Raw genomic sequence first — 57,671 nt, 5'->3', positions numbered from 1 at the left:
TCTATCAATTACTAATTTATGTCAAACTTGTTCTATTATAATGTATTTCAGAATCCTGGTCAATACAGTTGCAATATATAATTTAAAATAGAATACACATGAAGCCAGTTCATGCGGGTAGTGAAATAGACATGTGAAAGAAACATGGATAGTATTGCATATTGCGAACTATTGTGATATACTATTTTCAATAAGGTACTTTGGTACCTTATTGGAGCGATGGTGAGCGAATAAAATGCGACAATATCGTATTGCAAGATTAATGGCTGTACTGTTCCTGTATATCTTCTTTTAAGGGAAGCTTTATTTTTGCCTTGTAAAATTTACCTGAGCTCGAAAAATACAACAATGAGTAATCACTAGAACTGGAAAAGGAGGATATTGCAATGTCAATTGAATTCAGCCGTTGGCCAAATAACTACATGATGTCATACCAAGTCACCAAAGCCCTGGGTATGGCAAGTCTCGGTGCTACGGATGTCACCGAGATCTACGAAGCCTGCAAAAAAATCGACCCAAATGATAAGGATACATGGCATCGGGAATGGCTTATAACGGCTCAGGCCCTGGAAAAGCACGGAAAGGAGTCCGAAGCCATTGGAAACTGGTATACAGCACGAAACTGCTATATTCGCGCTTGCAATTACTACCGAATTGCGGAATATGCTGTGATGAGTGATGACACTGAGAAAATCCGTCTATTTAAGAAGGTAAATGAACTTTTCGAAGCTGCCGGAAAATACTTTGATATTCACCCGGAGAAGGTCCAAGTCGATTACGAGGATGTCAAGCTGGATGGGTACTTCTTCTCCCCCACCTGGATAAAAGGTCCGAAGCCGACTGTTTTCGCTCTCAACGGTGGTGATGAGTGGTCAATTGAGAACTATTTCTGGCTGGGCCCGGCTTTTATTTCGTGTGGATACAACTTTCTGGTCTATGACCAGCCTGGCACCGGTCTATCTATGTATGAAAAGGGAAAAGGGAGGCGAGCTGACAGCGAAGCTTTCCATTCAAGAGCAATCGACTTCCTTTTAACACGGCCGGAAGTCGATCCCGATAAGATCATTGTGCATGGTGAGAGCTTTGCGGCATACGACTCTCTGAGATTTGCTTCGTTCGACCACAGGATTGCCGCTGTCATCTCTGACGGGGGCACCCACGCATTCGACTGGGATGCAATGCTTAAATGGATGCCACCGAGTCTGGCCGCACATGGCATGAGAATTCTTGGGGCAGAAAGCTTGGATGACTTTGCGGGAAATCCGCGTTTTGCTTACAATCTCGAAGGTGTGCTCCACCAGATAGAATGCCCGCTTCTTGTGATCCACGGCGCGGAAGAGATATTGGTCCAGCCGAATCCGCTGACACAAGCCTTGAAGAATTACGAGCAGTCAGGTTCAAAAAACAAGACGTTCTTTCCAATAGAGGATAGGCGACTTGGCGGATTAGAACACTGTCAGGTTGACAACATCAATGTGCTGCACGAGGTGGCGCTGAACTGGCTCTGCTCGATCGGGCTTGGCCCGGCCGCACCTCGCCCAAGTGATCGCTAGGACACTGCTTAGTGAATTGCAAAAATCAATGTATTCATAGCAAACAATGTGCAGAAGAAGCATGACCGTCTGTTGGGGCGGTTATGCTTCTTCCTGGATGGGTTTGTTAGCGTGACCTCCGGCTTTGCTTTGGGGAGAGCCCAGAGTACATTGCCAAGGCCCAATCGCGCCTGCCAAGACTAGAAATCTTTGCTGGCTCTAAGGATGTGATTTGTATAAGTATTTACAAAATTGATTTCCGTGAAATCATATCCTTAAAAGTTGACAAAAAATTGCTATAATGATAGTATGTTTAGGAATTGAATACTATATAAAGTGAAACACCAAAGAAATAAAAATTTTGTGTTTTTAAAAGGGAATCAGGTGAGAAACCTGAACGATCCGGTCACTGTAAGATAGGAGTCCTTCTTTATTAATCCATTGTAGCAAAGCTATGAGAAGGAAAAGAGGATGTTGAAAATCAAGTCAGGAAACCTGCTTTATGTAGAAGAACGATGACGCTTCCGAGCAAAGCAACCATCTAGAAGACTAAAGGTAAAGAAAATTACTGAATAGTCTTTTTTGTGGTGCCTGTGTATACAGACACTTTTTTCTTTGTTTTAGGAAACGGTGTTGTTCATTCAATAATAAAACTAGGAGAAAAGATTTATCATGAAAAACAAGAGAAGAATTGCCACTTTATTATTGGCTGTCGTGCTTTTATTCACGCTGACAGGCTGTGGCTCAAAGGGAACGAATGAAGATACTGGCAGAAAAGATGCAGAAAAAATTATCGAAGATAATGTGGATAATACTGTAAAAGACCAAGCGGATTCAAGCAGTGAAGAAGGTGCAGCAAAGGAAAAAAGAACAGAGTATCCTGTGACGATAACTACATATGGAAGTGATGGAAAAGAATTAGTAACTACATATAAGAAGGCACCTGAAAAAGTACTGGCCGTGTATCAGGGAAGTATTGAGACCCTATTGGCATTAGGTCTTGAAAAACGCATAGTTGCAACGGCTGGATTAGATAATGAAGTACCGGATTCCTTAAAAGCCGCATTTTCAAAAACAAACTATTTGGATGAATTTACTCCTTCATTAGAAACAGTAACAATGCTGGAACCGGATATGATTTTATCATGGGGTTCCCTTTTCAAAGAAAAGACCTTGGGAGAGGCATCGACTTGGATTGAAAAAGGCACGAATACTTATATTAACAGTAATACAAGACCAGCTACCGGAGAGGTTTCTTATGACAGAACACTGGAAAATGAGTATAAGGATATTTTAAATCTGGGTGTGATTTTTGATGTACAGGATAAAGCGGAGTCCATTGTAAAGGATATGAAGGATACCGTTGAAGCGGTAAAAGAAGCAGCATCAAAACAGGAGAAAAAACCATCCGTGCTAATATTAGAGTCCTATGACTCTACTTTTACAAATTATGGGTCAAGCAGTTTAGGCGGTGATATGGTTACTGCTTTGGGTGGTAAATTAGCCAAAGAAGACGGCAGTGATTTAGGGAAAGAAGATATTATAGCTTTAAATCCGGATGTAATTTTTGTTGTATATATGCCTTATGAAGGAGACGATGCAGAAAAATTAAAACAGGAAAAATTAGATGTATTTCTTAAGGATGAGTCCCTGGCAAGTTTAAGTGCCGTACAAAATGGCAGATTGGTGCCAATTATGTTAAGTGAAATGTATGCAAGTACGACTCGAACGAAAGATGGTATTGTGACTTTGGCTCAGGGATTATATCCCAATATTGAAATAAAATAAGTATGAAAACAGGAAAAAAGACAGGAAACTTATTTTGGGGCCTATGTTATCTGGGATTGCTCATAGTGCTCATACTTTCGGTGCTAGCTGCAATTACCTTTGGAAATGCAGAAATTACAGTTAGTCAGGTCTATGGGGTTTTATTTTACAAATTATTTCATTTAGAGCAATACAAGGCATTCTCGTCAGGTGCAATTCATGATGTTGTATGGTTGATCCGTTTTCCCAGGGTACTACTTGCAATCGCCATTGGAATTGGACTATCTGTCTGTGGAGACGTTATGCAGGCAGTTGTAAAAAATCCTTTGGCTGATCCCTATGTATTAGGCATTTCCTCGGGAGCTTCTTTTGGAGCAACACTGGCGATTATGCTGGGAATAGGAAGTCTTTTTGGTAATGATTTTACAGGAGTTATGGCTTTTTTGGGCGCTCTTGGTTCTTCCTTCCTGGTTATAAGCTTATCTAACATCGGAGGAAAAGCAAAGACAGGAAAACTGATATTAGCGGGAATGGCAGTTGGCTCCATTTGTTCTGCCTTTTCCAATTTTGTGCTATATATTGCAAATGATCGAAATGCTACGGCAGAAGTTACCTTCTGGACCATGGGCAGTTTAGCAGGTGCCAAGTGGGGCATTGTCAAGGTGGTATTGCCAATTATGATTTTAGGAGCCTTATTTTTCTGGACACAATCCAGGAATCTCAATTTAATGCTATTAGGGGAAGATACGGCAATTACTTTGGGAACAGATCTAAGAACTGCAAGAATACTTTACCTTATATTGGTATCTGTTATGGTGGGTTTTGCCGTTTTTTCTTCTGGTATAATTGGATTTGTGGGATTAATTATCCCTCATGCAGTTCGTATGGTCACTGGAACTGATCATAAGAAATTAATACCAACCAGTGCACTGGTTGGGAGTATATTTCTGGTATGGGCAGATGTAGCAAGCCGGGTCATACTAAAACATTCCGAATTACCAATCGGTATACTGATTTCTTTAATAGGTGCGCCTTGCTTTGTAATACTTATGTTACGTAAGTCATATGGGTTTGGAGGGAAGAAAACATGAGTATAAAGGTAGAAGGCTTAACCTATTCCTATGGACATCAAAATGTATTGGATAGTGTGGAAATTCAGTTACAAAGGAAAAGCTTTACCGGAATAATCGGTCCAAATGGATGTGGGAAATCAACTTTACTAAAATGCATTTACCGTGTACTTAAACCTCAGATAGGGACCATATGGCTGGAAGATAAGCTTCTAAATAGTTATAGCGTAAAAGAATCATCAAAGTATATCTCAGTTATGGCACAGCACAATTCTTACCAGTTTGATTTTAAAGTAAAAGATATTGTAATGATGGGAAGAGCCCCTCACAAAAGATTGCTGGAAAGAGATACTTTAAAAGATTATCAAATTGTTGAAAAAGCGTTGGAGAGTGTAAATATGCTGGAATTTTCGGAAAGAGAATTTGCAACATTATCCGGCGGGGAACAACAAAGGGTACTCTTGGCAAGGGCATTAGCTCAAGACGCGAGGACACTCATACTTGATGAGCCAACCAATCATTTGGATATTACATATCAGCTGCAATTAATGAGAATCTTAAAAAAACAGGATATCACCATATTTGCAGCGATGCATGATTTAAATATTGCCGCCATGTACTGTGATTACCTATATATAATGAAAGCAGGAAGAGTAATCGCACAGGGTGAAACACAAAAGATATTAACCCCAGAGAGAATTTTTGAAGTCTATCAGGTTGAATCCCAAATAGTACAGGATAGGAATGGGAAACTTCATATATTATTTACAGGAGACCAGCTAAAATAAGTCAGGCTAAAAGGAGACGTAGGATTAATCGTTCTGAATTAATCACACAAGAAAAAATGGGAATGAAAATAGGTATATTACATTGCTTAGAGGCTACTAAAGTATGTGCCGGATGTGGATGTCTAGATGCTTTTAATCTAAAGAAAGGAAGTTTTACAGAATATGCAAAGGACGATGTACTTGCAGCATATTTTACCTGTAATGGATGTAAAAAGCAAAATTGTGCTTCTCCGAAAGAAGATAAGGGCATGATCGAAAAAGTAAAAAGGTTGCAATCAGAAGGGATAGATGTGGTTCATGTTGGTGTCTGCTGTGAAAATGCAGATGGAGGCTTTTGTGAAAGAATAGAAGAAATTGTTGAAATGATAGAGCTAAAAGGGATTCAGATAAAAAACAGGACTCACGTGTAAAAAATAATTCTATGTTTATTAATTAAGTTAAGAAATACAAAATCAATATTATGTGATAAATCATATTAAAATATAAACTAAATTTAAATTATCATAACGGTTTGAATGCAACCTATACTTTCAGGGACACTCGTAATGAAACAATTAAATATGCGGTAGTAGTAATATCCACAGCCCCCATCCTATGTATATATCTTTTAGCAAAAGTACTTTGTAAAAGGTGTTATGAATATGCCGTAAAGTGGTAAATGAATGCGGAAAGTGTCAGAATGGGTCATATACTTCAAAGAAGTATATGACCCATTGCCGCTGAGTTTACATAGGGTTCTCCATTATGCCCATAATCTCCATAGTGCCATTATGAGAAGCAGAGCAACTAAAAAGGTATCAGTCACTATGCCTTGCCCCTTTAAGAGCCTATCTTCCATACTTTGGGCATCATAGTAAAATTGCTATATCTCAAAAAGAATAAGGTGAATTCTCGTTTATCAAACTCTCCGTTCTTTAGTATGATTTCTTGTTTCTGTTTTCCAAGTTTTACTATGTATCCTGTTGGAATATATCCGTTATTTGTATAGAATTTTTTACGTTTTAATCTTTCTTCCATGTTTTCTGTATCTTCATCGCATCTTTCAATGGTGATAATAATTTTATTATCTGGATATAACGATTGGATTTTATCTAAAATATGACTGCCGTATCCCTTTGACCTTAAGTTTTCATCAACTGCTAAGAACATTACAAAGGTTATTTTTTTAATTGTAGCCATGTAAACAAAGCCACATACCGTATCTTCATCCTGGAACGAAATAAAACGGGTACTTTTCAAGTACGCCATTATAAGCATCAATATAAAGGGCATTCGATCTTCCTTGTGAAAAGAAGAATTATAGATTTCTTTTACTATTTGTTTGTTTTTATTTGCTAACGTAACATTTTCCATCCTTAATTTCATTTTCCCACTCCTTTCTATATGAATAATACGCACTTAATCTATAATTGCTATTATACAGTATTTTCCACAACTTCACAATTTTCGTTTGCACTTCGGGCCAACTTCGATGTGTTGACAAAGCCTATTATTGAGCCCCATGATGTGATAAAATAAGGGGCCTGGTGATTCTGAAAAAAACACATTTCTTTCTTTTCACGATGCTATCCAAATGAGTGGTTTGTTGCTCTTTTTATACTATATCAAAACTCGTTCCTTATATTTCAATTATCAAACTTCATCAGTTCATGATGCAGTAATTCGGATATGGATTTGTGCGACGTTTTTATGTCATCTCTCAACCATGTCTCCAAAACACCAAGGACACCCGAAACAATAAAGACAGCTTCCACCGTATCTGTTTCCGTTACGGCATCTCCATTATCTGAAAGCAATTTTCTAATAAAAAACTGCCTTAGCTTTTCCAGTATCCTGCTTCCGTTCTCTGTACGGGAAAGCAAAAGAAAAGTCTCTCGATTAGATTCCAGATATTCAGTTATCGTATCCGTGAGTTTTAACATATTCATGGAATTATCAAAGGGAAAAGAAGCATCATATAATTTTTCAAGATTACTTATTAATTCATTTTCAAGATGCTCCATTAAGTCGTAAACATCTTTATAATGCAAATAAAATGTACCGCGTCCTAAATCAGCACGATTTGATATTTCGACGATACTAATCCGGTTAATACTTTTGTGCTTTAATAGTTCTAAAAATGCTTCGCGAATAGCTCGTTTTGTTTTTACAGATCGTCTGTCATCCATAATATCATCCTTTCCGTGTACACTTTAATAATAAGTGTTCATATATGAACACTATCACTGTGATTGCCGATTGAAGCCAAGGTTATCAGTAAGTATAATTTACATGTGTTCAATAGTCAATAAGTGTATAGGGAGGTTTTTAAATGGTTATTTATAGAGAAGCAGAAAAAGAAGATCTTGCAGAGGTTGCAGTATTACTGGCTGAGTCCTTTCACGATTATGCTTTTTTTGAAATGTACAGTCCCAGCAGAAAAGAGAGACAAAATCAGTTTATGTACGCAATTCAAGAGGTAAGTACCAAAGCATTTTTTAAAAAACATATTACGCTGATAGGTATTCAGGATAATAAAATTGTATCTGTAGCACAATTGAAAACTCCGGATATACCGGATATTAGCTTGATTGATTATGTTTTATCAGGCGGTATAAAATTATTGTTTGCCGGTGGTCTTTTCAATACCTTTGGATTACTAGAAATGTTAGATAAGGCAAGTTCCATATGTCATAATCTACCCGGACGCATATGGTATTTGAATTCACTTGCGGTGTCAAAATCCTGTCAGGGACAGGGTTTGGGGAGCAAAATAATTACAGATTGTATTATACCCTATATACAAAAAAGAGACGGTGGGCTGCTTACACTTATTACCAATTCAGAACAGAACCGGTTATTCTACAAAAAGAATGGCTTTGAAGAATTTCATGAAATGATACTTCGCAGAAAGGGAAAAGAGCTTGGCAATTGGAGTTATCGTATGGAAATTGGTTATCATATGTAAAATATTCTAAATTTATAAAATAATTTTACTTGATGCACTGTTATTTATATAAACCAATTGCATCAAGTAAATTTAGTCTGCTGTCTGGTTAATAAATTAAAATCTGCTGTCCGGTTAACTTATTCACCGTAGTTAATAAATAATGTGACCTGCGCGGTTCAATGTCTCATTTTGTACGGGAATTCTTTTGAATCGCAATTCTTTGGATACCTTTGTATAACCAAAACACTGCAACAATTGCGATAATATAACTGATATTAATGGATACAAGAATTTCATCGTTGAATATTCTTGTAATAAATACTGAGATAACTATAAAACCTGCTGCACCGCAACCAATTAAAAAACGGGCAGGTTTGGAAATGTATGACAGGGAAAAACTGTTTTTCCCGATGTATGTTACTATACAAGTCGCTGCAACGAAAAGCAGAATACCTCGTACAGCCATACTCAGGCTATAATTGTAAACGAAAGATAAATCCCCCTTCACTATTTTGGGCAAATATAAAAAAGCAAAGTCTATTGTTAACAAATAACATAATGCATTAAAAATAATTATAAAATATTCTTTACTCTTTTTCAGTATGGATTTTTGGGGATTGACAGCGGCAATGATATCATCAGCAAATTGCTTATAATCTTCTCCAATCATTTCATTTACTGCTTTGCCTTGCTTTTCCCAGTCAAAGAACATTCTCAATAGATCACTAATAATTTCTTCCTGCTCCATATCGCTCAAATTGCTTACTCTCAGATAGCATACAAGATCAGTATAAATTTCCTGATTTTCTTTGTTTAAATTTTGGCTAAGCTGGCTATTTTCATCTCTTATTGACTTTATGTTTGTCATTTTTCTTCCCCTCCATCTTTAAAAATTTGATTGATACCATTTTGGATTTCACACCATATGGTATAAAATTCCTGAAGCTCTTTTTTCCCTGTTTCTGTCATATAATAATATTTTCTCTTTGGTCCGTATGCCGATTCTTTTTTTACCGAATCAATCATTCCGTTTTTTTCAAGCCTTAAAAGTAACGGATAAATAGTGCCTTCACTAATTTCAGAAAAACCATACTTTTGAAGCTGCTCTGCAATCTCATAGCCATAGGTTTCATTTTGTTCTATTATCTTTAGGATGCAGCCTTCTAATGTCCCGCGAAGAAACTGTGACCTGTCAGCCAAACACTTCACCTCCTTGGTATCTTGCACAACAAGCTACTGTAGCTATATTGTACTGCAAGGTACATTGTATGTCAATAAATTGTTGATCCAATTCCAATACGCTTGGGTCCCTGCGTCAAAGAGAACGTGAAATTGCCCAATATATGTCCGTGGGTCTGGCACCAGCGGGTAGGCAGAAAATTTGAAGGCATCAAAACATCAATTTTACATCAAAGATTTTTCCTTTTAAGCAACATAATAATGACATAATGGTGTTCACATTGTGGTAGTATAATCAAATAGGAAGCAAACAAATAAAAGTAAAAAAAGGAGATTATAAAAATGACACAGATCTATCCTAATCTTTATCAGTTTACTGATGTTCTGGAGCCGATTAAACTTTCTATGCACCAATACCTGCTTTTGGCGGACGAGCCCATCCTTATTCAGACTGGTGCTGTACCACAGGCACAGGCTACCTTGCCTAAGCTCAAGGAGCTGCTGGGTGACCGTCCGCTCAAATACATTCTCATTTCACACTTTGAGTCGGACGAGTGTGGCGGCCTGTCACTGGTCTTGAAGGAGTATCCAAACGCCATCGCTGTTTGTTCGGAAGTCACGGCACGGCAACTTTGGGGCTTTGGAATTGCACGTAATGTTGAAATTAAAAAACCAGGCGACTCCTTCACCGGTAATGAGTTTGATTTTGAAATCATTAGCTACCCCTCAGAGATGCATATGTGGGAAGGGCTTCTATTCATGGAAAAGAAGAGAGGAATTTTCTTTAGCAGTGATTTGATGTTTGGTATGGGAGAAAACCATGGACAGGTTGTAGAAAATAGTTGGGAGAGTACGGTAGGTACCAGTGGTGCAGAGTCTCTTCCCTCCCCGGATATGCAGAAGAAGCTGATAGCTGATTTGAAAACGCTTAGTCCTGTATTCGTCGCTTCCGGACATGGGCCATGCATCAAAATAGTGTAAGCAGATGGAACAGTAACAAAAACGGCAGATTTTTTCTGCCGCTTTTGTTAGGAGGAAAGAAGTCTATGAATAACGATTTTGTATTTGAAGAACCCTTGTTGGAGGGAGTGATTCTGAAAAGAAGAAACCGCTTTATCATGGAGGTTGAGCATGACGGAACTATTCATGACTGCCATTGCCCGACCACCGGCCGTATTGGGAATATTGTATTTGAGGATATACCTTGTTTGCTGTCAAGAAGTAAAGATCCGGCAAGGAAAACAGCCTATACGGTGGAAGCGATTTCTCTTGATCTGCGGTCCCAGCCGGAGAAAAATTGGATAGGTATTAACCAAAATGCTGCAAACCGATATGTAGAACATTTTCTAAAGAACGGTGGATTTTCTAAAATGGTTGGAGAGGGAGAACAAGAAGTAATGCGGGAGCAAAAACTTGGCATCTCTAAATTGGACTTTCGGATTGGTGATACTTATCTTGAAGTGAAGACGCCTCTTGTCAGTCTGCAAGTGGAATGCGGTTCTCACATAAAGACTACAAAGGCAGCACCTTTCAGCTCCACAGACCGCTTTGTTAAACATATCAACGAGCTGGCAAACAGTCTTAATGATAACAAACGTGCTATCATGCTTCTCTGTTTTATCTATGACAACCCTGGATTTGCAGTAGGTGTAAGAAGCACAAATAGTAATTATGTTGGAGAGCAAGTCCAAAAAAGCACAAGCAAAGGGGTCGAAATATGGCAGGTAAACTTTAGGATTACACCCCAAAAGGTTGAAATGATGAGATATTTTCCCTCAATACACTAAATAGGTAATTATATATTCTAAGCCTGCAAAGAGCAGCTATCTGATATGTAGATAGCTGCTCTTTGCAGGTTCAGAACAGGGACGTTGATTAAGACTCAGAGTATTGATATCCTCCCTGATTTAAAAGCTATATTTTGTTCGGCAAATCCTTAATGGCTTCCTCCATAATTGCTTCTACTTCATTTGGCCTGGCGTCAAGACCTTCTGCTGCGATACACTGACTGCTTTTAATGCCAAACAGTGCAGCTAATGCCTTCACTGTATCATAACCGAGGTTCAGGTCTCGGATGTATCCACCGCAGGTTGTCACGTAGTATACTTTATCCGCCTTGCACATTCCTACAGGTCTTCCATTCTCGCTATAACGATAGGTAATGCCGACCACACTGGTTGCTTCAATGTAATTCTTTAGCATTGCCGGAAAAGCTAAATCCCAATATGGAGCAGCGATAACAATACAATCTGATTTTGTATTATGTCAAGATTATAAAATCTTTTATGTGAAAACAACTTTTAGCGAGGGGGTTAATCCTATACACATTGATCGGCTATATTATTTTCATAGAGATTGAGCGCCTTTTTTATTCTGCTAATAAGTTCTAAACGAACATTTTCAGGCTCCAGACATTCACATTTGTCGCCAAATTGAAGAAGCATTTTGTACATATAATCATCTTCTACAAATGGATAATAGGCAATGAACTTATTATTTTCACTGGCAGTAACGTTTTTTTCACCGCAGTATCCTACCATATAATCATGCAGTGATTCGTCCACAAGCAGCTTAACTGTGATGTTTTTCCTGTTTGTCCTGAAGTAGATATCCAACGACTCAAAATCAATATCCCTTGGATGAAATTTCTCGTTGAGCAACTTAAGGGATGAAATATTAAGTAATGAAAAAATACGAAAATCATTTCTGGTAGTACAATAGCCCTGTATATACCAGTATGAATTTTTCATCACCAACCGATAAGGCTCTATTTTTCTTTGAGTCTTGTTTCCCAGTCTGTCAAAGTAATTGAAAGAAATGAATCTATTTTCATTTATTGCGGTTTTGATTGCATCAACACGCAATCTAAGAACTTCATTTCCAAGCCAGGGAGTATTGTCAATGATAATTTGATTCGATTTTAATTCGATATCCTTCATTTGTTCAGCTGGAATCAATCCTTTTACTTTTGCCAGGGTATTCAGGAGTTCTTCACTGGACATGGTGGAATGGATACTTCCAAGTCCTATTAATAAGGCTGTAATATCAGAAATAGTAAATAGTTTCTTTTCAATCTTGTAGGTATCCGGTATGCCAAAGCCACCATTTGCTCCACGATAAGTTATAATTGGAATCCCTGCTTGATTTATGGTATCGATATCTCTATAAATTGTTCGAAGCTTTACCTCAAACATTTCCGCAAGCTCGGGAGCATTTATTTTTCTTCGTTCAAGCAATAACATAACAATAGATAGTAATCTATCAATTTTCAAAATGTTCACCTCAAACTTTTTATTAAATTATAGAATGATGACAGGAGGATGTCAACATTGATGTCATGTTTTATCAGTGAGGGGACTTCTCAACACGCCACAGGATTTGGCCGAGGATTTCGCAGGCACATTCTTAGTGTGAAAATTTGTATATTAATTTCCATACTAAGCCACTAAAAAATAATTGTCCTTTTCTTAACACAGTGATAAACTTATGAAGTGAGAACACGAAGCATGAAAATTACAGAAACTAACCATAACTTATGGAGTTTATAAAGAAATAAAAGTATAGGAGCTATCATGGAATTAAAAAGAATTCGGTGTTTTATAGAGGTAGCCAGACTTAAAAGCTTTTCGAAAGCAGCGAAAGTATTGTATCTATCCCAGACTGCTGTTAGTCAGCAGATAGCTACTTTAGAAGAAATGATGAGTGTCAGATTATTTGACCGGGATAGAAAAGAAGTAAAACTGACAATCGCTGGTGAAACATTTCTTTTAGAAGCGAAACGATTGGTAAGATTATATGATAATGCAATTCTGAAAACACAGGCGTACGCGCAAGGTGTTGACGGTGTAATCAAACTTGGCTTTTTTAGTATGTTAGACCGGGACGTTATGAGTAATGTAATTGCTCATTTTCATAGTAAATACCCAAGGACACAGATTAGTATTGTTCAATGCAGTTATGAAGATATGAAAAATAATATCCTGAATAATACCATTGATTTAGGCTTTTGCTTTTATTTGGATTCTATTGAATTGAACCAATTAAAAATTTATGAGCAATTACCCAAATTGTGTGTGAATACAAAGCATCCCCTTGCTTCAAAGTCATTGATAACGCCAGAAGACATTATAGGCGAAACGATTATTTCTTATTATAAAAATGTGGAACAGCAAGAGGTATATGAAAGTCATCATGATGAAGGAAATCCGGGGTTGGAATTTAACCGCTCTTTTCTGTTAGAGAATATGGATGATGCTGTAATGCTGGTAAGCACTAACGTAGGGATTACGTTTTTACCAGAAATCGAAAATTTTGTTAATCCAAATAAAATAGTTTTCATAGATCAGAATGTAGAAGAAGTTCCATTTGAAGTAAAGGCGTATTGGAAAAAGAATACGAACAATCCATCCTTATCAAAGCTAATTGATACAATAAAAGAGGAACTAATAAATTGATTATAAGTTTTATAACGGGGCTGTTCTAAAATGAAGTTATACTCCGCAGAGCTTCATTTTGCAACAGCCCCGTTATTGCATTTTGTTGTTACTTAATTGGTTTTAATTGTTGGACAGCAAATCAATCTTTTGATATTGTTAAAATATAAACGAAGTTCGAACTCGGATATACAAATATTTAAAATGAGTGTGTGCAATTGATCGGTGTACACTATATTCCCCTTGAAGAAGATGCAGGGCATGGAAAGGTATGGACGATACGATGGAACAAAAACAAAAGATTAATTATGGGTGGATTATTCTTGCCATCTTTGCTTTAGGTGCGTTTACTTATCAAATGACACAATATCAATTAACTATGGTGGCTGGAGAATTAATTCCAAAGCTTGGTTTAACAGAGGTGCAGTTCTCCTCTCTTGTAACCGCACCATTGGTACCAGCAATTGCTTTAAGCATCCTTGTTGGAATTTTGGCTGATAAAATTAGTATTAAGCTCATTGTAGCAATCGGAATGATTATTTCATGCATTGGCGGTCTTGGCCATATTTTTGCAGGAACAAATAGTACCTTTTATGCGACCATGTTTTTAACCGGCTTTGGTGCGGTAGCAATCAACGTTACCTGCGGTAAGATTTTTAGTCAGTGGATGAAACCAACGATGATTTCCATCGCAATGGGAATCTTTTTAGCGGCATCCACTGTTGGGCAGTTTTTTGCACAATCTACAACTGCATTAATTGGATCGATGAACAACGCTTTCTGGCTATCGGGGATTTCGTGTGCCATTGTCTTACTGCTTTGGATTATTCTTGGCCGTGAAAATAAAGAAAACGGACAGGCTGCTTTTATGGAGTCCCCAAGCTTTGCAGAGACTATAAAAGCAGTTTTTGCAAGTAAAAATATGTGGCTATGTGCAATTGGTCTATTTTTTATTCTGGGATGCCAGGTTGCCTTTAATATCTGGATTCCTTCAGCACTTATAGCAAAAGGAATGGATGCAGCAGGTGCAGGTGTTTTAGCCTCTATCGTTAGTCTTGGAAACTTGACCGGAGCCATCGTAATGCCTATGATTGCAGCAAGAGTTGGAAAAGTAAAGCCATTTATAATTGCATTCACAATAATTTGCGCAATAGGATATGCATTTGGCTGGCATTTGACCGGAGTAATCGCGTATCTCTGCTTTTTTGTATTTGGTTTCTGTGCTGCATCATTAATGCCATTTTTCTTATCAATGCCAATAAAATTTAAAGAAGTCGGTCCTAGGTTTGTAGGAACAGGAATGGGATTTGCATCAACAATTGAGCTGTTAGGCAGTGTTTTGTTACCAACCTATATTATTTTACCTTTAGCGACCGTAGGCAAGACGGTAGACTTCACCCGGTATTTTTATTTAGTGGGAGCGGGTTGGATAATTGCCTTAGTTATTGGGATTTTGATTCCAGAAACCGGAAACAAGGAATAAAAGAAGCGTAATCAACGAATTAATGAATAATTCAAGTGTCATAAGTTAATGCCATGTTCATGTTCATTGACTGTATACTTGTGGTTAAAAATACACGCAGCTCCAGGAAAGTGACTTCGTTGCATTTTTATACCCCCAATATACATAAGTGAAAGCTGAGATTAACTTATGACACCAAACAAAAAGGAGATAGTATGAAAACTGATTATAAACATGTGTTGGCGCCCATTCAGATAGGACCAATGAAATTAAAGAACAGAGTTTCATTTACGCCTGTATGGCCAAGCTTTGCAACAGCGGATGGCCAGGTAAATCAAGCGCTCATCGAATGGGTCAGGGAAATCGTTTCAGGTGGATGTGCCTGTATTAATATTGGATGTGGTACGGTAAACAGAGATTTACCGGCATTTATTACACATTTGCTGAGGATGGGCGAAGAATCTGTCGTGAATGAGTTATCTATGTTATGTGATATGACTCATATGTATAACTGTAAAATAGGAATGGAATTATTTGCGATAAACTTAGAAGCAGGCGGCTTTGAAAATCGTGACAAAAATGCAGCAAAACCTGTTGTTGAAATCGACCCAACGTATCTTACAAAGCAACAAATAAAGGATTATATCGAAGATTTTGCCAATGCGGCTGAAAGAGCAATGCGCTGTGGATTTGACAGCTTAGTGATCCATGGTGCACATGGACAGTTACCAGGATGTTTTTTATCAAAGCTAATCAATGAAAGAACAGATGAGTATGGCACACAGTCTATGGAAAACAGAGCTCGTTTTACAAATGAATTACTGGAGGCTATTCGTGCAAAAATTGGAAATAAGATGGCAATCGAGTATCGAATCAATGCAAATGATATGATTGAAGGCTCACCAACTTTAGAGGAAGTCATTGAATTTGCACAGTCTATTTCAGACAAAATTGATTTACTTCATGTTTCAAGAGGGATGCACTCGATTCAAAAGTTAGCACCCTATATTAATCAGCCGATTTATTTTGATCATGGTATTAATCTTGAAGATGCGGCAAAAATCAAGGCAGCAGTAAATATCCCGGTAACTGTAGTTGGCTCTGTCACTTTAGAACAAGCAGATGAAGCGATTAAGGCCGGGAAAATTGATATGGTTTCTATGGCAAGAGGGCTAATGGCAGATCCCTATATGGTGAAAAATGCAAAATATGGAGAGCCTGAGAAGACACGCCCATGTATTCGATGTAATAACTGCATTCATAAAACACATTACCAGCTTGCACCAGTACGATGTACTGTAAATGCTGAAATGGGTATGGAAACCTTGTATCAGCCCATTAAAGAACCCAAAAAACAAAAAAGAGTAGCCATTATCGGCGGCGGTGCAGCAGGGTTAGAAGCTGCAAGAGTTGCAGCCTCACGAGGACATCAAGTAGTCATTTACGAAAAAAGTGATTGCCTGGGAGGCGTCCTGAATATGGCAGGTGCAGCTGAATTCAAAAAAGATATTAAAAGCTACTGTGAATGGTCAATCCGTGCAGTACAGTCGATGGATGGAATTGAAATCAAATTGGGAGTCGAAGCTGCACCTGAAATGATAAAAGCAGAAGGCTACGACACAGTTCTGGTATCAATAGGAGCAGCGCCAATTATACCGGCCTTTGTTCATGAGGATGAACGTAGTTTTTGGGTGGGTGATGTAGAAAATGGCATAGCACAGACCGGTCATGAAGTATTAATTATTGGTGCAGGGCTAACCGGCTGTGAAGCAGCTCTTGCGCAAAGCAGACAGGGTAAATCTGTTACTCTAGTTGACATGATTTCAACAGATCGGTTCGGATCGGGAGGAGCAACATTTAATCAGATTGCCATTATTAATATGTTAAAAGACGCCGGTGTAAAAATGCTTGGCGGTCTGAAAATGTTAAAGACGGATGAGAATGGTGCCGTATTTGAAAATGAAGCAGGTGAAAAAGTAAACATAGCTTGTGACAGTATGGTAGTTTCCTTTGGCGTTCGGGCAAATGACGAATTGGTTGGTGCGTATCAGGATGCCGCAGTAGATGTGGCCGCTATCGGCGATTGCAATACAAGACAGGGCACATTATATAATGCAGTTCATACAGGGCATGAAGCAGGATATATGATATAGTGCATGAAATAAAAATTAATTTAACATAATAATAGTAAGAAAAGGAAAGGTGCAAAGAATATGGGAAAATTATTATTAACAGGTGTTGATGGTAACTTAGGAGGTCAGGCAGCTAAATATTTGCTGGAGATAGCAGGCAAGGATCAATTGATTTTCTGTGGTTATAACCAGGATGCGTTAAAAGAGTATGAAAATCTGGGAGTAGAAACAAGAGTTACTAATTTTAATGTTACAGAAGGTCTTGTAAAGGCATTTGAAGGTGCCGATAAGTTAGCATTGATTTCAATGCCATTTGTAGGTAAAAAAAGACAGGCTGCTCACAAAAATGTAATAGATGCTGCAAAAAAAGCAGGGGTAAAACAGATTATATATACTTCTCTTGTCAATGCAGCGGACGAGATGAACCCAAGCATCGAAAAAATTGACCACGCTTATACTGAAAAATATGTTGAAGAACAGGGACTTGATTACATTTTCCTTCGTAATTCACAATATGCGGAAGCGATGGTGACAAATTATTTTACTTTCGTAAAAATTGATGGCGTTATGAAGAACAGCCAGGGAGACGGAAAGATGGCCTATATTTCCCGTAAGGACTGTGCAATGGCAGTTGCATATGCTCTGGCATCAAAGAATTACCATGAGGCTGTTCTGAATATCAATGGACCGGAACTTATGACCATATCGGAATTTGTTTCCATCGGTAATGAAGTAACAGGAAATAATGTCCGTTATGAAGAAGTAACGGATGAAGAAAATTATGCGATCTTTGATGCAATGGGAGTTCCAAGAACAACGGAGGGTGAGTTTCTGAAAGGTTCCGAAGCTCCATTCTCATCAGAAGGTATGGTTACTTTTGCACAGGCAATCAGACTTAATAAAATGGCCGAATTTACGGATGACTTCAATAAGCTAACCGGAAAGAAGCCAAAGACTGTAAAATATATGTTTGAACATTTCGATGATTTCCAAATTGGAGAACGTCATTCACTGGATGTTTAATTTACAAACCCGCTAATCTGAATGGTTAGTGGGTTTTGTTATTTCTGCATATTGGTATATATTGTTGTTAAAGAAAGCCTAAATACAGGTACTGGAAACGGAAGTTAGTCTACTTATTGATAACGGGTAGCGATTCCAAAATATTGTATATCAAGTGTTAAGTAGCAGGGACCGGGTACCTGATGACCAGGCTCAGAGTTCGTAGTCCAATTATAGCTATTTATTTTTAGTGTTCCCTTATACTGGCCGTCATCGTAAGAGTAAGTTGGACGAGAGCTTATTATAAGATTAACTACCATAGTTTCTTGTCCAGCGTAACAACTAAATGGTACTTTAACGTCAACAGTTACTGCTTTGTAAGCATCAGGGGTATCTTGTGCCGATGCGAAAGCGCTTACACCAGGGCATGAAAGCATAAGTATAAGAATTAAAGAGAAGCTTAAGATTTTCAAATAGTTGTTTTTTAACATTTTTTAGTCTCCTTTCATATTTTAAAGATTTTAGATTCCGTACCTGTATTTATGGTTTACAAAATTTGGCAGATTGATTATATAATAAAAAAAGTGGAGAAGTCAATATTATTTTTTTGAGACAGCCTTTTAAGGAAATCTTAGTGTACCATTGCTCTGCGGGGCGGATTAAGGCAGCATTAAGCAATAAATTTCAGAATGCTGCCATAAGACTAATGAAATACATATATTTTCAGGCAAAATACATAATTATCCGTTTCTTGACAGCTAACTATAGTGTATAATTAATGTCAAGAATAGCTGGCTTGATTAAGTAATAACCATCTTTAAACGAAAGAGATAGATTTGTAACAGTAAATATCAAAATCGTTACATATGAATTTGTTGGAGTTTGCAGTAAAATAGCATTATAATGGGGGATAGGAAAATGTACAAGTTAGTCATAGCAGATGACGAGAAAATCATACGCGATGGGTTATCAAAGATAATCAATTGGAGTGAATTAGGCTTTGAAATTGCAGGAGTGCTTTCAGACGGTCAGGAGATTGTTGAGTACCTTGAATACATGACTGCTGATGTGATTCTAACGGACATTAAAATGCTCCATCTCTCCGGCATCGATGTTGCAAAGTATGTATATGATAATTCTATTTATACAAAAGTCGTGTTTATTAGCGGGCATAAAGAATTTGAATTAGCCCTGCAAGGGATGAAATACGGAGTAGAGGACTATTTATTAAAGCCTACTAATGTAAAAAATCTGAAAGAAGCTTTTGAGAAAATCAAGAAAAACCTTGATGAAAAGTCAAAACAAAATGAAACAGAACAAGCGGAAAAAGCCCGTTTAGAGGAAGCACTGCCTATACTAAAAGAGCGCTTTTTCAGTGATCTTATTTTAGGCGTTGTTGACAATAAAGAATTAATTACAAACCGTATGTCTATTTTATATCCGCAGATAAACTTGGAGTGCAGCTGTTGTATTCTGGCAGATATAATTATAACAGATTATGCGAATTTTATGGACTCTACCTGGAAATATAATTTTGATCAATTTGAAATCAATGTAACCAATTTTATGAATATCTACAATAGCAAAATATTTTTTCATATAGTATATAAATCAGAAGAGTTATTTGAAATATTCGGTATATTATCGGATGTCTCCTATTCAAATGACAACGCCGGGAAGATTTGCGGGGAGGAATTCGAGCAGTTTGTATATGAATTAACAACAACCTTTAATTTTCAGGCAAAATTTGAGATAAAGAAGATATTTGGCAGTATTTTTGAAGTTATAGAGTATCGTGAAACGATACTGAGCAGTCATTTACGTGTTAAATCAGGAATTCTCCATCTCCAGGAACAAAAGAAGCTCATTATATCCAATATCAGCATTGGAAATATTTCCACTGCCCAAAAAATTTTCCATAACATTTTAGATGAATTGAAAAACTCCGATATAATTTATCGGAATAATTTTATTGTGGATATATTTTCTACCATTAATGAAGTGATAAAAAGTGTAAACATAGAACTATGGAACGCAATCCAGCCCTATCTGAATTACAGCGGTATCATTGCACTGAATAATGGTGATGAGACAAGAATGTATTGTGACAGGATTTTCGATAAAATCAAGCTCGCTGGCTCCAAAACCAATGAATTTGACACAGGCAGCCTGATTAATAAGGCGAGGCAGTATATACAAGACAATATCACACAAGATATTTCCCAGGAAGAAACAGCCAACCAGCTTTACATCAGTACGGCACATCTGAGCAGGCTTTTTAAAAAACAAACAGGCGAAAACTTTTCACAATATGTTACCAGAATGAAAATTGATAAGGCGATAGAGCTTCTTCGTGATCCTAAGTACAAGACCTATCAGGTAAGTGAGTATTTAAGCTACAAAACATCTCGTTATTTTTCAAAGTTGTTTCGCAATCAAACAGGAATGAACCCAAGCGAATACCGCAGCAAGGTTTTGAATATTGGGGGTGAAGCAGATGATGAAGTATAAGCAGTTATTTCATAAATATATTAAAAACTATAGGTTCAATAGTATTTTTTTTAAAAACCTGGTTTCACTTATACCGTTGATTATAATACCGATAATCGGCATTATAACCATTTTATTTTATGCCTATGGGAATATCCAAAAAAATGAAATTAAAGCCTATAATGAAGAGTATATTACTAAGCTTTCAGGTGATGTGGACAGAATCATAAAGGAAGCCGGTTCTCAGCTTGCCATTATAGGCTTTAATTCTACAACTCAGCTGTTTATGTATACATCAGGGAATGATTCTGTTATTTGGTCAAATAGCAGTTTCCTTACGGACTTAATTAAGTTTCCCGTCATTGGCAAGGATTATGTCAACAGTGTTTATCTCTATTCGCCAAGAAGCGGCAAGGTCGTTACCATGTCAGGAATAGTGAACTATGATAACTTTACAGATAAGGCCTGTATTGAAGAATACATTAACCATGATAATATAAAAGCAAGTCAATGGTTCGCATTAACGGATATGGTGAAAAAGGGTGTTAAAGTGAAACAGCTTTCTGTTTATAATAACATATACTTAGGCTCCCTCAATAGTGGTGTTGCAGTTATGAATCTGAACCTTACCGAATTGGGGAAAATGTTAGCAGGTGGAAATGACCACTTTTATATAATAGATAATGAGCAAATATTATATTCAAGAAATCAGGATGAGATAGGAAAATCAGTAGAAATCATACCGAATTATAAAAGGCTGCTTAAAAACGAAGGATATTTTGATAAAGAAACAAGTATATCACTTAAAACGTCAAAAGATACAGGTATAAAAGTTATTACCTATTTTGATTTTGAGGTTTACCGCAGCAAGCTTATAGGTATTAGGAACTTTATGTTTCTATTTGTTTTAGTAATGACAATAATTATAGTTATATTGTGCTTCGTCATATCTGTAAGAATATTTAATCCGATTAAAACAATTATGTCAACAATCGAGGAAAATAAGGCAGCACTGTTTGGTGACGATGATATTTTAAACGAGCAGAATGAATTAAAGTATATTGTGAACTCAATTAAAAAAACGATTAACAAGAATAGAAATATTGAGGAAGAACTTACCGAAAGAGTTCGGCTTTTAAAGAAAGCCCAGTCTGTTGCACTTCAATCACAGATAAATCCCCACTTCTTTAATAACACGTTAGAAACGATTAATTGGATGGCAATTGGATTATTTGGCGGAGAAAATGATATTTCCAATATGGCAGGTGCGCTGTCTAGTATGTTAAGAATGGCATTAGAAAATACCGACACAATTATTCCGCTGCGAGATGAACTTGAACACTCAAAGCTGTACATTGAAATCCAAAAGAAACGCTATGAGGACAAGTTTAACATTGTATGGGATATGCCGGAGGAATTACTTGATTGCAAGACCATTAAAATTGTCTTACAGCCGATTATTGAAAATGCCATCTACCACGGAATTAAACCCCTTACGAATAAAGGGATGATTACTGTCAGCGGAAGGATCATTGCAGGGGATGTGGAAATTACCGTTAAAGATAATGGTCTTGGTATCTCCCCAAGTGAAGTCTATGGCTTGAATCAGTCTATGAAAAGTGAGGTAATTAAGGAAAGCCGCCATATAGGGCTTATTAATGTTAATCAGAGGTTGAAGCTTTATTTCGGTGAAGAATATGGATTGAAAATTGAAAGTATTCAAAATATAAAAACAGAAGTTATAATGAAATTTCCTGTAATAAAGTAAAAATCAAATATGACCAGTTATAACATTTCAGCGGTTTCTTCGGAAACCGCTTTATTTATCCCAAGAATTTATAATTATTGAGTAACTGGTCAAAACTGTTTCATTAAATATCAAAATTGTTACATTATAATTTATGAAATTTCCATGTAGAATATAAACAACAGATATGATATTTGCATAAGAGGAGGTAGTGTTTTGGAGAAGCAGGTGAATGCAAAGCCAGGTACAAAGCAAAAGAAAAGAATTAAAATGAATATGTTGATAGACAATTTTCAACTGGCTACGTTGACGTTGCCTACAATTATTTTGCTGGGTATTTTCGCATATTGGCCAATGTTTGGTATTATTTTGGCTTTTAAGGATTTTAAGGTGCCGAAAGGAATTATCGGCAGTCCCTGGGTTGATCCCATATATAAGAATTTTCAGTTCTTCTTTGAATCCCAGGACGCATGGAGGGTTACAAGAAACACCTTAGGGCTTAACCTGCTGTTTATTGTAATCAGTACTGTTGCCGGAGTGATTTTTGCACTTATTATGTTTGAAGTAAAGAAAGCAAAATATGTTAAGATTTACCAGACGGCATCCATTATACCCAGCTTCCTCTCCTGGGTAGTTGTAGGATATATGGTATATTCCTTACTTGCTCCCCAAGGCGGTCTGTTAAACAAAATTATTATAGGTTTGGGTGGTGAAGGCATTCAATGGTATACACAACCGCAGTATTGGCCTTTGATATTACTAATATCTAATGTATGGCATGGAGTAGGAATCGGAAGTATCATTTATTACGCAGCACTGATGGGTGTTGACACCGAACTTTTTGAAGCGGCACAGATGGATGGTGCCAATAAACTCCGGAGAGTTTTTCATGTATCCCTACCGCAGTTAGTACCAATAATAACAATTATGACACTTTTAGCAATCGGTGGAATTTTCAGAGCGGATTTTGGTTTATTCTACAATGTAACACGTAACCAAGGGGCGTTATACTCAACCACTGATGTGATAGACACCTATGTCTACAGAGCCTTGATGAACCAGGGCAACATAGGTATGTCAAGTGCAGTGGGGCTTTTCCAATCTTTGGTTTGCTTTGTGGTGCTGTTAACATCAAATTTCATTGTAACAAAAGTTGAACCTGAAAATGCTTTATTCTAGGAGGTGAATAATTTGAGCAAACATATGGAAGTAAAAAAAGAAAAAACCAGCCTGTGGATACATGCATTCTTTATCCTCTTTGCGGCTATATGTATTATCCCGTTTATTATTGTCATATCTGCCTCCCTGTCCAATGAGAAAGATTTGATTATTAATGGCTATTCAGTCTTACCGAGAACGATTGACTGGACAGCATATATGTACATATTTAAAAATCCGTCCGTTATTGGAAATGCGTATTTAGTAACTCTATTCATTACCGTTGCAGGTACTTTCTTAACGGTGTTGTTTACGGCTATGATGGCCTATGCGCTTTCCAGACCGCAATTTAAGTTAAAGAAAGCAATGACCTTTATAATCTTTTTTCCAACATTATTTAGCGGAGGCTTAGTACCAAGCTACATTATCAACTCCCAGTATCTGCATCTGACCGATAGCCTTTGGGCGTTAATTCTTCCTGGAATTACGAATGTTTTCTATATCATTATGGTAAGAACTTTCTTTAAGCAGTTACCTGACGGTTTATTTGAGGCAGCTAAGATTGATGGTGCAAATGAATACCGCATTTTCTTCCGGATTGCGCTAAGCCTGTCAAAACCCGTGCTCGCTACAGTGGCGTTTTTAACAGCACTCGGAAAATGGAATGAATGGTATAGTGCAATGCTTTATATAAGAAATCCGGATTTATATCCGCTACAATATCTGCTTCAAAGCATGATGCTGAAAATTCAATCTGTCTTAAAGATGATGACCACTGCTCCGTCAATGACTGGTTCAATGACCAGTATGCCCAGTGAGACACTAAGAATGGCGATGGTGGTGGTTGCAACAGGACCAATGCTCATATTCTTCCCATTTTTCCAAAAGTATTTTACAAAAGGAATGACAATGGGATCAATAAAAGGCTGATAATCAACTGATAATAAAGGAGAACCTTTGTTATATAAAAAACAAGGAGGATAAAAAATGAAAAAAGTAATAAGTCTTATTCTAGCAGTACTAATGCTGGCCAGTGTCTTGGGGGGCTGTGGCAAAAATGTAAAAGACAGTAAGGTAACTGATACGAAAGGGGCAGCCGAAACGGGAGAAAAAGCAAAAGATGACTCGACTGTACCAACGGTAATATGGTACTTTCCAAGTGACCAGCAAGCTGACCAGGATCAGGTATGGGAGGATATGAATAAGAAACTTGCAGCGAAAGCTAACGTTAAGATTGACTTCCGCCCAATTCCGATGGGTGAGTTTGATGACAAGATGAAGCTTATCAGTTCATCCGGCGAGGACTATGACTTGGCCTTTACTGCAAACTGGTTAAACAACTTTTATGATAATGTAGGAAGGGAAGCTTTCCTGCCACTTGATGACTTATATGAAAAACATCCGGAGCTGAAAGAACAATGCCCTGAATGGTTATCTAATGTCGCAAAGTCTAACGGAAAACTTTATGCAATCCCCAATATGCAGATTGTTGCTACACAATTAGGACTTGTAATCAGAAAAGATCTTGTAGAAAAATATAACTTTGATCCAAGTACCATAAAGACCACAGATGATCTTATCAATAAACTGCCTGCATTCCTTGATAAAATTGTTGCAAATGAGCCGGAAATCCGAGTTCCGTTTTTACCGCAGCAGCTTTGGGGCATATGGGATTATGAGGGGATTTCTACCGGAACTGCTTCCGGCTCCGCATACGGATATGCTTATATTAAAAAAGGTGATACAAACATGAAAGTAATAAGCTCAGACGATTTTGCTGCATTTCCTGAGAATAAAGCTTATAGTCAGCTCCAGTTTGATTGGGCTCAGAAAGGTTATTTCGGTAATGATATTACTTTGTTAACCGACGTAGATAAACTACAGACTGCAGGTCAGGTTGCCGCCGTGCTTAACATATATAAACCCGGTAATGATGCCAGCCTTGCTGTAAAATATCCAGGCTATGAATTTGTAACAGTTCCGGTAGGTACAGCATACACCTCTTCTTCCTCCGGCGGTGCTTGTATGACAGCTATAAATGTAAATTCGAAAAATCCTGAAGCTGCCATGAATGCACTGGCTGCTGTCTATACCGACAAAGAAATCTTTAATGAGTTGTTATTTGGTCTGCCCGGTACTCACTATAATATGGCAGATGAAACTCATGCGGAACCCGTAGCGAATACCAAGTATAATCTGTCAGCTTATGCCTGGGTACTTGGAAACCAATTCAACTCATATTTATTACCTGGCCAGGACGATAACACCTGGACCGAAACAGAAAAAATGAATAATGACGCTGAAATTTCCGTTCTTAGGGGTTTTACTGTGGACCCGACTCCTATTCAGTCCCAGCTTGCACAGCTGAATGCAGTTGCTAAAGAATATGACAAGTTCGAGCTTTTAGCAAAAGATCAGGCAAGCTATGAAAAGGTATTGGCTGAAAAGGTTGAAAAAGATAAAAAGGCAGGAATTGATGATGTTGTAGCAGAAGTGCAAAGACAGATAGATGCCTGGAAATCTACTTTAAATAAATAAAAATTATTAATATGACCTATAAAGGGGCTGTTGTAGAATAGCATTAAAATCCATGGGTATAGGATTATATACCAGTCCGTCTGACATGGTAAATAAGCTGTTCTGCAGCAGTCCCTTATCAGTGTGTAAAGATCCAGGTACTGACAGAGGTAATACTTTTGGATTATTGGAAAGATGAGGTAAATATGAACCTGCAAGACAGAAACAATATGGAATCTTATTTTTATTTTAAGGATGAGGAAAGGGAAGTCTGTTTTAAAAGACATGATACACCAACACCGTGGATTAACTATCTGACTAACGGAACCTTTCACACGATCCTGTCCCAGGCAGGCGGTGGCTTGGCTTTTTACCGCTCGCCCCAAATATGGCGGATTTCACGCTACAGATTTTTTCATCTGCCCACGGACCGTCCTGGACCATATATCTACATAAGGGATGGAGCTTTAGGGGAATACTGGAGTCCTGCATATGAACCTGTGGAGAAAAAGCTTGATAGCTGGAGTTCCGCTCATGGAATGGGCTATACAAGATTTCAGGCGGCTAAGGACGGTGTGAACTCTGAATTGACCTATTTTGTAGGTGAACTGGAAAACTCTTTGATTTGGAATTTAAAAATTAAGAATAATAGTTCAAAAACAAAACAACTCAGCATATTTGCATATGTGGAATTCGGAATGATGGAATTCATGAGGGAGCTGCAGTGGCAGTGCTATAACAAACATCAGGTCTCGGTGGAATATCTGGAGGAATGGGGAAGCCTTGTCTACAAATATGGGGTTGAAATGCAGCCTAAGCCCGATGAAACACCACTTGTTTATTTTACTGCCGACAGGATTCCCGATGGGTTTGATGGGGATAGAGAGGAATTTGTGGGAAGTTACAGGTCAGAAGCAAATCCCAATGCCATAGAACAGGGAAGCTGTTCCAATTCTACCCTTGCAGGAGGAGATCCCTGTGGTGCATTGCAGTTTAATATAAGCCTTGACCCCGGGGAAGAACAGACACTGAATATTTTTCTTGGTACAGGAATGACAGAAGAGGATATCAGAAAGTCTATAGAAAATTCCAGAAGGGATACCTTTGTGGAAGAATCCTTTATCAAATTGAAAGAAAACTGGGAAAGCTATCTTGGCAAACTTCAGTGTACCTTACCTGACAAGGAAACGGAAAGAATGGTTAACACCTGGAATCCTTATCAGGCTCAGAGAAATTTTCTGTTTTCAAGAAATATATCCTTTTATGCCACAGGAACCTTTAGAGGGGTAGGCTTCCGGGATACTTCACAGGACATACTGTCCCAGATACCTTTTGATATAAATGCTTCAAAGGATAAAATAAAGCTGCTACTGGGACAACAATACAAAGATGGTCACGTAAATCACTATTTTTTCCCTACGGAAGGCTGGGAGCCAGTTACAACAATACATTCAGATGATCATTTATGGCCGGTATGGTCAGTGTGGAGTGTAGTTATGGAGTCGGGAGACCTGTCTTTCCTGGATGAAAAAGTAACTTATTATGACGGTGGGGAAGCTGCCATTTATGAACATTTACAGAAAGCCCTTGAATATACAAAAAGCCATCTTGGACCGAATGGTTTTCCTTTGATGCTGCGTTCAGACTGGAACGATCAATTGTTCCGTGTTTGCAGAAAAGGGAAAGGAGAAAGCATATGGACCTCAATGCAATATGGAGTAATGCTTACTAAGATGGCTGAACTTGCGCGGCTTATGGGTAAAATAGAGGATGCGGCTGCATTTATGAGTACTTTTCAACAACAGAAGGAGCTGGTCAATTCCATTGCCTGGGATGGTAAATGGTTTAGAAGAGCGGTGATGGATGACGGAAGGTTTTTAGGAACAGATGAACATGATCAGGCAAAAATATGGCTGAACGCGCAGACCTGGGCGGTAATGTCACAGATGGCAGATAAAGATAAGTCCTTTGCTGCTATGAATTCAGTCAAAGAGATGCTTGATACCGAGCTTGGTATTAAGAAGATTCATCCATCAATTACAGATTTCCCTGATCCCAAGGATCCTCTTACAAATTACAATCCCGGAACCGGAGAGAACGGTGCGGTGTTCTGTCATGCCAATACCTGGGCTATCATCGCCGAATGCCTCCTTGGAAGAGGGGACATAGCATATAAGTACTACAGGCAACTGATTCCGGAGATTGCAATGAAAAAAGCTGGTGTTTGGCGATACAAGGCAGAACCCTACGTGTATGCTTCCAACCTGTTCGGGCCGGAATCCGATCGTTTTGGTCTTGCTAACGTTTCCTGGCTTTCTGGTACCGCTGCTTGGATGTATATTGCAGTAACACAGTACATGCTTGGAATTCGGTCACAGTGGGAAGGGCTGCTTATCGACCCTTGCCTGCCTGTGCAGTGGAAGCAGGCGAAGATTGACAGGAAGTTCAGAGAATGTAATTATGAAATAGAAATTATTAATGAATCAGGAGTAAAGAAAGGTATAATGAGCATAGAAGTGGATGGAGAGATTCAGACGAGCAATATCATCAAGCATAAAAACGGAAGAGAAAGAGCAGTTGTTAAGGTAATAATGGGCTAGGATATTACTTGCCGGAGGCTGGCTTGAGGTTTTTCTGAGACTGGGAGATGTATGTAAAAAGGTTCAGATACTATAATTATAATTTATATAGAACAGAAAGGGTGATATTGTTGCAGATGGAGATTAAATGGGAGGACTGCGCAAATGGTATATGGAAAACTATAATAGGTTGCGAAGATAAGTTCAATCCTGTACTGGTTATGGATGCGGCTCCTGTATATGAAAAGTTGAGAAAACTGACGGAAACTAATTTTCCGCAGTCGGTCACATTGATGGAATATGAAATAACAAATGGTAAAACCATAATTAGAATTCCCCTTCAGCCAGAGGAAAGAATTTACGGTTTGGGTTTGCAATTCATGAAAATAAATCACAGAGGAAAGACACGCTATTTGCACGTTAATAGCAATCCCAAACAGGATACAGGAGAAAGTCATGCTCCCGTTCCATTTTATTTGTCAACGGGGGGTTATGGCCTGTTTATAAATACCTCGAGAGCTATTACAATTTACTGCGGTTCCTGTGTTAGGAAGGACAGTAAAAATCCACCCAAGGCCAAAGATAATGTGAGTGATCCGGATTTTGACTATACCCCCTTATCAGATCTGATAGAGGTTGTAATACCAGGTAACGGAACTGAAATCTTTGCATTTTCGGGAAGTTCTTTATTGGAGATAGTACAACGCTATAACCTTTATTTCGGAGGCGGAGTACTTCCGCCAAAATGGGGTCTTGGTTTTTGGCACAGGGCACCTTCTGCATACACCGGTGATCAGGTAGTCAAAGAAGCGCTGGAATACAGAAAAAGAGGTTTTCCCTGTGATGTAATTGGACTTGAGCCTGGCTGGCATTCAAAAAGCTATCCGGTTACCTATGAATGGTCACAGGAGAGATTCCCAGACCCTTCTGCTTTTGTATCCAAAATGGCTGAAAATGGCTTTAAAATCAATCTTTGGGAACATGCATATGTATCCCCTGAGGCAAAGATTTTTACTGAACTTGAACCCTATGCAGGTTCACATACCGTGTGGGCAGGGATAATTCCGGATTACTCTGTACCGGAGGTCAGAAAAATAATTAAGGCTCAGCACAGGCAAGAGCATATTGATATAGGAATTTCGGGTTACAAGCTGGATGAATGTGATGGAAGTGAGCTCACAGATTTCTCATGGATGTTTCCGACCCATGCAACTTTTCCGTCTGGAAATGATGGGGAACAGATGAGGCAGCTCCTTGGACTATTGTTTCAAAAGACTACGGCAGAACTGTTTTATGAAGTAAACAAACGCACATATGGGATGGTAAGAGCTTCTAATGCAGCTGCCTCCACCCTTCCCTATGTACTATATTCCGATTTGTATGATCATGAACAATTTATCAGAGCATTGTGCAATTCCAGCTTTAGCGGGCTTTTGTGGACTCCGGAAGTCAGAACGGCCCAAAGCAGTGAAGACTGGGTCAGGCGTTTTCAGACAGTCTGCTTTTCACCAATCGCCATTTTAAATGCATGGGCAGATGGGACAAAACCATGGTCCTACCCAGAAGTTTATGATATTATTTTACATTATGTTAACCTCAGAATGAGATTAATACCATACTTTTATTCAGCTTTTGCAAAATACAATTTTGAAGGCATCCCACCTTTTAGAGCGATGCATTTAGAGGAAGGTTATAATCCTGCAAAGGTTGGTGAATTATATAAAGAAGCCAGTGGCTTTGAAAAGACCAAGTCATGGGATATATTCCAAGATGAAGTGGATAATCAATATATGGCAGGAGATTTCATTCTGGTCGCACCACTATTGGCCGGTCAGAAAGAACGTTTCGTTTATCTGCCTGAAGGAAAATGGTATTATTTTGATACGGGTAAAGAATTTACAGGAGGAAACTTTATAAAAATCGAAGCTACCATAGATAAGCTTCCGCTTTTTGTGAAAGATGGGGGGATTATTCCTATGATACCTGCATACAATCATGTTCCGGCAAAAGGTGTACCGGTACCATTAGAGATAAGACATTATGGTATGAAAAGCGGTAAATTCCTGTTGTATGAAGATGACGGAGAGAGTCTGGATTATAAAAAAGGAAATTATCAATGGTTCAGTTTGGAAGTTAATATAGAGGATAATGGTAAGAAGACAGGAAAAGTATCCGGCAATATGGATAAATTCTATGGAAGCTACAGCGAAATCAAATGGAACTTTATTGATACATTATGATAAATGCATTAATCAGTGTTTTTTTGCGATGGTTAGTGAGGCAGAGGAGCATAATCATATGTATTCTTCTTGGCAGGATGAGCTGGAAGATGTGTGTTCATATCGGCAAGACGACAAAACTGGACTGGTTAGAAATAGAATTGGATTCTAAGACGGGAAGCAAAAAAAGATACATCAAGATCACTGGACCAAACAAAGAAGTAAGCTATCAGAAATTTGAAGGTCTTCCTGAAGTTACATTTACAGAGAAGGATATTGGCAGTAATGTAAAAGTTGTCCGTTGTATTTTGATTCCGGCAGCCCATGGCAGCTAATACGGACATTCTTGATATGGTGTCTCGGAACACATGAAGCTACAATACTTAATTTCAATAGAAAGACAAAATTCTTTATCATTTAAATAAATAATTAGAATTCGTTTAGACCGCTTATTTTTAAGCTTTTTAAAAATGAGCGGTCTTTGACTTTGTTTTATACCTAATCTTGTATATTTCCGTCAAAAGAAATACAATAGAGCTATTAGGAGCAGTAAAGTAAAGGAGGGTGAAAATAAATGAAACGGATATTTTTGGTTGAGGATGATAAGGCAATCGCTAAGAACCTTATACTTTTGCTCCGCTCGGAGGGATTTACAGTCACCCATGCCCCTACGCGGAGTGAAGCTCTTGCTGCGCTTGCCGGGAATAAATTTGACCTGGCGTTGATTGATATTTCTCTGCCTGACGGAAATGGCTTTACGGTTTGCACGGAAATCAAAGAAACAGGGGATATCCCCGTTATCTTTCTGACGGCTTCCGGTGATGAGGCGAGTGTTGTTACCGGACTGAATATGGGGGCGGACGATTATATCACCAAGCCTTTTCGTCCGCGTGAATTGATTGCGCGAATTGGAACCGCCCTGCGAAAAAGCGGAGGTTCTCCATCGGCTTTTGAAACCTGCGGGCTTCATGTCGACATGGCAAGCGGCGTCGTGAAAAAGGACGGCAGCGAGGTTTTTCTTTCAGCCTTGGAATACCGCTTGCTGTTGGTGTTTATTAACAACCCAAAAAGTATTATCACAAGGAGCAGGCTGCTTGACGAATTGTGGGACGCTGCAGGTGAGTTTGTCAATGACAATACATTGACCGTGTACATTAAACGCCTGCGGGAGAAGATAGAGAACAACCCCGCAGCCCCGCAGATCATTCTGACTGTTCGCGGGACAGGATATAGATTGGGGGGCGGGTATGCTTCGGAATAGAGAGTTTCGGCAGTTTGCCATTTTGTTCTCCTTAATAGCCGCCGCTGCTGTGCTGCTGGGATTTGCAATCAATACCGCGGCTGGAATCCTTGCCATCTCTTCTGCCGCCGCCTTTGGCGCAGCGTTTTTTGCGTTTACCAAAGCACGATATGATAGTATTTCGCAGATTTCAAATCAAATCGATCTTGTACTTCATAACGCTGACCATCTGTATATTGGTGAATCGGACGAGGGCGAACTTTCCATTCTGCAGAGCGAGATAACAAAAATGACCCTGCGTATTCGGGAGCAAAACGACGCACTGAAAAAAGAAAAAGAACATCTTGCAGATTCACTGGCTGACATAGCCCATCAGCTCCGTACCCCTCTCACATCCGTGAACCTTATTCTGTCACTGCTGAAGAATAACCCTGACGAAAATGACCGGAAAGCATTGATGCGGGAAACAGAGGAATTGTTTGTACAGATGGATTGGCTGCTGACTTCCCTTTTGAAATTATCCCGCCTGGACGCGGGCATTGTGGTGTTCCAAAGCGGGCAGATAGATGTAAGCAGCTTGATAGGAGCAGCGCTTCGTCCGTTTCTGATTTCGATGGAACTGCACAATATTGATTTGCAAATAGACGCACCGGAAGGGTTGCTTATTCAAGGCGATTCAGGCTGGCTTTCGGAAGCAATTCAAAACATCCTCAAAAATTGCATGGAAAGTGCAGGTGAGAACGGGAGGATTGAGATTGTCTGCGGGGACAACCCATTGTTTACTGAAATTTCCATCCACGACAGCGGCGCGGGCTTTGAAAAAGAAGATTTACCCAGCCTGTTCGACCGGTTTTATCGCGGGAAAAACTCAAAAGCTACAGGCTACGGAATTGGCTTGGCTCTCTGCAAGATGATTATAACACGGCAGGGAGGGACGATTACCGCAAAAAATCACCCCCAGGGCGGTGCGATATTTTCCATTCGTTTCCCAAAGTGACGAATCTCTCACTTAAAAGTCACAGAAATGTAATTTGAAGGTTCTATTATATGGGTAAAGGTTGATAGAAATACACTTTCAATTTCCAGGTTTTGTGCCGGCTTAATCCTAAGCGCAAAACTTGGATGCGCAGAAGGCATACGCAGGAAAGGAGACTCACATAATGGAGTTTTTAAAAATTGAAAATTTATGCAAAACCTATGGCAAGAGCGAAAACCAAGTTACTGCACTTGACCATGTTTCGCTCACAATCGAAAAGGGAGAGTTTACCGCAATCATCGGCTCCTCCGGCTCGGGTAAATCCACATTGCTTCACAGCATTGGGGGCGTGGACGTGCCGACAAGCGGAAAAGTGTATTTGAACGGGCAGGATGTATATGCGGGGAGCAATGAAAAACTTGCCATTTTCCGCAGGCGGCAGGTCGGACTGATCTACCAGTTTCACAACCTGATTCCCACCTTGAATGTGGTGGAAAACATCACCTTGCCTATCCTGATGGACAAGCGCAAGGTCAACGAGGAGCGGCTGAATGACCTGCTTGAACTGCTTGGGCTGCAGGAACGAAAAACGCATTTACCCAATCAGCTTTCGGGTGGTCAGCAGCAGCGCGTTTCCATAGGACGTGCTTTGATGAACGCCCCGGCGGTCATGCTTGCCGACGAACCCACGGGCAGTTTGGACAGCCGGAATGGGCATGAAATCGTTAAACTGCTGAAAGAAAGCAATAAAAAATATGGGCAGACCCTGCTCCTCGTCACCCATGACGAAAATATCGCCCTGCAAGCAGACCGCATTATCGGCATATCAGACGGCAAAGTAGTGAGAGATGAGAGGGTGCGGCCATGAACATTTTCAACAAAGTTACCCTGCAAAGCATGAAAAAAAGCCGTACCCGAACGTTTGTCACAATTATCGGAGTTGTTCTGTCCGCCGCCATGATTACGGCAGTCGCTACCTTTGGTACTTCCCTGTTAAATTTTCTGATAAATGGTTCTATTGTAAAATACGGCGGTTGGCACGTAGAGTTTTTGGAGGTTAATTCCTCCTTCGTGCAGGAGCGAACCCATGACAAGGGAGTTGCAAACACCGTAGCGTATCAAAATATCGGCTACGCAACACTTAAGGACGGGAAAAGCCCCGAAAAGCCTTATCTTTTTATCGCCGGATTTAACGAGAAAGCCTTTGATACCCTGCCCATAAGTCTGATTTCTGGCAGGCTGCCTAAAAACAGCAGTGAGATTCTTGTTCCGGTCCACGTCCAGATAAAGGGCGGCGTTACCTTTAAGGTGGGCGATACGATTTCCCTTTCTGTTGGAAGCCGCATGAATGGAAAAAAGAATCTCGGTCAACACGACCCTTACGTTTCCGGGAAAGAAGCTCTTGTACCCAAAGACGAGAAAACCTACACGGTTGTGGGTATCTGTGAAAGACCCGGTTTTGAGGAACATTCTGCACCGGGATATACCTTGATAACGAAAGCAGATACCAGTGAGAAAACGGATAGCTTCAGCCTATTTGTCACGCTTAAAAACCCCCGCCAGGTAAAGGCTTACGCAAGCAAAACAGCCGGAGCAGGGGTTTATGTCTTTAATGATTCTGTGCTGCGCTTCATGGGGATTTCGGATGATAAAATAATTAACACACTTTTGTACACGGTTGGCGGCATTTTGGTTGCCATAATAATGCTGGGCTCGATTTTTCTGATTTATAACTCCTTCAACATCTCGCTGAACGAACGTACACGCCAGTTCGGTATTCTCTCTTCGGTTGGCGCCACGCCAAAGCAATTGCGAAATTCGGTGCTGTTCGAGGGACTTTGTATTGGCGCGGTCGGGATACCGATTGGCATTATGGCCGGCATAGGTAGTATCGGACTTGTCATTCCTATTGTTGCCGGGAATTTCGGGAACATTGCATACAGCACCGTGCCTTTAACCTTGTCGGTGTCTGTCTCAGCGATTGTCGTGGCGGCGGTGGTCAGTTTGGTTACCATTTTGATTTCAGCCTATATCCCGGCCAGGAAAGCCGCAAACACTCCCGTGATGGAGAGCATTCACCAGACCAACGAGGTCAAAACCGAATCGAAAGCCGTAAAAACGTCAAAATTCATTGAGCGTATTTACGGTTTGGAGGGAACTCTTGCGCTAAAGAACTTTAAGAGAAACAAGAGACGCTATCGCAGCATTGTGTTATCGCTTACTTTAAGCGTGGTGCTGTTTGTATCTGGAAGTGCTTTTGGAACAACTCTGAAACGACTTTCGGAACGTTCAATAATGGACTTTGACTATGACATTCTTTTTACCAATCAGGACATGGACGACAGTGAAATGTTCCTGCTTTACGACAAACTAAAAACCGCAGACGGGGTTTACGAAAGCTCATACCAAGCGATTTTAGCATATTCGTGTGCAGTTAAGGCCAGCGATTTTTCAGACCGTTACCGGAAAGATGCGGATTATACTGCGCCGGACCAAACGGTTCATCTGCCAATGGACATCCAGTTTATCCCGGACAGCGAATATCTAAATTTTATTAAAAAAATAGGCTTGTCCGCAAAAGAATATACCGGGGAGGACGCGAAAATGATTGCCGTTGCCAAAGAGCGGGTTGAAAAGAAAGGCGGGCCGGACGAAGTGTTTGATATGTTTGCGAGCCGTTCTATGACTTTCAGTGCCGCTCCTCAAATAAATGACAAGCCGAAGCTGGAACAGGGGCAAAGCATAAACATTACCTTTGTCGATACATATCCGGTGGATGTGATCTCAAAGCAGTCTTCCAAGAAGAATTCATACGTTTTTATGGTGGTGGCACCTTATTCGCTCAAAGAGAAGTTTGAAACCCCTGATACTCATGCTGATATAGGCCTGAGCTTTCTGTCAAAGAATCCTTCACAATCGGTGGCTAATATGGAAGCGATGATACACGACGCAGGAATTACGTCTGCCTATACCCTATTTAATGTATACACAACAGTTGAACAATACCGCAGTCTGACCTTTGTTATTGATGTTTTCACCTATGTGTTTGTCATTATGATTTCGCTGATTGCCGTTGCCAATGTGTTCAACACGATTTCCACGAATATCAGGCTGCGCAGGCGGGAGCTTGCCATGCTCCGCTCAATAGGAATGTCGGACCGTGATTTCAATAAAATGATGAATTTTGAGTGTATCTTTTATGGCATGAGGACGTTGCTATTTGGGATTCCGATAGCGACAATCTCTTCGTGGCTGATCTACGAAGGGTTGGCGGGCGCAGAAAGGATAGACAACTTCAATTATGTATTCCCGTGGGGCAGTATGGCAATCAGCGTAATCAGCGTGCTCTTTATCGTGTTCATAACAATGCTGTATGCCATTAGTAAGATAAAAAAAGAAGATATCATTGATGCGCTTCGAGATGACATGACTTGATTCAAAGCTGCTGTTTTCCTTTTTCAAGATTGTAAATTTGGTTAATCTTGGTAAGCTATAGTTTTTTGTGTAAACGCATATTCAACACAATTAAAGAAACCACAACACAGACTATACGCCCGTGTTGTGGTTTCTTTACGCTGCCGCTATCAGCTGAACAATACAAACATATCACATTTAAAGCGTGACAAAACAATAGATTAAGTTTATTATAGCTTAGAGAATATTACGTGTTTTATATGTGAGGTAAACAAATGCAGAAAATATTAATTGTAGAAGATGATGAACCTATTAATAATATGATATCAGAGGCACTAAGCAAGAATGGTCTTTCCTGTAAGCAGGCATTTTCAGGTACGGAGGCAAGCCTTTGCGTTAAAAACAGCCAATATGATTTAATCCTTTTGGATTTGATGCTGCCGGGTCTTAAGGGTGATATTTTCCTAAAAGAGTTCAGAACCAGTTCGAAGGTTCCTGTAATAGTAATATCTGCAAAGGATGAGCTTGACTGTAAGGTCGATTTGCTGACCCTGGGCGCAGATGATTATATCACAAAGCCTTTTGAGCTGAGGGAATTGGCAGCGCGGGTAATGGTTCAGCTAAGGAGAAGAGATGGGAATGAAACCTTTGAAGTACTTAAGTGCAAGGATTTAAAGCTGAATAGAAATACCTTTGAGGTCAGTATTCATGATAATATCATAAATATCACAAAGCAGGAATTCTTGATACTTGAGCTGTTACTTACCTACCCGAACCGGGTATTCAGTAAGCAGGACATCTATGATTATGCCTGGAAGGAATATTTTATCGGAGAGGACAAGACGGTTAATGTACATATCAGTAATATAAGAAATAAGTTTAAAAGGTTTTCCGAGGAAGAATATATCGAAACAGTATGGGGAATTGGCTTTAAGCTTAAGCTGTAATGAATGAAACAGGAAAAGGGTATTCCAAACACCTTGATTAATTAATCAAAGTTACGCTTTCGAATGATTAATTGGAGGTTTTGAGATACCCTTTTCGTTATTTATCTCAGCGATGCGCAATTTTTATAATTCATCTTTAACAAATCTTAAACAATTTTTAGCGATTTATTTTAGAGTTGCTGCTAAACTTTACTCAAAGTAATCAATAGAAGGAGGTTAGCTTGAAATACAATGAAAAAAATTAAAAAGATATTTCATAGCCAGGAGGTGAGAAAATGCTTAATATTATTAGAATGGATCTGCACCGGCTTTTTAAAAATAAAAGCTTCTATGTCATTTTATTTATAATAGCTTTTATAGCCTGGAGTAATGTTTACTATATAAGTAAAGGTCTGAATTCTGAGAATGGGCCAGGTTGGTTATCGGATGAACCAAGGCATACCTGGGATTTGCTTGATTTACCCAACTTCCCCTTAGGATTTAATTATGACATCAGTTTATTGGTAAATGGAACTGGAACGGTTACTGCTTTTGATGAAGCATCTGTTTTATTATCCAGTTCACTTGTCCTTTTATGCACAGGAGTATTTACTATTTTATTTGTATTAAGTGAGAGAAGCTCCGGATATATGAAAAATATAGTGAGCTGTGTTAAGAGAAGGCGATTTATCATTCTATCAAAAATGGCTGCCATGGCGGTACTTATATTAATGGAATTTGCCGCTTTGCTGCTTGTAACAGAGCTTGCTTCCCTTATATATGTGAAGAATTTATCTCATGCGGTATCCTTCGGGCAGCTAAGATATATCGGATTGCAGTTTCTATTATATATCGCGTATACAGAACTTATTCTGCTTGTGATGAATGCTTTGAAAAATGCACCTGTCAGTATTATCCTTCATATATTTTTCTGTTGGAATTTTGGTACTTTGTTATATTATTACTTCTTAAACTATTGTGCGTTGTTATTAAAAAGCAGCCTCCCGCTGAATTTACTGAATTATGATATTATACCTAACATCATACTGCTGTCCGGTAATGCGCCTTCCGGAATCTGTATCAGGGCATTCCTGGTATCAATTGCAGCAATTCTTTTTTACAGCATGCTCAACATTGTGGTGATAGAGAAAAGAGATATATAAAATGGCTAAAAATGATAAACATTTGGAGGTTAATTATGAGTGATTATTTACTTAGGACAATAAATCTGACAAAGCAATATAAAAAGCAAAAAGCAGTTGATAATATTAGTGTTCATATTGAGCGGGGAGCCATTTATGGATTAATCGGAAGAAATGGAGCAGGCAAGACGACCTTTCTGAAAATGATCTCCAGATTGGCTGCACCAACCAGCGGTGAGATAGAGCTATTTGGTTATCAGAAAAAGGCAATTGATAATGTTTATGACAGGATTGGAATGCTGATAGAGGAACCGGGGCTGTATCCGAATTTGAACGCCTTTGATAATTTAAAGCTGAAAGCAATTTGCATGGGTGTATATAAGAAGGAAAATGTCAATGATATTTTAGAGATAGTGGGGCTTAATAATACGGGAAATAAAAAAATTAAAAACTTTTCGCTGGGTATGAAGCAAAGATTGGGTATCGGTATGGCATTAGTCGGAGAGCCGGATCTGCTGGTACTGGATGAGCCAATTAACGGACTTGATCCGCAGGGCATAGTCGAGGTAAGAGATATCATACTGAAGCTGAATCAGGAAAGAAATATAACCGTAATTATATCGAGCCATATACTGGAGGAGCTTTCAAAACTCGCCACTCATTATGGAATCATTCATCAGGGAAGGCTGATTGAGGAATTTTCAAAAGAGGAAATCCTGCAAAAATGCAGTGAAAGGATAGAGATTATTCTGGAGGAACCGGACAGGGCATGTACCATTCTTGATGGATTAAAAATACATAATTATAAAGTTGTAGATGAAAAAACCATTTATGTTTATGAAAAGCTGGAGGAAATGGGCGATATTAATATGGAGCTTTCAGTGAATAGAATTAAGGTCAATTCCATTAATGTGATAAAGGAAAGTCTTGAAAAATATTTTATGGAGCTTACTGGAGGGAACGATAATGCTTAATATCATCAGAATGGAGCTGTTCCGCTTATTGAAAAGTAAGAGCTTTTACATTATTATGATTGCTTTGGTTATTATGGGATTTGCCAGCGCTTATCTCCTGAATGTGAGAATCCATGAGGTGATGGAAAAGGGAGGTAAAATACAGTTAAACAGAACGGTCGTTTCCGTGCCCGAAGGTGGAAGATACTTTATCGGAATCAATTATAATGCAAATTCGTTGATAAAGGAGAAGATAACGGTATTGGAGGAAGTATCCGTCATACTATCCAGTGCAGCTGTGATGCTTTTTACAGGAGTTTTTACCGTTTTATATATTTCCGGAGAGAAAAGCTGCGGATTTACAAAAAATATAGTGAGTTGTGTAAAGAAAAGGCGGTTCATCCTTTATTCCCAAATAATAACCATGTCAGTATTTGTACTGCTGGAATTCCTGGTATTATTACTTGCTGCAGAGCTTGGTTCTCTCCTGTTTCTCGATAATTTTTCCTATGAGCTGCCCTTGGAACAATTACAGTGTTTCGGACTGAAATTTTTACTATATATTGCTTTTACTATCTTCCTTATATTGGTATCGGCTGCCTTTAAAAATAATGTACTTCCGGTGATTATCAGTATCTTTCTAAGCTTAGGCATTATTACGGCGGTCATCGGCTGTGCAGGTGATATCATTGCCAAAAAATCCGGCTATGATGCCTTTAACTATTTGGAAAAATACCTGGTGGTACGAAATATACAGGTATTATCCATCAGTTCTTTCGCTGAAATCCATCTGACGGTACTGTTGGCTGCTCTTGCAGCAATTCTGGTCTATAGCAGCATTGCCGCTGCAGTGATAGAAAAAAGGGATATAAAATAGCATGAAAATCTGTGAATGTTCTATTGACGGGTCTGTGATGGAATAAAATAAACAGTTTTGTTTTACAGGTAAGTTAATGTAATATAGGAAGAAATAAATTACCGTAAACAGGCGAAGAGAAAAACTCAGATATTTAAAGTTTGTTTATGGAAATAACGATGAGACAATGAGGAACTTTATAATGAGAAAAATAAGAAAATTAGTATTTGTATTATCAGTCTTATTATGTTTAATAGCTGCGAATGCCTGTTCCGGGGAAGGAAGGGAGAAGGACAAGCAGACAGTAAGCAGTCAGACAGAGGGGACGAAGCAGCTGACAATTGAACGGCACCCTGCCGCTGCCGATTTATCGGCACAGTATGGATATGGCAAACGCGACAGTCTGCCTGGCTTATTTCATGATGCTTATGATATCCGAAGTACTGACCTGACAGCCTGTGATCTGACGGAGGATTACGGCAAGCTGCTTAAGGCAACCTTTGACAGTAAAACGGTATGGCCTGATAAGTTACCGGGAAGCTTTGACCCGGATAAAATAATGGAATTATATAAGAACCCGGGCTTAACTATACGAAGCCTCCATGAACAGGGCATCACCGGTAAGGGGGTTGGAATTGCAATCATTGACCAGCCGCTACTTGTGGATCATATAGAGTATAAAGACCGGTTGAAATATTATTCCGAACGCATTACGGTGAAGGACCAGGATGCCTCCATGCATGGACCGTCTGTAGCCTCCATAGCAGTTGGAAAGAGTGTGGGAGTAGCTCCGGAAGCCGATCTTTATTATATTGCGGAGGATTTTGAATTAGTATTGGACGACTACGGGCTGCTTGCAGAATCCATTAATAAACTGCTGGACTTAAATAAAACCCTTCCGGTAAAAAACAGGATACGTGTGATATCTATATCCTGGGGAGTTGATTATAATGAAGGCATCGGATCGAAGCCCTTGAACGAAGCCTATCAAAGGGCTAAGGACGAAGGTGTTCTGGTAATTACTACTTCCATATTCAAGCGTGAGGATATGGCATTCTTTGGTCTTGATAAATATCCGTTATCTGATCCGGATGATTTTAATTCTTATACAAAAATTCCATATCCGGCAGAACCGGAAATGATGATGAAGATGAAAAGGAAATATAACATCAGTGTACCGATGAACTATCGCTGTACCGCCTCACCGACCGGTGCAGAGGATTATGCAGTATATCGGCAGGGAGGCCTTAGCTGGGCTGCGCCATATGTTGCCGGAGTTTATGCTCTGGCATGTCAGGTTAAACCGGAGATTACTTACGAGGAATTCTGGAAGCTGGCCGCTTCCACGGCAAGAACCAGCCATGGCACCTATGAAGGAGAAAAGTATGAAGCACCATATATTATTGACCCGGCAGCAATTATGAATGAGCTGGAAAAGGAGGAATGATTCTGAATTTTCTTCCAAAATCAGTTTAAATCGTATAAGATAATAAAGTAATCAAGGTTTTATTTACTTTATGAGCTTTTTCCTGGTACAGAAAAAAGGAAAAACAGCTTGCAATATGATTTTTGGGGAGAGAATATGTGGATTAATATTATAGCAGTAATTATTACGTTAATAAGCCTGGGAAGCTTGCTCCTATACAGGCGGCAGATCAAATCCTTCTGCCGCCAGCTTAGATTCATTCAAAATAATGAAACGAATAAGATTATTTCGCTGGATATTAATGATAAAGAAATTACAGAGCTTTCCGATTGTCTTAACGGCATTTTAAAAAAGCAGCATCAGCTAGAGCTTGATTATAAAAGGAAGGATAAGCAAATAAAAGAGACAATTATGAACATCTCTCATGATATAAGAACTCCAATTACATCATTAAAGGGATATTTTGAGTTGCTGCTTGAAGCTGAGGATGAGAAGGAACAGGAACGATATCATAAAATTATTAAAGCTCGTATAAACAGCCTGAATGAGATTTTGGAACAATTATTTACTTATACGAAGCTGCAAAATGATACTTATCAATTCGTTTTTGAAGAATGTAATATCAATCACATATTATATGAAGCAATTTTTTCCTTCTATGAGGATTTTAAAAGTAAGATGATTGAGCCTGCGGTAGAAATTCCAGAGGATAGCTGCATAGTATGGGCAAATGGAGCTGCAATAAAAAGAGCAATTCAAAATATAATTAAAAATGCCTTGGATCATGGAAAAGATCAAATAGTCATAGAAATGCGGTGCAATAATAAAGTAGAAATTATTATAAAAAATAAATTTCCAAGCGGCGATAATATCGATACAGATAAAGTTTTCACCCGCTTTTATAAAGCAGATACTTCGAGAAACCATCAATCAACTGGATTAGGACTTTCCATAGCGTATGAATTAATTAAATGTATGAATGGCACAATTGCGGCTTATATTGATGAAGCTTTTTTTGTAATAAAGATTGAACTTCCCATGGCATAGACATTCTGTGCCTGTGCCATTCCATTCATTCTTATCCAGGAATCAGATACACAATGAACCTGCACATAAATTGAGGAACGCAGAAAACTGCGTTCCTTTTCTATTTCTGCTTAAAAGACCCCATAGGCCACCCCAGTAATGGAGTAGCAGTCATTGTCATTCGTTACGCCTGGTTGGAAGAAACTGTTTAACGTGTATTGACAGCAAAGTGATTACAGTGTATAGTGTGTATATGTAAACAACACACTAAGGAGGGACGATATGAAAATATTGATTTCCAATATTTCCGAAAGTCCTCTTTACCAACAAATTAAAGACCAAATTATAGACGCTATCTTAAAAGGCGAATTAGCAGAAGGCGATACTTTGCCTTCTATTCGGGCATTTGCAAATGATTTGAAGGTGAGCGTTTTAACTATTCGACGGGTCTATGATGATTTGGAAAAAGAAGGATTTGTTAATAGCCAAATAGGTATTGGGACGTTTGTTTCTGCGAGTAACATTGAGCTGCTGCGAGATTCAAAACGCCGTCTTGTAGAGCAAAAAATGCAAGATATGATACAAACGGCTAAATCACTCGGAATTAGCAGACAGGAATTAAATGAAATGATGAATATTTTATTTGAGGAGGAATAAGAATGGAAAACATTTTGGAAATTAGCGGCTTGAATAAATCCTACGGGAATTTCTCTTTGCAAGATATCTCATTTTCGTTACCAGAGGGTTGTATTACTGGCTTCATTGGTATAAATGGAGCAGGTAAAACCACCACGCTAAAGACAATTTTAGGTCTGACCTCAAAATTATCCGGCAATGTCCGATTGTTCGGAATGGATATGGAAGCAAACGAAAAGCAGATAAAAGAGCGAATTGGAATTGTTCTTGACGACGGAGGATTTTATGATGAATTAAGCCTGTCAGAAATGAAAAGCATTGTGGCTTCGGCTTATAAATCATGGGATGAAACAACGTACAGAATGTATCTTGATAGATTTTCTCTAGGTCCAAGGCAGAAAATCAATGCGCTTTCAAAGGGTATGCGTATGAAATACGCTTTAGCCCTTGCTCTATCCCACAATGCGGAACTGCTGATTATGGACGAACCGACAAGCGGCCTTGATCCTCTTATTAGAAGCCAGCTTCTCGACATACTAAAGGAATTTATGAATAATGGTGGACGAGGTGTTTTCTTTTCAACACATATAACATCTGATTTGGATAAAATCGCTGATATGTTGATTTTGATTGACAACGGAAAAATCATATTTCAAGAGGAAAAGGATATTCTCCTAGACCGTTATAGAATAGTCAAAGGTGATTTGAAAGACCTCACGAAGGATACGGTTGATTTATTTGTGGATATCAGTAAAACTGCTTTCGGATTCACAGGTATTACTAACCAACTTGAAGCTGTAAAAAAAGCTATGCCAGACGCTATTTTAGAACGCACAGCAATAGAAGATGTTATGCTGTGTAATATCAAAGGAGGGAAAAAATAATGTTATTTCAATTAGTAAAAAAAGACTTTGTGCTTGTTAAAAAATATGTGCTGATTATGATAACTGTGAGTATCATCTTTCCACTGTTATTGATTGGAAGGCTTCCAGAATATGCAGGAGTAATGGGCTTCGTTCTAATAACGATTATATCAGTCTTTATGCTTTTACAATATGTATTTCTGAAAGAAACTCAATATCCTAAAGCGTCGGCTTTGCTATGCGCTTTGCCGTATCCCCGTAAAGACATTGCATTATCAAAATATATTTTCTGTCTCATTATTTACCTGGTGTGTTGTATGATTTTTGGAATTGAAGCACTTGTGTTTCCACAATTAGGTACTTGGGGATTTACAATGCCTGTCGTGTTATTTCTGGTAATTTCTATTTTACTTAGTATTTATTTGCCTGTGCAATATAAATTAGGGTATGAAAAAACAAAATTCCTATTTGTAATAATTATAATGACATTCTCTTTTGGGTTACCGCAATTTTTAAAAGTGGAAAATAATTTAGATTTTAGTTTTCTTGATATGCTAAATCCTACAATATTATTAGGCGGTGCCATTTTATTTAGTATTATAATTTTGGTGGTATCTGCAATGATATCTATGCGGATTTATAAAAAAACAGATTTATTATAATTCCAAAAAGGGTTTTATTTATACCAAATTGAGTTGAAACAATAAGAAATTTATGTGATAATAAATTCAAGATATATCTCCTCAAGGCATGCTGAGTACTGTGTACAGATAAATAAAAAAGATTAGAAGTCATGGGCGGGACGAAGCTTATTTCAGTCAACTCATGTTACTGTTTTTTAAAGGGAGCTAAACATACAGGATAATTGATAAAATTCGGGTTTTTGATACAGTTATTTTAATTTTACAGAGGTTAGAGTTCGATTGATTCCCGCAATTGTGGGAATGAAATCAGCACTATGGATATCTGCCATGAGCAAGTGGCATTGGAAAGAGGAGGTAAAAATGAGTGAATATATAGATGATTTTACATCAGAGATACCCTTGGATAAAATGAGAATCTTATTAGACTTAGGGAAGGAGTTTTCTTTTGATCCTATTTCTAGTAATGAAAGCGAAAAATACTTTATAAAATTACTCGAAAAATATCAAGATAATAATGATGATAGTCTAAAAGAATTGTTGAGGACTGCTGTTGCAAAAGATTTTCAAGTGGTAGATAAAAAGCCTGAATGGATTCAAGATCCGGAGTGGCAATTCAATGATGACAGGCCTATGACATTTATTGGACAATTAGAAATAAAACAGAGCAAAATAAGACTTCATGATGATGCTATATTTTATGTGTTTTGGGATCGAGAAATCGGTATAACAAAAACTATCATACAGATTTCTTGACTATAAGAACTGCAAATAATAACAATGATATGTTTTATAATTGTTAGAATGTCAATAAAAATGCTTTGCCGCCGAGGTCCTGCCAGATTTAAACGGTATCTTTATAGATCGTTCAAGCCGCGTGTAGATTATAGTTCTGATGAAGAAATGTGGCAGTGAAAACAAATGATAGAAAGATTATGAATACAAAGGGGATGAAAATGAACAGAATGAATTGTATTAAGAACACTACATCGATACGGAAGCTGGTTTATATTTTTACAATTATATGCCTATTTTCATTGACGGCGTGCATGTCGAAGGAGGAAAAGGAGAAAGCAAAGAATAATGAAACATTGGCCAGGCCCATTGTACAGGAGTATTTAAAAAGGAACTATGGCAGTGGGGAAATCAAATCATTGGATAGCTTGAACCGTCCGAAAAGAGACCTTGTCCTCCCCGATTTTTCTAAAATTACCAGTTCTTATGTCAAATCTTCCGTTATTGTAAATAAAAAAGAGTTTTCAGTCATTACCAATGTTGAAACGGGTCAATGTTATGACAATTATAACGAGCAATTGGTTGTGGATGATCTTAAGAACTATGCAGCATCTTCTCTTTCAATCGATGCTCCTTATGATATTGAAGTGCATTACTACCTGAAGGACCTTGATGGTGAGCTGAACGGCAGCAGTTTTGGGAATTTTACTGAATATGGTATAACCTCAGTAGACGATTTGTTTAATAATGACCAGTATCAAATTTATTTGGTATGCAAATATGTCGCCAGTGATATGGACTTTGGAAGTGTTGATACCAAGAGCTTTTTCCCAGCATCGGAGGTATCCGATGTGTACCTGGCTCTTTTAAATTACCGCAGCAAGGACAGATATATTGCCGGTAATATGGTTTCTCTCGACTATTTTTATTTTGGCGGTCCTAATAATCAATACAGATTAAGTGATGTAGTCACTGCTTATAAGGTAAAAGCATACGATTCGGAGTCTAAGAAATCCTATTATGACGATAATGTTAATTACAGGTATGCACGCTACCTTTCAAAGAGTATAAACGGTATAGAATTCGTTTGGAATGATATTGCTTATGCTTTAGATTTTGAAGTGGTACCGGCTGAGAAAGAGATTCAAATGGAGGATTACAGTGGGAAAACTTTTTATTCCACTGATGGAAAAGCCATATCCGTCGGGTGCACTTTTCGCTTGGATAAAAGGGATGATGAAGACGACCGCATCTATTGCTATTTTGATAAAGCCCTGAATAAAAGAGAGATGATAGTCACAGATAATAATAGTGATTACAGAAAATATGATTTAAGTACGCTGCAACGGGATTCGGACGGTCACATATATGATGCACTGTATATTAATGACAAAGAAATGTCATACACCCTCGGTTTTTATAAAAGAAAATGAACGATATAGTTATAAGAGCCACAGTTTACTTAACATTCAAAATATGAGTTGTTAGTAAGGAGATTACCATGCTAAAACAAATAGAAAACAGAAGAAGCATCCGTAAATATCTAAATAAAAAAGTTGAAAAAGAGAAGCTTGTTCCAATATTAGAAAGTGCCAGACTAGCACCTTCCGGAAGCAATACGCAGCCTTGGACTTTCATTATTATTGAATCCGAGGATACGAAAGAAAAACTATCAATCGCCGATCATCATCAAAAATGGATGCTGGCAGCTCCGATATTCATTGTGTGTGTAGCGGATATTCGATGCCGTATACCAATGGATACTAAAGTCAGGCTGGATGAGAACAGTTCTGAACCGGAACTTAAGCAAATTATTCGAGACACAGCAATTGCAATGGAACATATATTGCTTGAAGCAGAGCACCTGGGGTTGGCAGCCTGTTGGACCGCGTGGTTTGAGCAAGATGCTGTCAGGCCTATCCTGAACATTCCGGAGGATAAATATGTGTGCGGAATCATTACCTTGGGATATGGTGATGAGGCACCGGAACAGCGGCCGCGAAGAGCGATGGAGGAAATTGTAAGGTACGAGAAATGGTGATGAGATACTTTTTGCTTGCCGTTTTATGGGTGGTATTAATAGTGTTGTAAAATATTGAAGAAATGGAAATATTAGGTTGCAATATTTTGGAATCAGAGTTATTATGAACATAGTTCACAAAAGGAAGGTCATATGCCAAAGATATACGTTGATTTAAGAGAGGTAATTGTTCAGAATGCAAAAACAATTATTATCTCAAAGGGATACAGTAAACTGAATATGCGGGAGATTGCGAAAGCATCCGGAATTGCGGTAGGCACTATTTATAACTACTTTCCTACGAAGGATAACTTAATGTCAGAACTGATGTACCAATACTGGATGGAATTTATTGCCGCCATTAAAGAGGCGCAACAGGAAGAATGCGAGTTGTTCGAGAAGTTCCGTAATATCTATCAGCTTTTGGAGTCATTTTTGGATACCTTCAAAGATACATGGCTGAAGCTAAACGGCAGTGAAAAAGGTATGACAAAAGAGCATCATAGACAGAAGCAGGAAGTGGTGGATTTATTTGTTGCTACGCTGGAAGAGGCTATCTGTAAGTACAAGGCAGAAAAAGCCAATGTAACAAAACCGGAAATCAACAACAGGGAACTGGCAAGCTTTATTGTTCAGAATTTTATGCTGATAGCGCAGATGAAGCAATTTGAATATGCTACTTTTGAGATGATTTTGAAAAGCTATTTCCTATAGAGAATTCCTCTATAGGAGCAAAGCTATTTTTTTAGGCTTTAAATGAACAATGTTCAGAAAGGGGAATTTTATAGTGCAAAAAAAGCATACAACGTTGATTTTAGTCTTGTTTTTATTAGGAATTTTTATGGGGGCTATTGATAATGGAATTGTTTCTCCTGCCAGGGAGATTATCCAAAACAGCTTCAATGTATCAAAAAGTATAGGTGCTTGGATGATAACGATCTATACCTTAGTCTATGCCGTCTCCATGCCAATCAGTTCTAAGCTGTCTGATATTATCGGCAGAAAGAAAATGTATATGTTCGGGATTATTGTATTTGGAATAGGATCTGCACTTTGCGGATTCAGTAACTTTTACGGTAATTTTGCCTTTCTGCTTACAGCAAGAGTTATTCAGGCTATTGGTGCCGGCGGGATTCTGCCTATTGCAACCACTGTAATAGGTCAGTCCTTTCCTCCGGAAAAGAGAGGCACTGCCCTTGGAATGGTCGGAGCTGTATATGGAGTCGCAACGATTGTAGGACCAACCCTTGGGAGTACCATCATTGACCTTGCAGGGCAGAATCACTGGGGATTTATTTTCTTTATAAATGTTCCGATTTGTATTGTAACACTATTTTTATCAGGAGTGATGGAAGAATCCAAAAGGGAGGCCAAAAGCAGGCTGGATATTCCAGGTGCACTGATTCTGGCAGCTATGATTGCAAGTTTATTATATGCCTTAACAAATATAAATTTTTTCTCTGTAATAGAAAGTTTGCAGCAGCAGAAAGTATACCCTTTCCTGATTACTTTTGTAATTTTGATTCCGATATTTATTATTGTGGAAAAAAGGGCAGCGGACCCTGTTCTATCCATGAAATATTTTAAGAACCGTGAAATCGTAACAATATTTATCATTGCCTTTATTGTGGGAATCGGCATGATGGGTATGGTTTATATGCCACAGTTTGCAGAGAATACTTTGAAACTAAAGAGCGGTTCAGGGGGATATCTGGTGACCCTGCTGGCCGTATTTTCCGGAGCAGCTTCTCCTCTTAGCGGAAAGCTGCTCGATAAAAAAGGAGCAAAGCTTGTACTTATCATCGGATTTGCCTGCACAGCTGCCGGAACTTTGGTGTTAGGTCTCCTTGCAGCTAAAAGCCTGACTTTGCTTTCTGTTTTAATTGGCATTGCTTTCATGGGGGTTGGAGTCGGATTTACAATGGGACCTCCTTTAAATTACTTGATATTAGGTGCAGTAAAGGAAGAAGAAGGCGCAACTGCTCTCGCTGCCATGTCATTAATCCGCTCCATCGGTGTAACAATCTCTCCCGGCTTTATGATTGGTTTTATTGTGGATGCCAGCAAAAATATTCAGCCTGAACTAATGCATATGTTGCAGTCCGGCTTTGCAAAGGCAGGCGGGGGAGATATGCTTGCGGCCATGAGCTCTAATGGTGCCAATGCCAGTAAGAACTTATTTGCATCTCTGCAAAACGCAGATGTGACAACTATTGTAAGTCAATTAACGGATATCTTTAAGAAAATACTTCCGGAAGAGGCTCAGATTTATGTGCTGCCTGCGCTTAACAGTATGGCTTCGGATATTGAAAATACCTTTCAACACATTCTAAATAGGGGATATACGCACATGTTTATAGCTTCTGCAATTATTGCAGCTATTGGAGTTGTGGTATCCTTTACCCTTAAACAAAAACCCGGTCTAAAAATAAATTAAAGTTGCAATAACCACAGACCGTCCTGTCTCATTAATGCAATACCTTCCTATATATGCAGGGTTAGCTGCGAAGGTCGGCCTTGGAATCGAAGAAGCATTAAATGCCACCTGAATGCAATCAACGGGCAGTAAAAAAGGATAGCACAAACGTAAGAAGCCATGTTGAACCCCGCGGAATCAATATTTAATTGATTCTGCGGGGTTTTTGAATTATAGTCGTTCTGCCAAAGGCTGGCATTATTAGCAGATGGTTTTTGTGAAAGATTACTACGTGACAAAATCCATATAATTAGATATACTTCTAATTAGTCCGTAACCGGACTTAAATGTGAGAAGGAGGCATTTTAATATGCGGGATGAAATAAAAGAATCCATCAGACAGTATTATGAGGTGTATTTTGAGATTAGTGCAGTCTATGAAAAGTTGGCAAAAATGCATGGGCTGACATCTGCTTCACTTTTTGTGCTTCAGGAGATTTATGAGAATCAGGGCCAATGCACCCAGCGCCTTATTTGTGATAGGCTTCTGTATCCCAAGCAAACGGTCAATACCATTTTGGATTCCTTCGAAAAAAAGGGATACATACTAAAACAGGTTGCCGATTTCGACAAGCGCAACAAGTATATTCAGCTGACAGAATCCGGGATAAAATATGCCGACAGCATTCTGGCAGATATGCTTTATCTGGAAGAGGAGTCCTTTTTTAATATGGAAGAGGAGGAAAGGAATTCCATGATAAATGGTGAGCGTGCCTTTCTTAATCAGCTGACACAGATTATGCATTCACTGGAGCTGATGAAATCATCAGGGATACAGACTTCAGGAATTTTGAAAGGCGGGCAAACGAATTTAACGACGACTAATCCTGGAACAGCAGGCTTAAGGAGGAACTCTGAATGAAATACCTGATTCAATTTTTACAAAGCAAGAAAAAGATGTTAGCTTTCATCATTTTATTAGCACTATTCCAGTCATTCGGAACCCTGATGGTTCCGTATTTTGTTGCGAAAATCATAGATAAGGGAATTTTAGAAAAAAATGTGCCGGTCATCATATCCATCGGATTGCAAATGCTGGCTGCGGCAGGAATTACCGCTTTGATTACGCTCTGGGGAAGTTATCTGTGCGCCGATCTCTCCGCCCTTACGGGTAAGTATATGAGGGAAAAGCTATTTGATAAGTCACAGCAGCTCTCAATAAAGGAATTCAATCACATCGGTACGGCTTCCATGATTACCCGTGCCACAGGAGATATTACCGTTATCCAGCAGACAATGATCATGATCACACAGATGGTTCTGCCCACACCCCTTATTGCGGTCGCCGCGATTGTCATGACGGCTGGCATAAGTCCGGACCTGGTGTATATACCGCTGACTGGAATGTTACTATTTTTTATTGTGATATTCTTTTTGTTTAAGAAAGCAAGCCCTATATCAAAAACCATACAAAAGAGGGTGGATGTTGTCAACAGGATTGTTCGGGAATCTATTGTAGGAATCCGGGTTATCCGCGCATTTGATAACACAGAGTATGAGAAGAAAAGATCGGATGATACATTTACGGAATATGCCAATAATGTGATTCGTTTAAATAGAACCTTTGCAGCCTTCAATCCGTTAGTATGGGCTATTATGGGGCTGGCTATGGCGGCAGTGGTCTGGTTTGGCGGAGATCTTGTGCTCCGGCAGACAATTCAGATAGGAAGTATTTCCGCCGTAACGGAATATACCATTATGACACTGATGTTCCTGATGATGTCGGCCATGGTGCTTGTTTATATTCCGAGAATGACGGCCTGCCTGGACCGTATACAGGAGGTATTGGATATCAATCCGGAAATAGCGGATGCCACAGAGGTGTGCGAAGCGGATACGGACAATCAAAATAAAATCACCTTCCAAAACGTTACCTTTACCTACAAAGGAGCTGAAGAGCCTGTTCTGGAAGATATGAACTTCCTCTGTGAGCAGGGAAAAACCACCGCTATTATCGGAGGAACCGGCTCTGGAAAAAGTACCGTTGCCGCACTCATGCTGCGCCTTTATGACATTCAAAAGGGACAGATTCTGTTGGAGGGAAAGGATATCCGTGACATTACCCAGCACGAGCTTCGTGAGCGCATCAGCTATGTCCCCCAAAAAGCATTTTTGTTCAGCGGTACAATTGCGGATAACCTGCGCATGGGAAAGAAGGATGCCACCATAGAGGAACTGCGGAAGGCGGCAGAAATCGCTCAGGCAGATTCTTTTATCAACTCTTTGGAAGCAGGCTATGACAGCCCGGTAGCACAGGCAGGTATAAACTTTTCAGGCGGGCAGAAGCAGCGGTTATGCATCGCCCGGGCATTGGTAAAAAAGGCACCCGTCTATGTGTTTGATGACAGCTTTTCCGCATTGGATTTTAAGACGGACGCTGCCCTGCGTGGGGCATTAAAGCATGAGATGCGGGAATCTGCCGTTGTGATCATTGCCCAGAGGATCAGTACGATAATGGACGCGGACCAGATCATCGTGCTGGATGCAGGCAGCATTGCAGGGGTGGGCACACATCAGGAACTGCTTAAAACATGCAGTGTATACAAGGAAATTGCGGACTCTCAGCTTACGGAAAAGGAGGCAGGCAGAGTATGAAAAAGAACAAAGATAAAGACAAACAGATGAACAAGAATGCTTTTGAAATGGAGGATGTCCCCAAGAACTCAAAAGCGGTAATTAAAAGGCTGCTGAGCCTTCTTTTACAGCAAAAAGTGAGATTGCTTGTGGTTGTGTCAGCAACACTTGTGGGTATCGGCCTGTATGCCGTAACACCGCTCATTTTAGGCAGAGCCATTGATGCCTTGGTTCAGGGAATCAATGAACAGGGCTTCGGCGGCGGGTTTGAAATGCTGATGGATATATTGAAAAGGCCTGTGCTGCTGTTTCTGGGAGCCTACCTGCTAAGCTCTTTCTTTTCTTTTATACAGGAATATATCATGGCCGGAATTGGAGAAAGGCTGGTACTATCCTTACGAAAGAAGATGAGTGAAAAGATTACCAGGCTTCCCCTGCACTATTACGATTCCCATCAGACAGGAGATGTATTAAGCAGAATCACCAATGACCTGGACAGGGTGGCTGAGGTTGTGAAAACCGGCTCGCTTCAGTTTATCAGTGCTATATTTAACATTACCATCAGTATCATTATAATGCTGTCTCAAAGTCCTCTGCTGACGGTACTGATTTTAGCCGCCATGTCCATTAGTATGTTTGCCACTAAGTGGATTTCTGAGAAAAACTTTGAAGCCGCATCTGAAAACCAAGCCGTTTTAGGCGAACTGAACGGAAATATTGAAGAGTTTTTTACAGGAAACCTCATTATAAAGGGGTTCAATCAGCAGGAAGCGGTCACGAACATTGTCCGTGAGATTAGTGAGAGGCAGTACGCTGCCAATAAGAAAGCACAGTTTGTTATGTATGCGATATATCCGGCCATTCGATTTCTGACCCAGCTTGGATTTGTAGTCACTGCCATTGTGGGCGGTATTTTTGCCGCGGGAGGCCGCATGACCATTGGTACCGTACAAGCATTCCTGCAATATGTTAATCAGATTTCCGATCCCATTACCCAGGCCTCTTACTTCCTGAATTCCTTACAGACTGCATTGGCATCTGCGGAACGTGTCTTTGAATTTCTTGACGAAGAGGAAGAAGTGCCGGATACCACTTCACCTAAGCATGTCACCGCGCCCCAAGGAAGGGTCAGCTTTGAGCATGTACGGTTTGGCTATGCTCCGGATTCGATATTAATGCAGGATGTCAGCCTGACGGTTCAGCCGAATGAAATGGTCGCCATCGTTGGACCTACCGGTGCCGGGAAGACAACGCTGGTTAACCTGCTCATGCGGTTCTATGAACTGAACGGCGGCAGAATTCTCATTGATGGCACGGATATCCGGGAGCTGCCCAAAAGCGAGCTTCGTAAAATGGTAGGCATGGTGCTTCAGGATACCTGGCTCTTTCAGGGCACTATTGCTGAGAACATCGCTTATGGAAAAATGGACGCGATCCGCGAGGAAATCATACAGGCGGCGAAAGCCGCAAGGTGTGACCACTTCATCCGTACTTTGGAGTATGGTTATGATACAGTGATTTCCAGTGAGGATGGCAGCGTATCCCAGGGACAGATGCAGCTATTGACGATTGCCAGAGCGATGCTTGCAAACCCCTCTTTAATGATTCTTGATGAAGCGACCTCCAGTGTTGACACCCGGACGGAAGTTGAAGTACAAAAGGCTATGGCCCGTGTCATGAAAGGAAAAACCAGCTTCGTCATTGCTCATCGGCTTTCCACCATCAAATCGGCCGACATGATTTTGGTCATGAAAAACGGCACAATTATTGAAAAGGGAACTCATGAAGAGCTGCTGGCCGGCGATACCTTCTATGCGGATTTGTATAACAGCCAATTCGCCAGCGGAGGTGCAGCCAGTTAAAGTGGTACAGGGGGAATGGATTGCCATTCCCCTGTTAATGATTGTTCTGAAACATAAAAAGCCCCCTAAGCTACCTATAAAAACAGTAGACAAGGGGGCTTTTTATTGAATTTATAGTTTGATAACAGCAGCTATTAATATAACAGCAGATTGCCGAGATTACTCATGAGATTTTCTTTTTAATACAGTACGGTTTGAATGACCGAGTATCATTGGAACCTTTTCAATATAAACATCACTGGTATCTAGTCCGAACCAATTTGACGGAGAAACCGTGAACTTCTGTATGAAAAATTTTGTCCTTAACAGAAAAGAATCCCAGGCAGATAAAGAGGATTGATTGGAAAGAACTTCTTCGATAAATACAAAGCGAAAGTCTCCCAGTTTGCGGTTTGGTAAAATAGAATAAGCATTGGATTGATTGTCTATTTCCTTATTATTCACCATTTCTGTTGATATCTGTCTCAAAAATACATTCAGGTTCTGTTCGATTCGGAAACCAAGATTTATCTGTATATTTACTATAAAGGATGTGTTATATTTTTCAACTACATAGTCCGCCTGATAAGGCTCATCAGTTACGTAAACATTCACAAACCAGTAAACATCAGCCCTTTTCGGCCTTTTATCTAATAGAAAGTACATTATTTTACGTTCTATATCTTTTGTATTGGGGCAATTAGTTAAGCACACAAGATTACTTGCGTATTTCGGGACATCTGTGTCGTGATGTAACTGATTTAATTGCTTAATATAATCTTCAATCGGTACAACTTCGCGAAAGCGCATCTTTATGATATGCGATCTATACCAGATATACATGATGAACAATATTGAAAGTGCGATAATTACTGCAACGAATCCACCATGGAAGAACTTAATAATATTTGCCAGGAAGAAAGAAAGTTCAAAGCTCATAAAGAAAACAAGCATGATGACGGCAAGTACAATAGGTGTTTTTTTCTTCCGCATATAGTTAAATAGCAGAATTGTTGTCATAAGCATGGTAACTGTGATGGCAAGGCCATATGCAGCTTCCATTTTATCGGAACTTTGAAAGTAAAGAACAATTCCAATACAGACAATGCACAGTATCCTGTTAAAGGAAGGAATGTAGAGCTGACCCTTTAAAGAGGATGGATATAACGTATGTAGCCTTGGAAACAGATTCAGTTTAATTGCTTCGGATACAAGTGTAAAGGAGCCTGAAATCAAAGCCTGTGAGGCAATAATAGCAGCAAGTGTGGAAATTACAATACCATAGATTAGAAATCCTGATGGAATCATCTGATAAAAAGGATTAACATCCTCCATCATGGTATGTGAGCTGCTGTTTTTTACAGATAAAATCCACGCCCCTTGCCCAAAGTAGTTGAGTAATAAACAGATCTTAACAAAGGGCCATGTGAAATAAATATGTTTTCTTCCAACATGTCCAAGATCGGAATAGAGGGCTTCCGCACCTGTAGAACATAAAAATATACTGCCCAGTATAAAAAAGCCGAGCTTATTATCATCACTAAACAGGATAGTAACAGCATAATATGGTGACAATGCACGTAACAAGGAAAGATTGCCTGTAAGATTTATAATTCCGAAAACAGCTAAACTACTGAACCATAAAAACATAATTGGGCCAAATAGTTTTCCGATAAATTCAGTTCCGCTGTGCTGTATAAAAAACAAGGAACAGATTATGATAATTACAAGGATAACGATATTACGCTGGCTGTCTCCGAATAAGTCTTTAAAAACCGGAAGCAGTTTTAATCCTTCGACGGCTGATGTAACTGTAACTGCAGGAGTCAGCATTCCGTCGGCTAATAGAGCAGACCCGCCAATCATTGCAGGAATGACCAGCCATTTGGAACGATTTCTGACAAGTGCAAAAAGTGAGAAAATACCACCTTCTCCCTTATTATCAGCTTTTAAGGTTATTAAAACATATTTAATTGTTGTTAAAATAGTGAGCGTCCAAAAAACCAATGATAAAGTTCCAAGAATAAAATTCTCTGATATGTTATCTAAACCTCCATTCCCTTGAAGAACCGATTTCATTACATATAGGGGTGAAGTACCGATATCTCCGTATACTATACCTAATGTTACCAGAATACCTCCAAGTGAGAGTTTAGTTATGCATGTTTTTTTTGATGAAACCACCGTTTTTTACTCCTTTTGCAAATTGTTTGTTTTTCGTTTTGAATTTTATTTTAATAAAACAAGAAATGTAATCAATGGCAGGTGTTTTGGCTTAACTAAGCTTTACATCTTCTGACTTGATACATTCCTGTTATATATTATAGTAAGTGCTGATATTTGTCTATCTTTATTTGATAATTTAGTTACCATATTATTTTGCTTCCATTATATATTGAAATAGCATATAGATAGGCATAAAGAAAAAACTCCCTCCCCTTCGCTAATGAGGGGGAGGGAGTTTTGACATCTATTTAGTGTTCAGCATGGCAAATAGCATCCCGGAAATGAAGGGAATGAGCCAGATACACCAGACCACGATGCTCAGCTTATGGAAGTTTTTTTTCATCTTTTCCTGGCTGCGTACCAGCACAACAGTAGCCCACGCGGCGTGGAAGAGCATGAGGACGATGGCCAGAATGCCTGTGATGCTGTGGAAATTAAAACGAAATCCCCCTGATGACAGAGAGCCCATCAAAGTAGTTCCGGTGGTGTCAAAGATAAAACCCAACCAGAAAACAATGAGGTGCCACCTCTTGAGTACACCTTGCTTTTTCTCTGACCAAACGCCAATAGTGTAGAACAGCAGAGCAAGATTAATTGTTATAACGGCATAAAGTAACATAATCAATTCTCCTTTTCAATTACTAAAACTGAACTGTGTTCATTTTGTTTTCTACGAAAGCCCACTCCAATAGTGGG

The 57,671-nt window shown here is 39.1% G+C and carries 50 protein-coding genes and 1 riboswitch; of the genes, 41 read left to right on the top strand and 9 right to left on the bottom strand.

The features are described 5' to 3' along the window. Nucleotides 1–386 precede the first annotated feature (386 nt). From BUB77_RS17580 to BUB77_RS17560, 5 genes are all read left to right on the top strand, one after another. Complete coding sequence (locus tag BUB77_RS17580) at nucleotides 387–1,553, top strand: alpha/beta hydrolase (RefSeq protein WP_073278156.1); 1,167 nt, start codon at nucleotides 387–389, stop codon at nucleotides 1,551–1,553. 296 nt (nucleotides 1,554–1,849) lie between these two features. Continuing rightward, nucleotides 1,850–2,049, top strand: a riboswitch (cobalamin riboswitch). Between the two features lie 155 nt (nucleotides 2,050–2,204). Next, a complete protein-coding gene (locus tag BUB77_RS17575) occupies nucleotides 2,205–3,320 on the top strand; it encodes an ABC transporter substrate-binding protein (RefSeq protein WP_073278155.1) in 1,116 nt (371 codons plus the stop codon). Between the two features lie 2 nt (nucleotides 3,321–3,322). Next, a complete protein-coding gene (locus tag BUB77_RS17570) occupies nucleotides 3,323–4,390 on the top strand; it encodes a FecCD family ABC transporter permease (RefSeq protein WP_073278154.1) in 1,068 nt (355 codons plus the stop codon). Continuing rightward, nucleotides 4,387–5,157 carry an ABC transporter ATP-binding protein gene (locus BUB77_RS17565; protein ID WP_073278153.1) on the top strand — a complete coding sequence of 257 codons (771 nt, stop codon included), beginning with the start codon at nucleotides 4,387–4,389 and terminating at the stop codon, nucleotides 5,155–5,157. The genes BUB77_RS17570 and BUB77_RS17565 overlap by 4 nt, the downstream gene beginning before the upstream one ends. Before the next feature lie 62 nt (nucleotides 5,158–5,219). Further along, nucleotides 5,220–5,567, top strand: a complete 348-nt coding sequence (locus BUB77_RS17560) for a CGGC domain-containing protein (RefSeq protein WP_073278152.1) — start codon at nucleotides 5,220–5,222, stop codon at nucleotides 5,565–5,567. Nucleotides 5,568–5,976: 409 nt separating this feature from the next. Here BUB77_RS17560 and BUB77_RS17555 read toward each other — a convergent pair whose 3' ends face one another. Continuing rightward, a complete protein-coding gene (locus BUB77_RS17555) occupies nucleotides 5,977–6,522 on the bottom strand; it encodes a GNAT family N-acetyltransferase (protein WP_073278151.1) in 546 nt (181 codons plus the stop codon). Nucleotides 6,523–6,782: 260 nt separating this feature from the next. Beyond that, complete coding sequence (locus BUB77_RS17550; RefSeq protein ID WP_073278150.1) at nucleotides 6,783–7,325, bottom strand: TetR/AcrR family transcriptional regulator; 543 nt, start codon at nucleotides 7,323–7,325, stop codon at nucleotides 6,783–6,785. A gap of 143 nt (nucleotides 7,326–7,468) precedes the next feature. On the opposite strand from BUB77_RS17550, the gene BUB77_RS17545 reads away from it, so the two are divergent. Then, nucleotides 7,469–8,104 carry a GNAT family N-acetyltransferase gene (locus tag BUB77_RS17545; protein WP_073278149.1) on the top strand — a complete coding sequence of 212 codons (636 nt, stop codon included), beginning with the start codon at nucleotides 7,469–7,471 and terminating at the stop codon, nucleotides 8,102–8,104. A 166-nt stretch (nucleotides 8,105–8,270) separates the two neighbouring features. Here the strand turns inward: BUB77_RS17545 and BUB77_RS17540 are convergent, their stop codons facing one another. Then, nucleotides 8,271–8,954, bottom strand: a complete 684-nt coding sequence (locus BUB77_RS17540) for a DUF1129 domain-containing protein (RefSeq protein WP_073278148.1) — start codon at nucleotides 8,952–8,954, stop codon at nucleotides 8,271–8,273. Continuing rightward, nucleotides 8,951–9,295: a PadR family transcriptional regulator gene (locus BUB77_RS17535; RefSeq protein ID WP_334293046.1), complete on the bottom strand. Its 345-nt coding sequence runs from the start codon at nucleotides 9,293–9,295 to the stop codon at nucleotides 8,951–8,953. Before BUB77_RS17535 ends, BUB77_RS17540 begins: the two co-directional genes overlap by 4 nt. Before the next feature lie 312 nt (nucleotides 9,296–9,607). On the opposite strand from BUB77_RS17535, the gene BUB77_RS17530 reads away from it, so the two are divergent. Further along, nucleotides 9,608–10,246 (top strand): oxygen-binding di-iron domain-containing protein, encoded by a 639-nt coding sequence (locus BUB77_RS17530; RefSeq protein WP_073278146.1) that lies wholly within the window; start codon nucleotides 9,608–9,610, stop codon nucleotides 10,244–10,246. Between the two features lie 65 nt (nucleotides 10,247–10,311). Continuing rightward, nucleotides 10,312–11,052, top strand: a complete 741-nt coding sequence (locus BUB77_RS17525) for a DNA/RNA nuclease SfsA (protein ID WP_073278145.1) — start codon at nucleotides 10,312–10,314, stop codon at nucleotides 11,050–11,052. Between the two features lie 127 nt (nucleotides 11,053–11,179). Here BUB77_RS17525 and BUB77_RS17520 read toward each other — a convergent pair whose 3' ends face one another. Both BUB77_RS17520 and BUB77_RS17515 read right to left on the bottom strand, forming a co-directional pair. After that, entirely contained in the window at nucleotides 11,180–11,509 is a 330-nt protein-coding gene (locus BUB77_RS17520; protein ID WP_084124382.1) for an NAD(P)H-dependent oxidoreductase, read from the bottom strand. A 74-nt stretch (nucleotides 11,510–11,583) separates the two neighbouring features. Further along, the gene (locus BUB77_RS17515; protein WP_073278143.1) at nucleotides 11,584–12,537 is read right to left on the bottom strand and encodes a helix-turn-helix transcriptional regulator; all 954 of its coding nucleotides are present in this window, start codon (nucleotides 12,535–12,537) and stop codon (nucleotides 11,584–11,586) included. 300 nt (nucleotides 12,538–12,837) lie between these two features. Between BUB77_RS17515 and BUB77_RS17510 the strand changes: the two genes are divergently transcribed. The 4 genes from BUB77_RS17510 (at nucleotide 12,838) to BUB77_RS17495 (ending at nucleotide 18,315) form a co-directional block, all read left to right on the top strand. Continuing rightward, nucleotides 12,838–13,719, top strand: coding sequence for a LysR family transcriptional regulator (locus BUB77_RS17510; protein ID WP_073278142.1), 882 nt, complete (start codon nucleotides 12,838–12,840; stop codon nucleotides 13,717–13,719). Between the two features lie 250 nt (nucleotides 13,720–13,969). Further along, a complete protein-coding gene (locus BUB77_RS17505; protein WP_073278141.1) occupies nucleotides 13,970–15,181 on the top strand; it encodes an MFS transporter in 1,212 nt (403 codons plus the stop codon). 194 nt (nucleotides 15,182–15,375) lie between these two features. After that, nucleotides 15,376–17,313 (top strand): oxidoreductase, encoded by a 1,938-nt coding sequence (locus tag BUB77_RS17500; protein WP_073278140.1) that lies wholly within the window; start codon nucleotides 15,376–15,378, stop codon nucleotides 17,311–17,313. Nucleotides 17,314–17,373: 60 nt separating this feature from the next. Beyond that, nucleotides 17,374–18,315: an NmrA family NAD(P)-binding protein gene (locus BUB77_RS17495; RefSeq protein WP_073278139.1), complete on the top strand. Its 942-nt coding sequence runs from the start codon at nucleotides 17,374–17,376 to the stop codon at nucleotides 18,313–18,315. A 113-nt stretch (nucleotides 18,316–18,428) separates the two neighbouring features. Here the strand turns inward: BUB77_RS17495 and BUB77_RS17490 are convergent, their stop codons facing one another. After that, nucleotides 18,429–18,785, bottom strand: coding sequence for a hypothetical protein (locus BUB77_RS17490; protein ID WP_073278138.1), 357 nt, complete (start codon nucleotides 18,783–18,785; stop codon nucleotides 18,429–18,431). Between the two features lie 427 nt (nucleotides 18,786–19,212). Here BUB77_RS17490 and BUB77_RS17485 point away from each other — a divergent pair, with 427 nt between their 5' ends. The 29 genes from BUB77_RS17485 (at nucleotide 19,213) to BUB77_RS17345 (ending at nucleotide 54,770) form a co-directional block, all read left to right on the top strand. Further along, entirely contained in the window at nucleotides 19,213–20,805 is a 1,593-nt protein-coding gene (locus BUB77_RS17485) for a response regulator transcription factor (RefSeq protein WP_073278137.1), read from the top strand. Next, the gene (locus BUB77_RS17480) at nucleotides 20,792–22,552 is read left to right on the top strand and encodes a sensor histidine kinase (RefSeq protein WP_073278136.1); all 1,761 of its coding nucleotides are present in this window, start codon (nucleotides 20,792–20,794) and stop codon (nucleotides 22,550–22,552) included. Before BUB77_RS17485 ends, BUB77_RS17480 begins: the two co-directional genes overlap by 14 nt. Nucleotides 22,553–22,747: 195 nt before the next feature. Beyond that, nucleotides 22,748–23,710: an ABC transporter permease gene (locus tag BUB77_RS17475; protein ID WP_242962537.1), complete on the top strand. Its 963-nt coding sequence runs from the start codon at nucleotides 22,748–22,750 to the stop codon at nucleotides 23,708–23,710. Between the two features lie 24 nt (nucleotides 23,711–23,734). Then, nucleotides 23,735–24,619, top strand: coding sequence for a carbohydrate ABC transporter permease (locus BUB77_RS17470; RefSeq protein ID WP_073278176.1), 885 nt, complete (start codon nucleotides 23,735–23,737; stop codon nucleotides 24,617–24,619). Nucleotides 24,620–24,676: 57 nt separating this feature from the next. Then, nucleotides 24,677–26,227, top strand: a complete 1,551-nt coding sequence (locus tag BUB77_RS17465) for an ABC transporter substrate-binding protein (RefSeq protein ID WP_073278135.1) — start codon at nucleotides 24,677–24,679, stop codon at nucleotides 26,225–26,227. A gap of 158 nt (nucleotides 26,228–26,385) precedes the next feature. After that, nucleotides 26,386–28,806: a GH36-type glycosyl hydrolase domain-containing protein gene (locus BUB77_RS17460; RefSeq protein ID WP_073278134.1), complete on the top strand. Its 2,421-nt coding sequence runs from the start codon at nucleotides 26,386–26,388 to the stop codon at nucleotides 28,804–28,806. Between the two features lie 116 nt (nucleotides 28,807–28,922). After that, on the top strand, nucleotides 28,923–31,025 hold the full coding sequence (locus BUB77_RS17455) for a glycoside hydrolase family 31 protein (RefSeq protein ID WP_170866681.1): 2,103 nt from the start codon (nucleotides 28,923–28,925) through the stop codon (nucleotides 31,023–31,025). Between the two features lie 77 nt (nucleotides 31,026–31,102). After that, nucleotides 31,103–31,339, top strand: coding sequence for a hypothetical protein (locus tag BUB77_RS17450; protein WP_073278133.1), 237 nt, complete (start codon nucleotides 31,103–31,105; stop codon nucleotides 31,337–31,339). A gap of 239 nt (nucleotides 31,340–31,578) precedes the next feature. Further along, on the top strand, nucleotides 31,579–32,265 hold the full coding sequence (locus BUB77_RS17445) for a response regulator transcription factor (protein ID WP_073278132.1): 687 nt from the start codon (nucleotides 31,579–31,581) through the stop codon (nucleotides 32,263–32,265). Continuing rightward, nucleotides 32,252–33,241, top strand: a complete 990-nt coding sequence (locus BUB77_RS17440) for a sensor histidine kinase (RefSeq protein ID WP_073278131.1) — start codon at nucleotides 32,252–32,254, stop codon at nucleotides 33,239–33,241. The genes BUB77_RS17445 and BUB77_RS17440 overlap by 14 nt, the downstream gene beginning before the upstream one ends. Before the next feature lie 163 nt (nucleotides 33,242–33,404). Continuing rightward, the gene (locus tag BUB77_RS17435; RefSeq protein ID WP_073278130.1) at nucleotides 33,405–34,088 is read left to right on the top strand and encodes an ABC transporter ATP-binding protein; all 684 of its coding nucleotides are present in this window, start codon (nucleotides 33,405–33,407) and stop codon (nucleotides 34,086–34,088) included. Further along, nucleotides 34,085–36,655 (top strand): FtsX-like permease family protein, encoded by a 2,571-nt coding sequence (locus BUB77_RS17430; protein WP_073278129.1) that lies wholly within the window; start codon nucleotides 34,085–34,087, stop codon nucleotides 36,653–36,655. The genes BUB77_RS17435 and BUB77_RS17430 overlap by 4 nt, the downstream gene beginning before the upstream one ends. Before the next feature lie 254 nt (nucleotides 36,656–36,909). After that, nucleotides 36,910–37,581 carry a response regulator transcription factor gene (locus BUB77_RS17425; RefSeq protein ID WP_073278128.1) on the top strand — a complete coding sequence of 224 codons (672 nt, stop codon included), beginning with the start codon at nucleotides 36,910–36,912 and terminating at the stop codon, nucleotides 37,579–37,581. A gap of 275 nt (nucleotides 37,582–37,856) precedes the next feature. Then, nucleotides 37,857–38,723 carry a hypothetical protein gene (locus tag BUB77_RS17420; protein ID WP_073278127.1) on the top strand — a complete coding sequence of 289 codons (867 nt, stop codon included), beginning with the start codon at nucleotides 37,857–37,859 and terminating at the stop codon, nucleotides 38,721–38,723. Nucleotides 38,724–38,758: 35 nt separating this feature from the next. Further along, on the top strand, nucleotides 38,759–39,676 hold the full coding sequence (locus tag BUB77_RS17415) for an ATP-binding cassette domain-containing protein (protein ID WP_139241223.1): 918 nt from the start codon (nucleotides 38,759–38,761) through the stop codon (nucleotides 39,674–39,676). Next, a complete protein-coding gene (locus BUB77_RS17410) occupies nucleotides 39,669–40,532 on the top strand; it encodes an ABC transporter permease subunit (RefSeq protein WP_073278125.1) in 864 nt (287 codons plus the stop codon). Before BUB77_RS17415 ends, BUB77_RS17410 begins: the two co-directional genes overlap by 8 nt. Before the next feature lie 181 nt (nucleotides 40,533–40,713). Further along, the gene (locus BUB77_RS29180) at nucleotides 40,714–41,958 is read left to right on the top strand and encodes a S8 family peptidase (RefSeq protein WP_084124375.1); all 1,245 of its coding nucleotides are present in this window, start codon (nucleotides 40,714–40,716) and stop codon (nucleotides 41,956–41,958) included. 135 nt (nucleotides 41,959–42,093) lie between these two features. Continuing rightward, nucleotides 42,094–42,984 (top strand): sensor histidine kinase, encoded by an 891-nt coding sequence (locus tag BUB77_RS17400; RefSeq protein ID WP_073278124.1) that lies wholly within the window; start codon nucleotides 42,094–42,096, stop codon nucleotides 42,982–42,984. 261 nt (nucleotides 42,985–43,245) lie between these two features. Beyond that, the gene (locus tag BUB77_RS17395) at nucleotides 43,246–43,620 is read left to right on the top strand and encodes a GntR family transcriptional regulator (RefSeq protein WP_073278123.1); all 375 of its coding nucleotides are present in this window, start codon (nucleotides 43,246–43,248) and stop codon (nucleotides 43,618–43,620) included. A gap of 2 nt (nucleotides 43,621–43,622) precedes the next feature. After that, a complete protein-coding gene (locus BUB77_RS17390; RefSeq protein ID WP_073278122.1) occupies nucleotides 43,623–44,483 on the top strand; it encodes an ABC transporter ATP-binding protein in 861 nt (286 codons plus the stop codon). Then, the gene (locus BUB77_RS17385; protein ID WP_073278121.1) at nucleotides 44,483–45,124 is read left to right on the top strand and encodes an ABC-2 transporter permease; all 642 of its coding nucleotides are present in this window, start codon (nucleotides 44,483–44,485) and stop codon (nucleotides 45,122–45,124) included. The genes BUB77_RS17390 and BUB77_RS17385 overlap by 1 nt, the downstream gene beginning before the upstream one ends. Nucleotides 45,125–45,466: 342 nt before the next feature. After that, complete coding sequence (locus BUB77_RS17380; RefSeq protein ID WP_073278120.1) at nucleotides 45,467–45,859, top strand: hypothetical protein; 393 nt, start codon at nucleotides 45,467–45,469, stop codon at nucleotides 45,857–45,859. Nucleotides 45,860–46,059: 200 nt separating this feature from the next. Then, the gene (locus BUB77_RS17375) at nucleotides 46,060–47,271 is read left to right on the top strand and encodes a hypothetical protein (protein WP_139241221.1); all 1,212 of its coding nucleotides are present in this window, start codon (nucleotides 46,060–46,062) and stop codon (nucleotides 47,269–47,271) included. A 68-nt stretch (nucleotides 47,272–47,339) separates the two neighbouring features. Next, nucleotides 47,340–47,879 (top strand): nitroreductase family protein, encoded by a 540-nt coding sequence (locus BUB77_RS17370; RefSeq protein WP_073278118.1) that lies wholly within the window; start codon nucleotides 47,340–47,342, stop codon nucleotides 47,877–47,879. 132 nt (nucleotides 47,880–48,011) lie between these two features. Next, nucleotides 48,012–48,572, top strand: coding sequence for a TetR/AcrR family transcriptional regulator (locus BUB77_RS17365; protein WP_073278117.1), 561 nt, complete (start codon nucleotides 48,012–48,014; stop codon nucleotides 48,570–48,572). A 73-nt stretch (nucleotides 48,573–48,645) separates the two neighbouring features. Then, nucleotides 48,646–50,295, top strand: coding sequence for an MFS transporter (locus tag BUB77_RS17360; RefSeq protein WP_330392607.1), 1,650 nt, complete (start codon nucleotides 48,646–48,648; stop codon nucleotides 50,293–50,295). Between the two features lie 349 nt (nucleotides 50,296–50,644). Beyond that, nucleotides 50,645–51,196, top strand: coding sequence for a MarR family winged helix-turn-helix transcriptional regulator (locus tag BUB77_RS17355; protein WP_073278115.1), 552 nt, complete (start codon nucleotides 50,645–50,647; stop codon nucleotides 51,194–51,196). After that, entirely contained in the window at nucleotides 51,193–52,929 is a 1,737-nt protein-coding gene (locus BUB77_RS17350; protein ID WP_073278114.1) for an ABC transporter ATP-binding protein, read from the top strand. The genes BUB77_RS17355 and BUB77_RS17350 overlap by 4 nt, the downstream gene beginning before the upstream one ends. Continuing rightward, on the top strand, nucleotides 52,926–54,770 hold the full coding sequence (locus BUB77_RS17345; RefSeq protein WP_073278113.1) for an ABC transporter ATP-binding protein: 1,845 nt from the start codon (nucleotides 52,926–52,928) through the stop codon (nucleotides 54,768–54,770). The genes BUB77_RS17350 and BUB77_RS17345 overlap by 4 nt, the downstream gene beginning before the upstream one ends. Before the next feature lie 159 nt (nucleotides 54,771–54,929). On the opposite strand, the gene BUB77_RS17340 is transcribed toward BUB77_RS17345, so the two are convergent. Then, nucleotides 54,930–56,933, bottom strand: coding sequence for a KUP/HAK/KT family potassium transporter (locus BUB77_RS17340; protein ID WP_073278112.1), 2,004 nt, complete (start codon nucleotides 56,931–56,933; stop codon nucleotides 54,930–54,932). Between the two features lie 286 nt (nucleotides 56,934–57,219). Then, a complete protein-coding gene (locus tag BUB77_RS17335; RefSeq protein WP_073278111.1) occupies nucleotides 57,220–57,594 on the bottom strand; it encodes an HsmA family protein in 375 nt (124 codons plus the stop codon). Between the last annotated feature and the right edge of the window lie 77 nt (nucleotides 57,595–57,671).

Source organism: Anaerocolumna jejuensis DSM 15929 (assembly GCF_900142215.1).
GTDB lineage: Bacteria > Bacillota > Clostridia > Lachnospirales > Lachnospiraceae > Anaerocolumna > Anaerocolumna jejuensis.
Note: the sequence above shows the minus strand (reverse complement) of the source record. Positions and strands in the feature narration are given on the sequence as shown.

Bases quoted from the DNA above. Each gene is read 5' to 3' on its own strand.
- BUB77_RS17580 (WP_073278156.1), top strand. From the start codon at position 387: ATGTCAATTGAATTCAGCCGTTGGCCAAATAACTACATGATGTCATAC.
- BUB77_RS17575 (WP_073278155.1), top strand. From the start codon at position 2,205: ATGAAAAACAAGAGAAGAATTGCCACTTTATTATTGGCTGTCGTGCTT.
- BUB77_RS17570 (WP_073278154.1), top strand. From the start codon at position 3,323: ATGAAAACAGGAAAAAAGACAGGAAACTTATTTTGGGGCCTATGTTAT.
- BUB77_RS17565 (WP_073278153.1), top strand. From the start codon at position 4,387: ATGAGTATAAAGGTAGAAGGCTTAACCTATTCCTATGGACATCAAAAT.
- BUB77_RS17560 (WP_073278152.1), top strand. From the start codon at position 5,220: ATGAAAATAGGTATATTACATTGCTTAGAGGCTACTAAAGTATGTGCC.
- BUB77_RS17555 (WP_073278151.1), bottom strand. From the start codon at position 6,522: ATGAAATTAAGGATGGAAAATGTTACGTTAGCAAATAAAAACAAACAA.
- BUB77_RS17550 (WP_073278150.1), bottom strand. From the start codon at position 7,325: ATGGATGACAGACGATCTGTAAAAACAAAACGAGCTATTCGCGAAGCA.
- BUB77_RS17545 (WP_073278149.1), top strand. From the start codon at position 7,469: ATGGTTATTTATAGAGAAGCAGAAAAAGAAGATCTTGCAGAGGTTGCA.
- BUB77_RS17540 (WP_073278148.1), bottom strand. From the start codon at position 8,954: ATGACAAACATAAAGTCAATAAGAGATGAAAATAGCCAGCTTAGCCAA.
- BUB77_RS17530 (WP_073278146.1), top strand. From the start codon at position 9,608: ATGACACAGATCTATCCTAATCTTTATCAGTTTACTGATGTTCTGGAG.
- BUB77_RS17525 (WP_073278145.1), top strand. From the start codon at position 10,312: ATGAATAACGATTTTGTATTTGAAGAACCCTTGTTGGAGGGAGTGATT.
- BUB77_RS17510 (WP_073278142.1), top strand. From the start codon at position 12,838: ATGGAATTAAAAAGAATTCGGTGTTTTATAGAGGTAGCCAGACTTAAA.
- BUB77_RS17505 (WP_073278141.1), top strand. From the start codon at position 13,970: ATGGACGATACGATGGAACAAAAACAAAAGATTAATTATGGGTGGATT.
- BUB77_RS17500 (WP_073278140.1), top strand. From the start codon at position 15,376: ATGAAAACTGATTATAAACATGTGTTGGCGCCCATTCAGATAGGACCA.
- BUB77_RS17495 (WP_073278139.1), top strand. From the start codon at position 17,374: ATGGGAAAATTATTATTAACAGGTGTTGATGGTAACTTAGGAGGTCAG.
- BUB77_RS17490 (WP_073278138.1), bottom strand. From the start codon at position 18,785: ATGTTAAAAAACAACTATTTGAAAATCTTAAGCTTCTCTTTAATTCTT.
- BUB77_RS17485 (WP_073278137.1), top strand. From the start codon at position 19,213: ATGTACAAGTTAGTCATAGCAGATGACGAGAAAATCATACGCGATGGG.
- BUB77_RS17480 (WP_073278136.1), top strand. From the start codon at position 20,792: ATGATGAAGTATAAGCAGTTATTTCATAAATATATTAAAAACTATAGG.
- BUB77_RS17470 (WP_073278176.1), top strand. From the start codon at position 23,735: ATGGAAGTAAAAAAAGAAAAAACCAGCCTGTGGATACATGCATTCTTT.
- BUB77_RS17465 (WP_073278135.1), top strand. From the start codon at position 24,677: ATGAAAAAAGTAATAAGTCTTATTCTAGCAGTACTAATGCTGGCCAGT.
- BUB77_RS17455 (WP_170866681.1), top strand. From the start codon at position 28,923: ATGGAGATTAAATGGGAGGACTGCGCAAATGGTATATGGAAAACTATA.
- BUB77_RS17450 (WP_073278133.1), top strand. From the start codon at position 31,103: ATGAGCTGGAAGATGTGTGTTCATATCGGCAAGACGACAAAACTGGAC.
- BUB77_RS17445 (WP_073278132.1), top strand. From the start codon at position 31,579: ATGAAACGGATATTTTTGGTTGAGGATGATAAGGCAATCGCTAAGAAC.
- BUB77_RS17440 (WP_073278131.1), top strand. From the start codon at position 32,252: ATGCTTCGGAATAGAGAGTTTCGGCAGTTTGCCATTTTGTTCTCCTTA.
- BUB77_RS17435 (WP_073278130.1), top strand. From the start codon at position 33,405: ATGGAGTTTTTAAAAATTGAAAATTTATGCAAAACCTATGGCAAGAGC.
- BUB77_RS17430 (WP_073278129.1), top strand. From the start codon at position 34,085: ATGAACATTTTCAACAAAGTTACCCTGCAAAGCATGAAAAAAAGCCGT.
- BUB77_RS17425 (WP_073278128.1), top strand. From the start codon at position 36,910: ATGCAGAAAATATTAATTGTAGAAGATGATGAACCTATTAATAATATG.
- BUB77_RS17420 (WP_073278127.1), top strand. From the start codon at position 37,857: ATGCTTAATATTATTAGAATGGATCTGCACCGGCTTTTTAAAAATAAA.
- BUB77_RS17415 (WP_139241223.1), top strand. From the start codon at position 38,759: ATGAGTGATTATTTACTTAGGACAATAAATCTGACAAAGCAATATAAA.
- BUB77_RS17410 (WP_073278125.1), top strand. From the start codon at position 39,669: ATGCTTAATATCATCAGAATGGAGCTGTTCCGCTTATTGAAAAGTAAG.
- BUB77_RS29180 (WP_084124375.1), top strand. From the start codon at position 40,714: ATGAGAAAAATAAGAAAATTAGTATTTGTATTATCAGTCTTATTATGT.
- BUB77_RS17400 (WP_073278124.1), top strand. From the start codon at position 42,094: ATGTGGATTAATATTATAGCAGTAATTATTACGTTAATAAGCCTGGGA.
- BUB77_RS17395 (WP_073278123.1), top strand. From the start codon at position 43,246: ATGAAAATATTGATTTCCAATATTTCCGAAAGTCCTCTTTACCAACAA.
- BUB77_RS17390 (WP_073278122.1), top strand. From the start codon at position 43,623: ATGGAAAACATTTTGGAAATTAGCGGCTTGAATAAATCCTACGGGAAT.
- BUB77_RS17385 (WP_073278121.1), top strand. From the start codon at position 44,483: ATGTTATTTCAATTAGTAAAAAAAGACTTTGTGCTTGTTAAAAAATAT.
- BUB77_RS17380 (WP_073278120.1), top strand. From the start codon at position 45,467: ATGAGTGAATATATAGATGATTTTACATCAGAGATACCCTTGGATAAA.
- BUB77_RS17375 (WP_139241221.1), top strand. From the start codon at position 46,060: ATGAACAGAATGAATTGTATTAAGAACACTACATCGATACGGAAGCTG.
- BUB77_RS17370 (WP_073278118.1), top strand. From the start codon at position 47,340: ATGCTAAAACAAATAGAAAACAGAAGAAGCATCCGTAAATATCTAAAT.
- BUB77_RS17365 (WP_073278117.1), top strand. From the start codon at position 48,012: ATGCCAAAGATATACGTTGATTTAAGAGAGGTAATTGTTCAGAATGCA.
- BUB77_RS17355 (WP_073278115.1), top strand. From the start codon at position 50,645: ATGCGGGATGAAATAAAAGAATCCATCAGACAGTATTATGAGGTGTAT.
- BUB77_RS17350 (WP_073278114.1), top strand. From the start codon at position 51,193: ATGAAATACCTGATTCAATTTTTACAAAGCAAGAAAAAGATGTTAGCT.
- BUB77_RS17345 (WP_073278113.1), top strand. From the start codon at position 52,926: ATGAAAAAGAACAAAGATAAAGACAAACAGATGAACAAGAATGCTTTT.
- BUB77_RS17335 (WP_073278111.1), bottom strand. From the start codon at position 57,594: ATGTTACTTTATGCCGTTATAACAATTAATCTTGCTCTGCTGTTCTAC.